Source organism: Kribbella sp. NBC_01245 (assembly GCF_036226525.1).
Classification (GTDB): domain Bacteria; phylum Actinomycetota; class Actinomycetes; order Propionibacteriales; family Kribbellaceae; genus Kribbella.
The window spans coordinates 3222157-3279827 of sequence record NZ_CP108487.1; the positions used below are offsets into that span (position 1 = coordinate 3222157).

At 67.0% G+C, this 57671-nt stretch carries 48 protein-coding genes, 1 tRNA gene and 1 pseudogene (2 of these 50 only partly in view); 21 read left to right on the forward strand and 29 right to left on the reverse strand.

Features of this window, described 5'->3' with window-relative positions; genetic code table 11:
• The 12 genes and pseudogenes from OG394_RS14175 to OG394_RS40075 all read left to right on the forward strand — a co-directional run.
• A protein-coding gene (locus OG394_RS14175; RefSeq protein WP_328995802.1) for a hypothetical protein crosses the window boundary here: on the forward strand, positions 1–235 show its 3' end. 875 nt of this gene lie to the left of the window's left edge; the window shows 235 of its 1110 coding nt (coding positions 876–1110); the start codon falls outside the window, past its left edge; it ends in the stop codon at positions 233–235.
• Complete coding sequence (locus tag OG394_RS14180) at positions 232–972, forward strand: hypothetical protein (RefSeq protein ID WP_328995803.1); 741 nt, start codon at positions 232–234, stop codon at positions 970–972. The genes OG394_RS14175 and OG394_RS14180 overlap by 4 nt, the downstream gene beginning before the upstream one ends.
• A complete protein-coding gene (locus tag OG394_RS14185; RefSeq protein WP_328995804.1) occupies positions 969–1568 on the forward strand; it encodes an MT-A70 family methyltransferase in 600 nt (199 codons plus the stop codon). Before OG394_RS14180 ends, OG394_RS14185 begins: the two co-directional genes overlap by 4 nt.
• Positions 1558–1761: a hypothetical protein gene (locus tag OG394_RS14190; RefSeq protein WP_328995805.1), complete on the forward strand. Its 204-nt coding sequence runs from the start codon at positions 1558–1560 to the stop codon at positions 1759–1761. Before OG394_RS14185 ends, OG394_RS14190 begins: the two co-directional genes overlap by 11 nt.
• A 398-nt stretch (positions 1762–2159) precedes the next feature.
• On the forward strand, positions 2160–4313 hold the full coding sequence (locus OG394_RS14195) for a type IV secretory system conjugative DNA transfer family protein (RefSeq protein WP_328995806.1): 2154 nt from the start codon (positions 2160–2162) through the stop codon (positions 4311–4313).
• The gene (locus OG394_RS14200; RefSeq protein ID WP_328995807.1) at positions 4310–5266 is read left to right on the forward strand and encodes a replication-relaxation family protein; all 957 of its coding nucleotides are present in this window, start codon (positions 4310–4312) and stop codon (positions 5264–5266) included. Before OG394_RS14195 ends, OG394_RS14200 begins: the two co-directional genes overlap by 4 nt.
• Positions 5267–5343: 77 nt before the next feature.
• A complete protein-coding gene (locus OG394_RS14205) occupies positions 5344–6270 on the forward strand; it encodes a DNA-methyltransferase (RefSeq protein WP_328995808.1) in 927 nt (308 codons plus the stop codon).
• Positions 6271–6315: 45 nt separating this feature from the next.
• Complete coding sequence (locus OG394_RS14210; RefSeq protein WP_328995809.1) at positions 6316–7131, forward strand: antirestriction protein ArdA; 816 nt, start codon at positions 6316–6318, stop codon at positions 7129–7131.
• A gap of 127 nt (positions 7132–7258) precedes the next feature.
• On the forward strand, positions 7259–7639 hold the full coding sequence (locus OG394_RS14215) for a hypothetical protein (protein WP_328995810.1): 381 nt from the start codon (positions 7259–7261) through the stop codon (positions 7637–7639).
• A 234-nt stretch (positions 7640–7873) separates the two neighbouring features.
• Positions 7874–8260 carry a helix-turn-helix domain-containing protein gene (locus OG394_RS40070; protein ID WP_442914286.1) on the forward strand — a complete coding sequence of 129 codons (387 nt, stop codon included), beginning with the start codon at positions 7874–7876 and terminating at the stop codon, positions 8258–8260.
• A gap of 51 nt (positions 8261–8311) precedes the next feature.
• Entirely contained in the window at positions 8312–8956 is a 645-nt protein-coding gene (locus OG394_RS14220; RefSeq protein WP_328995811.1) for an ImmA/IrrE family metallo-endopeptidase, read from the forward strand.
• Between the two features lie 121 nt (positions 8957–9077).
• Positions 9078–10202, forward strand: a pseudogene (locus OG394_RS40075) (recombinase family protein); the annotation flags it as partial.
• Between the two features lie 513 nt (positions 10203–10715).
• Here the strand turns inward: OG394_RS40075 and OG394_RS14235 are convergent.
• The 7 genes from OG394_RS14235 to OG394_RS14265 form a co-directional block, all read right to left on the reverse strand.
• Positions 10716–10883 (reverse strand): hypothetical protein, encoded by a 168-nt coding sequence (locus tag OG394_RS14235; RefSeq protein WP_328995814.1) that lies wholly within the window; start codon positions 10881–10883, stop codon positions 10716–10718.
• A 19-nt stretch (positions 10884–10902) separates the two neighbouring features.
• Positions 10903–10978: transfer RNA gene (locus tag OG394_RS14240), tRNA-Ala, on the reverse strand.
• An 88-nt stretch (positions 10979–11066) separates the two neighbouring features.
• On the reverse strand, positions 11067–11714 hold the full coding sequence (locus tag OG394_RS14245; protein ID WP_328995815.1) for a histidine phosphatase family protein: 648 nt from the start codon (positions 11712–11714) through the stop codon (positions 11067–11069).
• The gene (gene rsfS, locus OG394_RS14250; RefSeq protein ID WP_328995816.1) at positions 11711–12187 is read right to left on the reverse strand and encodes a ribosome silencing factor; all 477 of its coding nucleotides are present in this window, start codon (positions 12185–12187) and stop codon (positions 11711–11713) included. Before rsfS ends, OG394_RS14245 begins: the two co-directional genes overlap by 4 nt.
• Positions 12188–12196: 9 nt before the next feature.
• Entirely contained in the window at positions 12197–12772 is a 576-nt protein-coding gene (gene nadD, locus OG394_RS14255) for a nicotinate-nucleotide adenylyltransferase (RefSeq protein WP_328996833.1), read from the reverse strand.
• 47 nt (positions 12773–12819) lie between these two features.
• Positions 12820–12975 (reverse strand): hypothetical protein, encoded by a 156-nt coding sequence (locus tag OG394_RS14260; RefSeq protein ID WP_328995817.1) that lies wholly within the window; start codon positions 12973–12975, stop codon positions 12820–12822.
• A gap of 66 nt (positions 12976–13041) precedes the next feature.
• Positions 13042–13323: a hypothetical protein gene (locus OG394_RS14265; RefSeq protein ID WP_328995818.1), complete on the reverse strand. Its 282-nt coding sequence runs from the start codon at positions 13321–13323 to the stop codon at positions 13042–13044.
• A gap of 101 nt (positions 13324–13424) precedes the next feature.
• On the opposite strand from OG394_RS14265, the gene OG394_RS14270 reads away from it, so the two are divergent.
• Complete coding sequence (locus OG394_RS14270; protein WP_328995819.1) at positions 13425–14462, forward strand: response regulator transcription factor; 1038 nt, start codon at positions 13425–13427, stop codon at positions 14460–14462.
• Positions 14463–14484: 22 nt separating this feature from the next.
• Here the strand turns inward: OG394_RS14270 and OG394_RS14275 are convergent, their stop codons facing one another.
• A complete protein-coding gene (locus OG394_RS14275) occupies positions 14485–14613 on the reverse strand; it encodes a hypothetical protein (protein ID WP_328995820.1) in 129 nt (42 codons plus the stop codon).
• Positions 14614–14752: 139 nt separating this feature from the next.
• Here OG394_RS14275 and OG394_RS14280 point away from each other — a divergent pair, with 139 nt between their 5' ends.
• Both OG394_RS14280 and OG394_RS14285 read left to right on the forward strand, forming a co-directional pair.
• Positions 14753–15208, forward strand: a complete 456-nt coding sequence (locus OG394_RS14280; RefSeq protein WP_328995821.1) for an Lrp/AsnC family transcriptional regulator — start codon at positions 14753–14755, stop codon at positions 15206–15208.
• A 4-nt stretch (positions 15209–15212) separates the two neighbouring features.
• On the forward strand, positions 15213–15935 hold the full coding sequence (locus OG394_RS14285) for a 4'-phosphopantetheinyl transferase superfamily protein (RefSeq protein ID WP_328995822.1): 723 nt from the start codon (positions 15213–15215) through the stop codon (positions 15933–15935).
• Here the strand turns inward: OG394_RS14285 and OG394_RS14290 are convergent.
• The 11 genes from OG394_RS14290 to OG394_RS14340 form a co-directional block, all read right to left on the reverse strand.
• A complete protein-coding gene (locus OG394_RS14290; RefSeq protein ID WP_328995823.1) occupies positions 15929–16759 on the reverse strand; it encodes a hypothetical protein in 831 nt (276 codons plus the stop codon). The two genes, OG394_RS14285 and OG394_RS14290, sit on opposite strands and share 7 nt — an antisense overlap.
• A 403-nt stretch (positions 16760–17162) precedes the next feature.
• Complete coding sequence (locus OG394_RS14295; protein ID WP_328995824.1) at positions 17163–18446, reverse strand: glutamate-5-semialdehyde dehydrogenase; 1284 nt, start codon at positions 18444–18446, stop codon at positions 17163–17165.
• A gap of 54 nt (positions 18447–18500) precedes the next feature.
• Positions 18501–19379, reverse strand: coding sequence for an RNA polymerase sigma-70 factor (locus OG394_RS14300; RefSeq protein WP_328995825.1), 879 nt, complete (start codon positions 19377–19379; stop codon positions 18501–18503).
• Complete coding sequence (locus OG394_RS14305) at positions 19376–19978, reverse strand: carboxymuconolactone decarboxylase family protein (protein WP_328995826.1); 603 nt, start codon at positions 19976–19978, stop codon at positions 19376–19378. Before OG394_RS14305 ends, OG394_RS14300 begins: the two co-directional genes overlap by 4 nt.
• Before the next feature lie 321 nt (positions 19979–20299).
• Positions 20300–21412, reverse strand: coding sequence for a glutamate 5-kinase (proB, locus tag OG394_RS14310; protein ID WP_328995827.1), 1113 nt, complete (start codon positions 21410–21412; stop codon positions 20300–20302).
• A complete protein-coding gene (gene obgE / locus OG394_RS14315; protein ID WP_328995828.1) occupies positions 21409–22959 on the reverse strand; it encodes a GTPase ObgE in 1551 nt (516 codons plus the stop codon). Before obgE ends, proB begins: the two co-directional genes overlap by 4 nt.
• Positions 22960–23082: 123 nt before the next feature.
• Positions 23083–23349: a 50S ribosomal protein L27 gene (gene rpmA / locus OG394_RS14320; RefSeq protein WP_328995829.1), complete on the reverse strand. Its 267-nt coding sequence runs from the start codon at positions 23347–23349 to the stop codon at positions 23083–23085.
• 12 nt (positions 23350–23361) lie between these two features.
• On the reverse strand, positions 23362–23679 hold the full coding sequence (gene rplU, locus OG394_RS14325) for a 50S ribosomal protein L21 (RefSeq protein WP_328995830.1): 318 nt from the start codon (positions 23677–23679) through the stop codon (positions 23362–23364).
• Between the two features lie 144 nt (positions 23680–23823).
• On the reverse strand, positions 23824–26934 hold the full coding sequence (locus OG394_RS14330; protein WP_328995831.1) for an Rne/Rng family ribonuclease: 3111 nt from the start codon (positions 26932–26934) through the stop codon (positions 23824–23826).
• 139 nt (positions 26935–27073) lie between these two features.
• On the reverse strand, positions 27074–27904 hold the full coding sequence (locus OG394_RS14335; RefSeq protein ID WP_328995832.1) for a TIGR03936 family radical SAM-associated protein: 831 nt from the start codon (positions 27902–27904) through the stop codon (positions 27074–27076).
• Between the two features lie 214 nt (positions 27905–28118).
• Entirely contained in the window at positions 28119–30278 is a 2160-nt protein-coding gene (locus tag OG394_RS14340) for a M64 family metallopeptidase (protein WP_328995833.1), read from the reverse strand.
• Between the two features lie 368 nt (positions 30279–30646).
• Here OG394_RS14340 and OG394_RS14345 point away from each other — a divergent pair, with 368 nt between their 5' ends.
• The 4 genes from OG394_RS14345 to OG394_RS14360 all read left to right on the forward strand — a co-directional run bounded on the left by OG394_RS14345 (position 30647) and on the right by OG394_RS14360 (position 36441).
• Positions 30647–32716, forward strand: a complete 2070-nt coding sequence (locus OG394_RS14345) for a M14 family zinc carboxypeptidase (protein WP_328995834.1) — start codon at positions 30647–30649, stop codon at positions 32714–32716.
• A 166-nt stretch (positions 32717–32882) separates the two neighbouring features.
• The gene (locus OG394_RS14350; RefSeq protein WP_328995835.1) at positions 32883–33683 is read left to right on the forward strand and encodes a lysophospholipid acyltransferase family protein; all 801 of its coding nucleotides are present in this window, start codon (positions 32883–32885) and stop codon (positions 33681–33683) included.
• Positions 33684–33746: 63 nt separating this feature from the next.
• The gene (locus OG394_RS14355; RefSeq protein ID WP_328996834.1) at positions 33747–34598 is read left to right on the forward strand and encodes a prephenate dehydratase; all 852 of its coding nucleotides are present in this window, start codon (positions 33747–33749) and stop codon (positions 34596–34598) included.
• A gap of 844 nt (positions 34599–35442) precedes the next feature.
• Complete coding sequence (locus OG394_RS14360) at positions 35443–36441, forward strand: GNAT family N-acetyltransferase (RefSeq protein ID WP_328995836.1); 999 nt, start codon at positions 35443–35445, stop codon at positions 36439–36441.
• A 53-nt stretch (positions 36442–36494) separates the two neighbouring features.
• Here the strand turns inward: OG394_RS14360 and OG394_RS14365 are convergent, their stop codons facing one another.
• The 7 genes from OG394_RS14365 to OG394_RS14395 form a co-directional block, all read right to left on the reverse strand.
• Positions 36495–38426, reverse strand: coding sequence for a TIGR03960 family B12-binding radical SAM protein (locus OG394_RS14365; RefSeq protein ID WP_328995837.1), 1932 nt, complete (start codon positions 38424–38426; stop codon positions 36495–36497).
• Between the two features lie 1275 nt (positions 38427–39701).
• Entirely contained in the window at positions 39702–40460 is a 759-nt protein-coding gene (gene pcaD, locus OG394_RS14370) for a 3-oxoadipate enol-lactonase (RefSeq protein ID WP_328995838.1), read from the reverse strand.
• Positions 40461–40489: 29 nt separating this feature from the next.
• Positions 40490–42034: a (2,3-dihydroxybenzoyl)adenylate synthase gene (locus OG394_RS14375; RefSeq protein WP_328995839.1), complete on the reverse strand. Its 1545-nt coding sequence runs from the start codon at positions 42032–42034 to the stop codon at positions 40490–40492.
• Positions 42031–43776, reverse strand: a complete 1746-nt coding sequence (locus OG394_RS14380; protein WP_328995840.1) for an ABC transporter ATP-binding protein — start codon at positions 43774–43776, stop codon at positions 42031–42033. The genes OG394_RS14375 and OG394_RS14380 overlap by 4 nt, the downstream gene beginning before the upstream one ends.
• Positions 43773–45560 carry an ABC transporter ATP-binding protein gene (locus OG394_RS14385; RefSeq protein ID WP_328995841.1) on the reverse strand — a complete coding sequence of 596 codons (1788 nt, stop codon included), beginning with the start codon at positions 45558–45560 and terminating at the stop codon, positions 43773–43775. The genes OG394_RS14380 and OG394_RS14385 overlap by 4 nt, the downstream gene beginning before the upstream one ends.
• Positions 45560–46858 (reverse strand): salicylate synthase, encoded by a 1299-nt coding sequence (locus tag OG394_RS14390; RefSeq protein ID WP_328995842.1) that lies wholly within the window; start codon positions 46856–46858, stop codon positions 45560–45562. Before OG394_RS14390 ends, OG394_RS14385 begins: the two co-directional genes overlap by 1 nt.
• Positions 46855–52227, reverse strand: coding sequence for a non-ribosomal peptide synthetase (locus tag OG394_RS14395; protein ID WP_328995843.1), 5373 nt, complete (start codon positions 52225–52227; stop codon positions 46855–46857). Before OG394_RS14395 ends, OG394_RS14390 begins: the two co-directional genes overlap by 4 nt.
• Positions 52228–52331: 104 nt before the next feature.
• On the opposite strand from OG394_RS14395, the gene OG394_RS14400 reads away from it, so the two are divergent.
• Complete coding sequence (locus OG394_RS14400) at positions 52332–53681, forward strand: FAD-binding oxidoreductase (RefSeq protein ID WP_328995844.1); 1350 nt, start codon at positions 52332–52334, stop codon at positions 53679–53681.
• On the opposite strand, the gene OG394_RS14405 is transcribed toward OG394_RS14400, so the two are convergent.
• Entirely contained in the window at positions 53660–54364 is a 705-nt protein-coding gene (locus OG394_RS14405; RefSeq protein WP_328995845.1) for a VOC family protein, read from the reverse strand. The genes OG394_RS14400 and OG394_RS14405 overlap by 22 nt on opposite strands.
• Positions 54365–54452: 88 nt before the next feature.
• On the opposite strand from OG394_RS14405, the gene OG394_RS14410 reads away from it, so the two are divergent.
• Positions 54453–55748 (forward strand): class I SAM-dependent methyltransferase, encoded by a 1296-nt coding sequence (locus tag OG394_RS14410; RefSeq protein WP_328995846.1) that lies wholly within the window; start codon positions 54453–54455, stop codon positions 55746–55748.
• On the opposite strand, the gene OG394_RS14415 is transcribed toward OG394_RS14410, so the two are convergent.
• Both OG394_RS14415 and OG394_RS14420 read right to left on the reverse strand, forming a co-directional pair.
• On the reverse strand, positions 55729–56814 hold the full coding sequence (locus tag OG394_RS14415) for a Gfo/Idh/MocA family oxidoreductase (RefSeq protein ID WP_328995847.1): 1086 nt from the start codon (positions 56812–56814) through the stop codon (positions 55729–55731). The genes OG394_RS14410 and OG394_RS14415 overlap by 20 nt on opposite strands.
• Positions 56811–57671, reverse strand: partial view of a saccharopine dehydrogenase NADP-binding domain-containing protein gene (locus OG394_RS14420; RefSeq protein ID WP_328995848.1) — the 3' portion only. 153 nt of this gene lie beyond the right edge of the window; 861 of the gene's 1014 nt are visible here — the last part of the coding sequence; the start codon falls outside the window, past its right edge; its stop codon occupies positions 56811–56813. The genes OG394_RS14415 and OG394_RS14420 overlap by 4 nt, the downstream gene beginning before the upstream one ends.

Consider the following 57671-nt stretch of genomic DNA (forward strand, 5'->3'; position numbering starts at 1 on the left):
GGCGATTGCCGACTACGACAAGCTCGCATCGTCGCGGGTGTTCATTCACCAGGCTGAAGCGATCGAAATGGCCAAGTCCTTGCGGACGGAGCACGCCCACCGCGGTGAGGCCGCAAGGTGGTATCTGATCGCTCTGGCAAAACATGTCCTGACTCGCAATACCGGTGTCGCCGGACATGGTGTCGGTCCGAAGCCACTCAGTACGGGACGGCGGCTGCGGGGTGATCGCAAGTGATCCGCGCAGAACTCTTGAAGGCTCGGCTGGCTCGAGCCGAACTACGTTGGACCTCCGGACCCAGTAAGCGGGTCCGGAGAAACCCGATCACCTACACCCTCGGGAACCCTGGCCGGCCCGCCAAGGAGCCGACGCTCCTGATCGTCATCGCGGACGATTCCGGCTCGGTCATCGGGCCGACCGGTGCCGATCCGGTCTCCAATCGGTACGAGGAGGCCCGCCGTGCTTTTGAAGCCGTCGTCCGGCGCGGCGGCAAACATGAGCTCGGTGCGGTCCACCACTTCGATACCCCAACCAGTGGAGACGTCTCTCCGGTTCCTTTAACCAGCGCTGGACTCAAGCAACTCGATGCCGGGCTTCGAGTGCCCCCCGACGCCCGGGGCTGCAGCAACCTCGGCCCGTCTCTGAAAGCGGGCATCGAACTCGCGGAGGCTCACCCGGAGCACCGCGCGACCCTGGTCATCCTGAGCGATTTCCAGCTATTCGATGTCGACATGGACCAGGTGCTCACCGACCTGGCCGAGTTCCCCGGCGACGTGCACGCGGTTGTTCTGGGTGGCACACAGGTCGACGGGCTCATGCATGAGCGGATCCAAATCAGCCACGCGAGCTATACCGATTCGCCCGGCACCGTCGCCCGGGCCGTCTTCGCAAGCCTGACCACGCATCGGCCCGGCAGCCGGCCTGCGCCGATCCCCATTGCTTCAAACAACCAGCAACGGAGAACCAATTCGTGAACGCCAAAACGAGTTCGTCCACGAAGTTCCGCACCATCCTGGCTGACCCGCCCTGGGACATTGAGCAGAAGGGCGCGCGAGGGGCAGCTCAGCACTACTCCCTCATGACGCTCAAGCGGATCAAGGCGATGCCCATCCGCGACCTTGCCGCCGAGGATGCGCACCTGTGGTTGTGGGTCACCAACGCGACCCTGCGCGACGGGTACGACGTGGCCGAGGCCTGGGGCTTTACGGTTCGCTCGCCGCTCACCTGGGTCAAGTTCCGGCTCGGGCTCGGCAACTACCTCAGGAACTCTACCGAGCACCTGTTGTTTGCAACGCGTGGGCGAGCGCCGGTCAACTTTCGGAGCCAGCCGACATGGATCAACGCACCGGTTCAGGACCACTCGCACAAACCCGAAGAGCAATACGCCCTCATCGAGCGCATCTCGGACGGGCCGTACCTGGAGTTGTTCGCCCGCAGGCGACCTCCGTCAGCCGCGCCGTGGTCGGTCTGGGGCAACCAAATCACGGCCGACATCACCATCCCCGGCTACCCGGTGAGCTCTGACAGCGTCCGGAATGACGCGAAAGGTGGTGAGCGCCATGACAGATAAGAGCGACCCGTCGAAGGATCCGCTCCGCTGGCTGTGGCGCGGCAGCCTCGTCCTCTTCGCCACTTCAATACTGCTCAACCTGGCCGTCAGCTTCCTCCGCCCGATCATGCCGTGGCTCATCGGCGGCGTCATCCTCGGCATCGTGCTGTGGGTCGCCGTCCTCATCATCCGATGGCGGCAGTCACGTTGGTGATTTGTAGTCGAATTTGTTGCACCAAATCAACACCTCTTTTCTAGAGACATTCCTGTTCTTATCGGTGTTGTGGAATACGCAAATACTATTGGCCGTTGCGTCCATGCAACGTATAACTAAGTACAGAGCGTTGCATGGACGCAACGATAAATAGAAAGGAGGGAAGATTATGAGTAACAAGAATTCACGCGGCAGCCGGAGACCGGCTGGCCGGGAACGTCGCCTCTCCATCCGAGCGGTGCGCCGCAATGAGCCAGATATGCGGAAACTCGGGCGTGCTCTCATTGAACTCGCGATGGCTCAGGCCGAAGCAGAGGCGGAAGCCGAGAATGGGCGCACTTCGGACTCCACCACTCCATCTGAGCTATCCCGCAGCGCCGAGGCCTCAGGAGTAGCCGATGACTAGAGGCCGCAAACTTGACGAACTCATCTGGCTGCAACTTCACTTCCAGCGGCCCGTGCTACCTGCCACCGTCCTCGAACTCCTTCACCTGTGGAGCGGTGACCCTCGCAATCCACGGCTCGTACTGGAGGTTCGGTCCTGCCTGACGACACAGTACTTACTAGGTGTCCCGCGCAGGGCTGAAAGCTCTGTCGCCGCCATGGTGAAGCAGACGATCCGCGGGACGCAGATCACCACTAAGGACGTGTATCGGCCCGAAGTCAGTCACGCCGCAGCTCTACGGATCAGCAGCCGAACGAGGGCACTTCGCACCGGCGATCCAGAAGCATCGACCCGCGCGATTCTGGCTGCTCTGCACCGTGTCTTCGGTACTGAGCACGCCGTGATTCAGATCGTGCTCGGGCCTCGTAAAGCCGCTCGTGTTGTCCCGGCTCGGCCGATGTCGAGGTCAGCTGGGATCTTCGGCCCTGCGCCGGCAGGTCACGCAGACAGCGAAGGTCGCAGCGCTCAGCGCACCAAGGAAAGCGAATCTGGCTTCGACTGCGTGATCCGCTTCGGTGTCAACGCTGCCTCACCTCAGCGTCGCCGTTCCCTGATGGCTGGCCTCCTCACCGCTGCGCGAACACTCGACGCACCTGGCACCCATCTGCGCCTCGTCCCGGATCGGGCACGCAGACTCAACGCCGGATTGAGTCCGTGGTGGTGGCCAATGGCTCTCAACAGCTCGGAGCTCCGCGGCCTCATCGCATGGCCGATCGGGGAATCTGATCTCCCTGGAGTACCGGGAATTCATCCCCGTCTACTGCCTCCATCCGACCTACTCTCAGCGACACCAGACCTTGTCGTGACCGAAGCAACCGCACCAGGACACACGCGGGCAATCGGCCTCGACGTCGGCGCATCACTCCGACATACATGGATCCTCGGGCCGAATGGAACGGGAAAATCCACGCTTCTCGGCAATTTGATCATTCAAAACATCGAGGCAGGACGCGGAACAATTGTCATAGAGCCCAAAGGCGATCTGGTAAATGATGTCTTATCGCGTATCGGTCGAAACCGCTGGAACGACGTGATCGTGCTGGATCCCACCGACGAAGCACCACTTGGGCTGAACCCACTGGCCGGCACCGGGGCGCCAGAGAGCCGTGTGGAAGGACTGCTGAGCGTCTTCCGCTCGCTGTACGGGGACTCGCTGGGCGTCCGCAGCCAAGACATCCTGCACGCCGCCCTGCTAACCCTGGCAAGACGTGGCGATGCCAGCCTCGCCATGGTGCCGCTGCTGCTCACCAACACCGGCTTTCGCCGTTCCGTCGTTCGCCAGGTAGCGGCAGCTGACCCGATCGCCCTTGGCCCGTTCTGGGAATGGTACGAATCGATGTCGGACGAGAACCGCGCCAACGTCATCGCACCGCTTCAGAACAAGCTACGGCCACTCCTGATTAACCCAGGGCTTCGGGCTGTCGTCGGACAGCGGAAACCACGGATCACGATGAACGAGGTCCTGTCCGGCAGCAAGATTCTGCTCGTCCCGCTCCGGAAGCAGGTCATTGGAGCCGAAGCCGCCCGCCTGACAGGTTCGCTCGTCGTTGCCGAGTTGTGGCACGCAATCCAACGTCGGGTTGCCCTCCCGCAGAACCAGCGTCCACCCATCCTGGCTGTCATCGATGAGGTCCAGGACTACATCTCAACGTCCACCGACCTCGCAGATGCACTTGCCCAAGCGCGGGGCATGGGGGCCGGATTCATCCTGGCCCACCAGTACGCCGGACAGCTCTCGCCTGGCCTCCGCGCCGGCTTCCTGGGCAACATTCGCTCGAGGATCCTGTTCTCGCTCGCCCACGACGACGCAACCCTTCTCGCCAAGGGGCACCCCGAGATCACCGCAGACGATCTGACCGCGCTCCCCGCCTTCAACGTCTACGCCAGCCTCGCCACCAAGGACGGGCAAACCACGCCGTACGCGGCGGGCCGCACCTTCCCACTCACACCAGCCATCAACGACCCCGAAGTCCTCATCAAGCGCAGCCGTCAGCAGTTCGGCCGCTCGCTGGATGACGTCGAACAAGATCTGGCCGAACTTGCTCAAACCGGACTTGATCCGGCTGAGACCAGCGGGCAGAGCGGACGCAAAAGGAGGTCAGCATGAGCGCCACTCAGGAAGGGCCAGACCGTCCGATCGACCGTCCGATCGCCTCAGCGAACACCACAGAACCTCGCAGGTCAGGACCGACGAACCGCTCATTAGCGGCCGGGAATAGTTCATCCACCTCTAGTGATCTCCTACCCGCCACCCACCCCAACAAGCGAACCGGCCGACGTGTCCTCGCCAGTCTCCGGAACAGCGTAAGTACTCGTGATCTCGAAATTTTGAAATCGATCTCGACTCATCGACTCCTTACCTCAAAGCACATCGAACGGCTTCACTTCATCGGACATGGTTCAGCGCTGGCTGCCACGCGCAGCGCCAACCGAGTCCTGCGACGGTTGGACAAACTCCAGCTGATAGTCCACCTCGATCGCCGCGTTGGCGGCATCCACGCCGGATCGAGCAGCTATGTCTGGCAACTCGGCCCGGCCGGTGACCGGCTCCTGCAAACCGACGCCGGTAACGGGGCACGTCGACGCCAACGAGAACCTTCCGTCCGACTCCTCGAACACACGTTGGCTGTCGCCGACGCCCACGTAGCGCTCGCCAACGCAGCCCACGGCCATGCTCTGGAACTCGTTACCGTCCAGATCGAACCTGGTAGCTGGCGCTACTTCCCCGGACCTGGCGGCGCCCGGCGACTCCTTCGCCCCGACCTCGCGGTCGTTACTGCCCAGGGCGACTACGAAGACCATTGGTTTCTCGAGGTCGATCTAGGTAGCGAACACCCACCGACGGTCGTCCGCAAATGCCAGCTCTACGAGGATTACCGCCGAAGCGGGATTGAACAAGATGCCCACGATGTGTTTCCCCGCGTCCTCTGGGTAGTCCCCAACCAGCTGCGGGCAGACAAGCTGTCAGCCGCGATCCGCAGCGCTCGTCTCGACAAGGATCTGTTCCACGTCGTCACCATGGATCAGCTCGTCCCCATCGTGATCGGGGGTGCAGCATGAGCAAGGGACCTCGAAACCACATCCTGGTCGGTGACGCGTTAGAGCAGCTCCGTCAGCTCCCGAGTGAATCTGTCGACATGGCGCTTACTTCCCCTCCATATTTCAACTTGAGGCACTACCAAGTTGAAGGCCAGCTCGGACAAGAAGCCACCATTCAGGAGTGGGTCAGCAATCTCACCGCAGTTGCCGCCGAAGTCCGCCGAGTTCTCACGCCGACGGGCAGCTTCTGGCTCAACGTGGCGGATCGGTACTCGATCCACGACCGTGAGGGCTCACCAAGGAAGAGTCTGCTCCTGGGGCCGGCGCGGTTGTCAGCGGCGCTTGCGGCAGACGGATGGTTGGTACGAAATCAGATCATCTGGAGCAAGACCAACCCCATGCCGAGTAGCGTGCCGGACCGATTGACCACTACCTACGAAGTCGTCTTCCTGCTCACCAAGCAGCGCAGCTACTTCTTCGACCTGGACTCGATCCGCGTGCCGCATCGCAGTAAGCCGACCACCCCGCAGGCATCTGCCAAGGACTCCATCCCAAGCGAGTGGCGGGCTCGCAGTACCGACAACATCCGCGGCCTGGTGGCGCTCAAACAGGCGGGCATCGTCGGGCATCCCTTTGGCGGCAATCCTGGTGACGTGTGGCGGCTGGCAACCAGCTCCTACCGGGGCGCCCACTTCGCCACCTTTCCCGAGCGGCTAGCCGAACGGGCCGTCCTTGCCGGCAGTCCGGAAGCTCGCTGCTCCAACTGCCTGAAACCACACAAACGCGTTACGAGACGACTCGGAGCTACAGCAATCCGCGGGGCACTCCTGGCGACCTGCACCTGTGAGGCACCGAGCGAACCGGCCATCGTGCTCGATCCGTTCATGGGTGCTGGCACGACTGCCGTTGCTGCGGAGAAGCACGGCCGGGACTGGCTCGGCATCGAGCTCAACCCGGACTTTGCCCAACTCGCGACTGACCGGGTCGCCGCGGCCCGACCCACGCCGGAGAGCACGGCCGCATGACGGCCAGCTCTCCCCGAACCAACCACAAACACGAAAGGAGGTGACATGAGTGAACGTCCCCCACAACCAAACCAAGAAGGCGGCGTCAACAGCTACGGCACGGACGACCCCGAGAGGCAAGCCCAGATCGAGGCGGCCCGCACCGCGGCAGCCGAGGAGCGGCGAGCCAACCGGGAGAAGTTGGAGCGCTATGTCGGCTACGGCCTCAACGAAGAAGACGCCACCGCGCTCATCGAGCACGAAGAGATGCTGGCAGCTCGTCGGGACGCTCTCGCGGCCGGCGAACCTGAACAGGGTGAAGCCGACAAACGCATCCGACCCCGCATCTACGTCCGATCGCTCGTCGACCACACCGAGGGCCATGACGTCGGCGACTGGATCGACGCCAGCCAGGACCTCGAGGACATCCAGGCGGATATCCGCAAGATCCTTTCCCACTCGCTCCACGCCCATTGGACCGGACAACCGGCCGAAGAGTGGGCCATCCACGACCAAGACGGCTTCGGCTCCGTACTGCTGCACGAGTACGAATCGCTCGACGTGGTGTGCTCCCTCGGCAAGGGCATCGCCGCACACGGCCTAGCCTTCTCCGCCTGGGCGGAGATCAACGACAACCGCGACGTCTACACGCTCGAACGCTTTGAGACCGCCTACTTCGGCGACTACGAGAGCCGCGAGGCATACGCCCAACACATCGTCGACGAACTGAACGGCGACGACGAACTCGCAAAACTCCCCGACTGGCTCCGCGATGTCGTCCGCATCGACTTTGAGCACATGGTGCACGAGATGGAGACCAGCGGTGAGGTTCGCTTCGCCGACCATCCTGGCGGCGTCTGGGTCTTCAACGGCCGGGTCTGAGCGAACCCAACTGCACTTTGACAACTCGAAACGGAATCCGACGCCGACGCCTCGTCGGTGCCGTGCAGCCGTCCTTGTCATCCATCAGGGATGGCCGGCTGCACCAACACTGAGGAGGGACCTCGCCATGAGCGATGTCACCGGCCCACCCGGTAGTTACAAGACCATCGGGGTCAGGCTGAACAACGGTCTGCACTCGCAGGTCACCATGATGGCCAAGCTCGACGGCCTGTCGCTTCAGGACGCACTTGTCCGCGGAGCGGCGTTGTACGTCGAGAAGAAGCAGGCCGAGCCGGACTTCAAGGATCGGGTTGCTGCCGAGCTCAAGAAGATTGAGCAAGAAGCCGCCGACCGGCGCGGCGCGATCGAATCGCTGTTTGGGTCAGACACTCAGGCAAACGAAGCGCGCGTTAGCGATGGCGACACCGCTCCCGAAGCGGACGCCACCGACGACGCCGAGGCAACACCCACCAAGACGACCACCAGGTCGCCCCGCGCGAAGAGCTAACACCCTTCGCGCAAGTCACCGTCGCCGCTCCCCTACGGGTCGAGCGAGTGACCACCACCACGGGTGGGAGGCAGGAGCGCCAACGCGCCCGCCTCCCACCCGCTAATCCACCAAGAATATTTGGTAGGAAAGGCTGTCCTATTAATAAGGATATGTTGTAGAAAGTGCTCATTTCGTTGCATCAACGCAACGATAAGCGGATAATAAGGGAAAGGTAAATATTGGAGAGATCAAATGACACCGGAACAACAGCGAGCACTATCTAGCACGATCAAGGAAGCACGTTTAGCGCGAGGTTACTCGGCTAGCGAACTTGCCCGCCGGTCAGGGCTGACTCCAAGCACGATCACCCGTATCGAAGCGTCACAGTTGCAGCATCCACCCCAAGCGGAGAATCTGATAGCAATTGCCCACGCTCTCGATATCCCTGCAGGCGACTTGTTCGGCGCCCTAGATTGGCTTGAGGAAAACGAACTTCCGAGCTTCACACCATATCTCCGCGCTCGGTACGGCAAACTATCGCCCGAAGACTTCGCGGAACTCAACGCGACCTTCGCCCGTATCGCCAAACGCACCGGATACGACGCCAACGGGCCAAAGCGGGGAGAAGACGAAACCTAATCCCACGCATCCGAATACAGACGATCAACTACTAACCGAAAGGGGGGAAGCATGAATTACACAAAACCAATCGAGACAAGGAGCGTACTGGCCGCCCTCCGATCCGTCATACCAGCCCGTACCGTCAGCCTCAGTGAGGCCAAACGCATCGCTGAACTCCAAGCGAGTAAGTTCCTCGCGCTATTCGAGATCACCGAAGGCTCAGTACCGAGCGAAATCGTCAGCGAGTTGCCCCGCGTGCAAGTGATCTACGAAGCGCTACCGGTCAGCGGCACCAGCCATTGGAACGGTACGCACTGGATCATCGCCCTCAACAATCGTGAGAGCTCGCGTCGACAGCGCTTCACGCTGATGCACGAGTTCAAGCACATCCTCGATCATGGTCGCACCCATCTGCTTTACACCGGCGACCACCTCCACACCGCGAGCGAACAGGCCGAACTCGTGGCCAACTACTTCGCCGGCTGCGTCCTGCTGCCGAAAAGGTTCCTCAAATCAGCCTGGGGTCACGGCATCCAGAGCCCTTTCAAGCTCGCATACCACTTCGACATCTCGCCTCTTGCAGTCACCGTGCGACTGGCACAAACCGGCCTCAGCACGATCCACGACAGGTGCGTGCGTCCCGCCACTGACCCCACTTGCCAAGGCCGACCGCTGTATCAACGGTCGCTTCCCACCGAAGGAATCTGGCCATGATCGGGTCCATCGAGCCAACCACACGGTGCATGACTCCGCTTGGAACCTCACTCTTGCTATCTCCTCGGTCAGATCCGCAGCCTCAGACGAAGCCCCGTCCCTCGATGGAGGAATACACCCGATGAACAGCGCCTACCTGCCGACGCCTGATGACAAGCTCCACCTCTTCTCGGACAGCACCGACTTCGAGATCACTGCGGTAGACGCCATCACCGGCGAGACGGTCGACCTGTCCCGGGCATCCCAAGCTCTGCGGGCAGTCATCTACCTCCGGGTCTCCTCCGCAGGCCAGGTCAACACCGACTACGACCCAGAGGGGATCTCTCTCCCTGCGCAGCGAGTCGCCTGCTACCGCAAAGCCGACCAACTCGGCTTCGTTGTCGTTGATGAGTACGTCGAACCCGGCAAGACGGCCACCGAGATGACGAAGCGAGTGGCCTTTCAACGCATGCTCGCACGTATCCGGGAACGTAAGGACGTCGACGTCGTCATCGTCTACAAACTGTCCCGAATGGCCCGCAACCGCCTCGATGACGCGATTGTGATGGCCGACCTCCGAAAGCGCGGCGTCTCGCTGGTCTCAGCAACCGAAGCAATTGACGAGACACCCGTCGGTCAGCTCATGCACGGCATCCTTGCTACCTTCAACGAGTACCAGTCCCGCGAGTCCGGCGCAGACATCTCCTACAAGATGGGACAAAAAGCGCTCGGCGGCGGCACACTCGGCCGGGCACCGATCGGCTACCTGAACGTCTTCGAGCGATTCGAGGATCGCCAAGTCCGTACCGTGAAGCTTGACCCGCAGCGTGCCCCGCTCGTCAAGCTGGCTTTTGAGCTTTATGCCACTGGTGAGTACAGCCTGGCGAGCCTGTCCGACGAACTCTATGACCGAGGTCTGCGCACCCGGGCAACGAGAAAGTACCCTGCGAAGGAAGTATCGACCACAAAACTATCCACGATGCTTCGGGATCGGTACTACCTCGGCTACATCACCTATAAGGGCAAGGAGATCGACGGCCGCCATGAAGCACTGATCGATGAGGACCTCTTCCAACAAGTTCAAGATGTCATCGATGTCCGCGTCACAGCAGGCGAACGCCGCCGTGTCCACCACCACTACCTGAAGGGCTCGCTGTTCTGCGGACGCTGCCAGAAGAACGGCGTCACCCAGCGCATGGTCATCCAGTCCACAGTCAAAGCAAGCGGCACCGAGTACGTCTACTTCTTCTGCAGCAACGGCCGCAAAGGCGGCGACTGCCAGACGCCGCACGTCAACGCCATCCGCATCGAGGACGCAATCGAAAACCTCTACGCTGCGATTCGCTTCAGCCCCACCTTCATCAACAGCACCCGAGCGCACATCGCCGCCGCAATCGGGGACCGCGAAGGCTCAGCCCGCCTCCTCAGCCAGCAACTCAACAGCGAACTTCACGCCCTCGACGTGAAGGAAGACAACCTCCTAGATCTCGCCGCCGACACGAACACCGCAGACGGTCTTCCACAGGGCAAGATCAAAGCCAGATTGCGAGACATCGAGCTCCAGCGCCGTCGCCTCAGAGAGCGGCTGAATGAGACAACCGAAGACCTATCCGACAGCGCCCGCCTCCTCGACATCTGCCTCACCCTGCTCGAAGACCCGCAAGCCCTCTACCGCCGATGCAGCGACGCCCAACGCCGCCTCCTCAACCAGGCCATATTTCAGCACATCTACATCGACCACGACGACGTATCCGACTACGACCTACGCCAACCCTTCGCGCTACTCCACGCCGCCGCCTACGCCAACCACCCGGCCGACCGCCCACAACCCACCGTAGGCGCCCGCACACCGCCCCAGGACGCCAGAAAGGCCACCCCCGTGACCGGGAGTGGCCTTGCCGTAGATCCGAACCTTGCCGCCCTCATCGGCGGCGTTGATTCGGTCCATAGTTCTAATAGGTCACGCTTGGTGGAGCTTAGGGGATTCGAACCCCTGACCTCTTCCATGCCATGGAAGCGCGCTACCAACTGCGCCAAAGCCCCTTGCCTTGTGTCGGTCCGGCCGGATCGTGTCCGGCCCTTGCGACTCGGAAATACTAACCGAAGGCCAGCCCAGATACGAAATCGGGGGTCACTTCTGGGGGTCGTCGCTCATCACTGGTTCGGGGAGGGAGCCGGCGTTCCATTCCTCGATGCGCCATTGGCCGGATCGGCCCGGGAGCAGGGAGACCCAGTTGCAGTTGGAGATGCCCCCGAAGGCGGGCCAGTGGGCCTCGGGAATGCCGAGGAACAGGCAGATGCCGACGCGGGCGGCGAGGCCGTGGGTGGCGACGACGACGGTTTCGGAGGAGTCGGCCGCGTCGATGGCACGCTGGAGGGCCGGGGCGAAGCGGGCCGCGACCTCTTCGACGGTTTCGCCGTTGGAGCCGCGGCGCTGGGATTCGCCCGAGCGGATGCGGGCGTGGGCGTCGGGGTGCATGGCGGCGAGCTCGGCCATGGTCAGGCCGGCCCAGTCGTCGACGTCGATCTCGCGCAACGCCTCGTCGTACTCGACCTTGAGACCGGTCAGCGCGGCCAGTTCGCCGGCGGTCGCGGCGGCCCGCTGGAGGTCACTGGAGAACAAGCGGGCAGGCGCCAGCGAGGCCAGGCGCGCGGCGGCGGCACGGGCCTGGGCCAGTCCTACCTCGTCGAGCGGGATGTCCGCCTGACCCTGGACCCTGTCCTGGAGGTTCCACTCGGTCCGGCCGTGCCGCCAGACGATCAGCCGGCCGGCGCTCATTCGGCCGACGCGGAAGGCTGAGCGGGAGACGACTCGGCGTCAGCAGCAGAGGCGTCAGCAGCCGACTCGGACGCAGCCGGAGTGGCGGGAGCGGCCGGGGCGGGCATGGTGCCGTCGGCGGCGGGCAGGGGGATGATCGGGCAGTCGCGCCAGAGCCGCTCGAGGGAGTAGAAGGAGCGCTCCTCGTCGTGCTGGACGTGTACCACGATCTCCAGGTAGTCGAGCAGGACCCAGCGGCCCTCCCGCTCCCCCTCGCGCCGGACCGGCTTGGCGTCGAGGGTGCGCAGGCGCTCCTCGATCGCGTCGACGATCGCCTTCACCTGGCGGTCGTTGGACGCCGAGGCGACCAGGAACGCGTCGGTGATGGCGAGCTGCTCGGAGACGTCGAACGCGAGAACGTTCTCGGCCTTCTTGTCGTGGGCCGCCTCGGCTGCGGCGATCAGCAGCTCGACGGCGCGTTCGGTGGCAGGCAATGTGTTCCTTCAGTCGGAGGTGTAGAGGCCGGTCTTGGCGATGTACTGCACGATGCCGTCCGGCACCAGGTACCAGATGGGATCACCCTTGGCGTTTCGCCGGCGACACTCGGTCGACGAGATCGCCAGCGCTGGCACCTCGAGCAGCGTGACCCGGTTCATCGGCAGTTGGTCCAAAGGCAGGTGGAGCGATTCGGTGCCCGGCCGGGTACACCCGACGAACCGCGCCAGCTCGAAAATCTCGTCCACGTCGCGCCAGGTCAGGATCTGGGCCAGTGCGTCCGCGCCGGTGATGAAGAACAGTTCGGCGTCGGGATGCACCTTGGCCAGGTCACGCAACGTGTCGATCGTGTACGTCGGCCCGGGCCGGTCGATGTCGACCCGGCTGACCGAGAAACGCGGATTGCTGGCGGTCGCGATGACCGTCATCAGGTAGCGGTGCTCGGCCGGGGAGACCTCGCGATCGGTCTTCTGCCAGGGCTGACCGGTCGGTACGAAGATGACCTCGTCGAGATCGAAGTACGACTGGACCTCACTGGCAGCGACGAGGTGGCCGTGGTGAATAGGGTCGAAGGTTCCACCCATCACGCCTATACGCCGCGCCGGTTCGGCCATCAGTCAGCTCCGCCGGGTCAGTTCTGGCGCCGGCCCTTGCCGAGGATCAGCGTGACCGCCAGCAGGCCGAACAGCACGACGAGCGCGAAGAGACCGAACAGCCACTTCGACGGTTGGCCGCCAGCCGCGGCTTCTTCGAGCGCCACCAGCAGCGGCGTCAGGAGCGTGAACATAGTGCGCAGCCTACCGCTTCGGGCCGCGCACTCCCGCCCCGGCTCAGTCTCCGGGCCGCGGCATGCTCAGTCCACGGCCTGCAGGATGCGCGTCCGGGGCGAACCCGCCAGTGCCGGCGAGTTGGCGGGAACGGCCCACACCGTCGACTCCAGGAACCCGAGGAACCCCGCGGCACTGTCGTAATCGTCGAAGTCGAGCTCGACCAGCACGTATCGCTCGTCGTCGAGCGGCCGCTGGATCCGGGCATTCCGCACGCCGGCGTTGGCCCGGGCGCCGGCGAACCGGTCGAAGGCGGTGCGCCAGGTCGCGAAGTCGGTGACAGCGTGTTCAATGTGAAGGGTCTTCATAATGAGCTCCTTTGACTGTGCTTTCACGCTAGGAGCCGGGGCACAGGCGGTCGATCCCAGATGTCTGGGTATTCGGGCGCCAGCGCGAGTAGGTTGCGAGCATGGCGCTCGTGGGTCTCGTGGCAACGGCGTGCGATCAGTACGTCGACGACCGCGCGTTGCGTCAGGCCGTACTCGATCTCCTGCGACCGGCGATCCCCTTTGACGCGCACGTGTGGATGCTCACCGATCCGGCGACAGCGGTCGGCTGTTCACCGCACGCCCAGATTCCCAGCTTGGACGCGTTACCGAGCACTGTTCGGCTCAAGTACCTCAGCTCGACAAACCGGTGGACGTCCCTGTCGGGCGGCATCGCCGTCTCGCTGGCTTCGGAACCGGGTGTCGGAGCCGGTGACCAGGCCTGGCGGGCGTTCCTCCGTCAGGAATACGGGGTTGCCGACGTCGCCTCAATCGCCTTCATAGACGAGCAAGGCTGTTGGGGCTTCCTCGAGCTGTGGCGTCGTGGCGACGTGTTCAGCCGTACCGAGCTGGACCGTTTGAGCCAGGCGCTCGAGCCGGTGACAGCAGCTCTTCACCGGGCGCAGATTGCGGCCTTCGCCGCCGCGCCTGCCGAGCAGACCGATAGCGGTGATCCGGTAGTGCTCTTGCTGGCGCCTGATCTTGAGGTCCGCCAGCAGACGCCCGGGGTGGACGCCTGCCTGCGCGCGCTGCTCCCGACCGAGGACGATCGACGCCCGGTGCCGTCCGCGGCGTACAACGTGGCTGCCCAGTTGCTGGCCGTGGAGGCCGGGGTCGACGATCATCCGCCGCTGAGCCGGGTATGGCTGCGGCCCGGGCGCCTGGTGACGCTACGGGCTGCTCGGCTGGAGCACTCGGCGGTAGCGCGGGAGGAATCGGACATCGCAGTCACCATCGAGCGGTGTGCCCCGGACGAACGGCTTGCACTGTTCTGCCGGGTTCACGGCCTGAGCGCGCGCGAGTCCGACGTACTGCGCTGCCTCGCCGAGGGTGACGACACGCGCACGGTGGCGGGTCGCCTGTTCCTGTCGGAGTACACCGTCCAGGACCACCTCAAGTCGATCTTCGACAAGACCGGGGTCCGGAGCCGGCGGGCGCTACTGGCGCGCGCGGGCGGCTAGGCCGGACCCCGAGGTGCGGGGGTCAGCTCCGCTTGGCGGCGCGGCTGAGGAGCCGGCGCCAGGTGCTGGGCGCGGCGGCGGCGCGGCGGTAGTCAGCCGCCTCGCGGTGCAACTCGTCGATGTGGGCACGGGCGACGTCGAGGGTGATCATGATCCCTTCACAAAGGTTTGGTATCGAAGCCGGGGCGAGCACCCCGTCTGCTTTAAATTGTACGACAATCGGACCAAGTTTTCCAACGAATCATCGGCCGATACGCGATTTGGCCAATGATTCATCTCAAGGAGGCAGCGTGGACGCTACGGATCGACGGCTCTTGGAAGCGCTGCGTGAGAACGGCCGGGCCAGCTGGGCTGAACTCGGCCGTACCGTCGGCCTATCCGGTCCGAGCGTCCAGGAGCGCGTACGCCGATTGGAGGAGCGCGGCATCCTCCTCGGCTACCGCGCGGTCGTCGCACCGGCGGAGGTCGGCCTCGGGACGAGCGCGCTGGTCGGGCTGTTCCAGCGCGACGATGCCGAGACGGACGACGTGGTCGAGGGAGTCCGGGCCATTCCCGCCGTCGAGGACTGCTGGTTCGTGGCCGGCGACGAGGAGCTCGTGGTGAAGATCCGGGTGGCCGACGTGGCACAACTCGAGGCCGTCGTCGGCAGCCTGCGGCGGGTCGACGGCGTCGTCCGTACGAGGACTACTGTGGTCCTCTCGACCCGCTGGGAGGCCCGTCCCGCGCCACTGCCCTCGGAGGAATGACCGGATGAGCCTGCGCGACGGCGATTGCGAGATCTGGATCGCCCGTACGACGCAGGCCGGGCCGGCGCTGACCGAAGACCTGAACGACGTCGAGCGCGACCGCCTCGCGGCGTACCGGCGTACGGCGGATCGCGATCGTTTCGCGCTCGGGTGTGCGATCACCCGGCGAGTGGTGGGGGCGTACCTCGACGTCGATCCGGCGAAGGTGGAGCTGGATCGGACTTGTCAGGACTGCGGCAAACCGCACGGCAAGGTGCGAGTGGTTGGGGATCCGTTGCGGTTGTCGGTTTCGCATTCGGGTGAGCTGGTGCTGGTCGCGTTCCACCCCAGCAGTGAGATCGGGGTCGACGTGGAGCAGGTCAACCCCGATCTCGACAGCTCGTCGCTTGCGAGCGTGGTGCTGGCGCCGGAGGAGGCGGAGGCGCTCGCGGCCGTGCCCGCGGCGGAACGGGCGCGCGCGTTCACGACGTACTGGACTCGTAAAGAGGCAGTCCTGAAGGCGACGGGTGATGGGATGCGGGCGGAGTTGCCGAGCCTGGTGATCTCAGCACCATCCTCGCCTGCCCGCGTGCTGCGCTGGCGGCGGTTTCCAGCGGAGCACTTCCACCTGCAAGACATCGATCTGCTTGATGTCGATGCCGGTCACGTCGCCGCTTTGGCCGATCTCGGCCCGGAGGCCGTTTCGATCGTAAAGCGCGACGCGGCAACCATCCTTGGCGTTCAGTAAGGGATCGGCTGCCAGGCCTCGTGCCGGCCGACGTTGAGATCGCCTTCGATTTCGGCGCGCATGTCCCGCACCTTCAGGCCGATCTTGTCCGCCAGGGCGAACGTCTCGTCGTCGTACACCGACTTGCGCCAGATGTCGCACATGTAGGCGCGGGTCTTCAGGTAGTCGGTGTAACGGTCATGGTGCGCGTCGTCGAGGCCGAGCGCGGCGAAGATGGCGATCCGGTCGCCATCCGCCTTGGCCTCCTTCCACCAGAACGGGTATTTGCCCTTCATCTCGGGCGTCGGCTGGATCCAGCGCGGGAACTTCAGCAGTGTGCCGTTGCCGCTGTGGCTGGTACGCAGGCTCCAGACGGCGAGATCGCCCGGACGCGTTTTGACGTAGATGTTCTTGCCGTGCTTGAGGGAAATGGTGTTGTGCGACTTCTCGCGCAGGTTCAGGCCGCCGGTGTGGCGCTCGTGGTCCTGCAGGTAGATGCCGAATCGCAGGATCGTGTAGCGGCTCTGCCAGTCCGGCGCGTTCTGGTCTTTCCGGTCCGCGTTGTCCTTGTGATACCCGTGTTGCTTGGAGTTGAGCGTGAACGAGCTGTCGCCCGCGTAGACGATCTCCTCCTTGCCCAGGAGTTGCTGCGCGACGTCGACCATCTTGCCGTCGAGCAAAGCCTGCCGTAGCAATGGCTTGGAGAGCAGATCACCGGCCACACCGCGGGACGCGTACGCGCCGTCCCGAAAGGCCTGGACCTCGTCGGGGCTGTAGACGCCCCGGATGATCTGGTAGCCGTACTCCCAGAATTTGGGCACGTCGACTTTGATACCGCCAGACATCAACTTCCTCCTAGTTCGTGCTCTGCTGCCCGCCCGGCAGAGAGCCCTGAGCACATCTCTACACCGTGATGCGCCAGGGACCAGGAATGTTGCGCTGGTTTTCGTCGGGTTTCCGTACGACGCGCGGCCGCTTGCGCTCGATCGGGTATTTCCGGCGGGGTTACGGCGATTTCTCCTTGGTGCAAGCCGTTCCGCATTCGTTGCCTTTAGCAGCGACATTGGTTGCCTGGGCCAACGACCATCCCTTTGCACCGGCCCTCCCACCAGTTGTAGCCGTCATTCGTCGGAATCCGCCCTCGGGCACATTGCCTTCGTTCGCCGGAATCCGCCCCTCACACCGATCCCTAGACGGCGAAACCCGCCCGGCGTGGTTCTGCCGGGCGGGTTTCTGATGCTCAGGTGGTCAGCCGCGGACCTGGCCCTCGCCCACCACGACGTACTTGGTCGAGGTCATCTCCGGCAGACCCATCGGCCCGCGGGCGTGCAACTTCTGCGTGGAGATGCCGATCTCGGCGCCGAACCCGAACTCGCCGCCGTCGGTGAACCGGGTACTCGCGTTCACCACCACTGCCGCCGAATCCACCGCTTGCACGAACCGCCGGGCCGCCGCCTGCGACTTCGTCACGATCGCGTCCGTGTGCCCAGAGCCGTAACGGCGAATGTGCTGGACCGCGGCCTCCAGCGAGTCCACCACTGCCGCCGAGATATCCAGCGAGTTGTACTCCGTCCCGAAGTCCTCGTCCGTCGCGGCCACCACAGCCGCCCCATCCTTGCCTGCGCCGTCCTTGCCCGGGCCGTCCTTGCCAAGGGCAACGACCTGCGGATCGCCGTGCACCGTCACCCCGGCCTCGGTCAACGCGGGCAAGGCCTTGGCGAGGAACTCCTCAGCCACATCAGCATGGACCAGCAGGGACTCCGTCGCGTTGCACACGCTCGGGCGCTGCGTCTTCGCGTTCATCAGAATGCTGAGCGCCTGGTCGAGATCCGCCTCGGCATCGACATACACGTGGCAATTCCCCACGCCCGTCTCGATCACCGGCACCGTCGACTCCGACACCACGGTCTGGATCAACCCGGCACCACCGCGCGGGATCAAGACATCCACGAGCCCGCGAGCCTGCATCAACTCCTTGACCGCAGCCCGGTCCTCGGGCACCCCCTGGATCACGTCCGCCGGCAGCCCCGTCGCCTCGGCCGCGCCTCGCAGCACAGCCACGATGGCGGCGTTCGACTTCGCGGCGGAAGACGATCCGCGCAGGAGCACCGCGTTCCCCGACTTCAGGCAGATCCCAGCCGCGTCGGCCGTCACGTTGGGCCGGGCCTCGTAGATGATGCCGACGACGCCGAACGGCACGCGGACCTGGCGCAACTCCAGCCCGTTCGGCAGGGTGTAGCCGCGGACGACCTCGCCCACCGGGTCCACCAGCCCCGCGAGCTCCTCCAGGCCGACGGCCATCGCGTCCACCCGGCTCGGGTCCAGCGCGAGGCGGTCCACGGTCGACTCCGGCGTACCGGCGTCGCGGGCGGCCGCCACGTCGATCGCGTTGGCGGCGACGATGTCCGCGCTGTGGTCGCGGAGGGCTTGGGCCATGGCCTTCAGCGCGGTGTCCTTGTCGGCGCGGGAGGCGGCGGCCAGGGCGTACGACGCCTCGCGGGCGCGTTGGCAAAGCTGGATGATCTCGCTCACCCCACAATCGTAGAGCGAAGGGTCCGGCGGGTGCGCGCCGTGCCTGATCATCGGTCACGTGGCCAGCTGTGTCTCCCGACCGAGACGGGTCAGCTTCTCCGGGTTGTTGACCCCGTAGATCGCGGTGACGCGACCCCCTTCGACCCGAACGCTGGTCACAGCATGGACCTTGCCGTGGTACTCGACCGTGATCGCCAGGGCGCCGTTGACCCACATGGTGTGCATGGAGACGCCCTCGGTCCTGGCCACGAGGAGCAGACCGTTCGCCACTCGGCGGGCCCCCTGGATCGGCAGCCGGGCCGCGGGAGCCAGGCCGCCACCGTCGCCGACCGCCACCACGTCCGGGGCCAGCACGCTCAGGAGTCCGTCGATGTCCCCGGTCCGGATCGCAGCCAGGAACCGCTCGACCACCTCCTCCTGCTCCGCGAGGGTGACCCGGATCCGCGGGCATCGGGCCTCCACATGCCCGCGCGCGCGGTGGGCGATCTGCCGGACGGCCGCCGGTCTCTTGTCGAGCGCCTCCGCGATCTCGTCGTACGGCACCGCGAAGACCTCGCGCAGCACGAACACCGCCCGCTCGGTCGGACTCAAGGTCTCCAGGACGGTGAGCATGGCGACCGAGATGCTCTCGGCGAACCCCACGTCCTCCGCGATGTCGGGTGCGGTCAGCAGCGGCTCCGGAAGCCACTCCCCGACGTAGCTCTCCCGGCGGCGGGCCAGCGTCCGCATCCGGTTGAGCGTCTGCCGGGTGACGATCCGGATCAGGAACGCCCGAGGGTCGCGAACCTGCGCGTGGTCGACGTCGGCCCACTGCAGCCAGCTCTCCTGGACGACGTCCTCCGCGTCGGCCGCCGAGCCGAGCATCTCGTAGGCGACGGTGAAGAGCAGACTGCGACGAGCTTCGAACTCCTCGGTGCCGCTCGGAATGCTCATGACCGCGAGGCTACGCCGCCCGCCGACGTCGACGGCTCGGCCAGCGGGCGGAGCCCGCACGCCTCCGCGAACCCCTGCGACCCGAACGGGCCGATCGCGATGTTCATCCGCGAAGCCATGTTCGCCAGCGTGATGTAGGCGGTCAGCTCGATCAGGGCCGGCGCCCCGAGACTCTCCAACAGCCTGGCCGAGAGTTCGTCGGTCACCGTCGGCGGCGTCTGGCTCATCGCCTCGGCGTACTCCATCACGTCACGCTCGAGAGGGGTGAAGACGTCGGACTCGCGCCAGCGTGGCACCTCGCGGGCCTTCTCCACGTCGAGTCCCTCGTGGTGGGCCATGAAGTAGCCGAGGTCGAGGCAGAACCTGCAGCCGACCAGCGCCATGGTCGCCATGTGTGCGAAGGCCTTGAGGTTCTCGTCGCACTCCTTCCACTTCTTCGCCTTCTTCGACAGACCCATCATGGTCATCAGAACCGACTTGTTGTGCCACATCACCTCCAACTGTTCCGGTACCTCTCCGAGCATCTTCTTGCTGAACCTCTTGGCCACCGCGCCGAAGAGGCCGGTCATCTCGGTCTGGGGGATCCTGGTCTCGGCCATGTCGTCCTCCTGCTGTGCGCTGGTTGAGCATCAGGTTGCCCATAAGTCACCGGCCGCGGACGAGATGTGACATCGACTCATCACCTGCGTCGACGGCCGAGGAGAGAACGGTCCGCCGATCCGTCCAGAGAGGGACGGCTTCAGAGAGACGACTCAGAGGCGGCTACGGGCGTAGCTGCCAGCCGGGGTAGGCGGGCGATGGCGTGCGCTAGGGGGACGGCGGCGGTTTCTGCGACGGTTAGGGCCGGGTTGGGTGTGGCCTTGGGAATGTCGCGCATTTGGCGGCGGGCCCCCACTCCCCAGGCCACCTTCATGACGGGTCTAGAGGATGACTAGGTCGTCGCGGTGGACTACTTCGCGTTCGTAGGAGGCGCCTAGTTCGCGGGCGAGGTCGCGGGTGGAGCGGCCTAGGAGGTCGGGGAGTTCGGACGCGTCGTAGTTGACGAGGCCGCGCGCGACCACCACGCCGTCGGGTGAGACGAGGTCGACCGGGTCTCCCGCCGAGAAGACGCCTTCCACCTTGGAGATGCCTGCGGGGAGGAGGGAGGTACGGCGTTGCACGACGGCTCGTACGGCGCCTTCGTCGAGGCTGAGCCGGCCTAGGCCTGAGGTGGCGTGCGCGAGCCAGAGCAGCCGGGTTTTGCGGCGGCGGCCGGTCGGGTGGAAGTACGTGCCGACCTTCTCGCCTCGCAGGGCCTCCCCCACCAGGCCTGCCGAGGTCAGCACCACTGGGATGCTGGCCTCAGTCGCGATCGCGGCGGCTTCGACCTTGGTCTGCATGCCGCCAGTGCCTACGCCGGACGACCCGGTGCGCCCAATACGCAACGCCTTAAGGTCCGAAGGCCCACGCACCTCCGTGAGCATCGTCGTACCGGGCTTGCGGGGGTCACCGTCGTACAGGCCGTCCACGTCGGACAGCAGCACCAGCAAGTCGGCATGGACCAGGTGCGAAGTCAGAGCGGCCAGCCGGTCGTTGTCGCCAAAGCGGATCTCCGTAGTGGCGACAGTGTCGTTCTCGTTGACGATCGGTACGACGCCGAGCTCGAGTAGTCGCGCGAAAGTCCGGTACGCGTTGCGGTAGTGGCTGCGCCGGGTCACGTCGTCGACGGTGAGCAGGACCTGGCCGACCTTGAAGCCGTGGGCGGCGAACGCCTCGCCGTACCGGGCCATCAGCAGGCTTTGGCCGACGGATGCGGCAGCCTGCTGGGTGGCGAGGTCGCGCGGGCGCGTACGCAGGCCCATCGGGGCGAGGCCCGCGGCGATCGCGCCGGAGGAGACCAGCACCACCTCGGTGCCGTCGATCCGCCGGGCCGCGATCGCGTCGACGAGCATGCGCAGCCGGTCCAGGTCGATCCGCCCGCGTTCGGTGAGCGAGGAGGAGCCGACCTTGACGACGATCCGGCCGGCTCCGGTGACCTGCGGCCGCAGGGTCATTCGATCGCGGCCTTCCGGGCAGCCTTGAGCGCGGCCTTCTCGGCGGCCTTCGCCTCGGCGGGGCTGAGATCGACCTCGTCCTCGACCCAGCCCTTGCCGTACTCGGACAGGTCGGCAGGCGCCTCGATCTCGCCGGCCTTGAACGCGTGGTACTCCTCGTCCTTGCTGCGACGGCGCTTTACGGCCGGGCGCGGCTCCTCGAGGCGGTGGTCCTCGCCACGGCGGGCCAGGATCTCGGCACCGGCCTGCACCTCGGGCTGGAAGTCGAACACGATCGCGTCCGGGCCGTCGCCGATGATGACCGTGTCGCCCTCGAGCGCGCCGAGTGAGAGCAATTCGCGCTCGACACCGAGGCGGTTGAGGCGGTCGGCGAGGTAACCGGTGGCCTCCGGGTTGCCGAAGTCGGTCTGCCGGACCCAACGGGCCGGCTTGTCCCCCTGCACGAGCCAACCGTCCTCGGTCTTCTTGACCTTGAACTCGGGCCCGCTGACGGCCGACGGGCGGATGATGATCCGGGTCGCCTCTGGCGCGGGCGTCTCCTCGCGACGGGTCCGGACGACCTCGGCCATCGCGAACTTGAGGTCGTCGAGGCCTTCGTGGCTCGCGGTGGAGATCGGGAAGACCTTCATCCCGGCATCGCGCAGCTCGGCCGTCACCATGTCGGCGATCTCGCGGGCGTCGGGGACGTCGATCTTGTTCAGCGCGACGAGGCGGGGCCGGTCCTCCAGCCCACCGTGGGCGGACAGCTCGGCCTCGATCACCTTGAGGTCGTTGAGCGGGTCGCGGCCCGGCTCGTACGTCGCGCAGTCGACGACGTGGACCAGGGCGGCACAACGCTCAACGTGGCGAAGGAAGTCGTGCCCGAGGCCGCGGCCCTCGCTCGCACCCTCGATCAGGCCTGGTACGTCGGCCACGGTGAACGTGGTCTCGCCCGCGACGACGACGCCGAGGTTCGGAATCAGGGTCGTGAAGGGGTAGTCGGCGATCTTCGGCCGGGCCCGGCTGATCGAGGCGACCAGCGAGGACTTACCGGCGCTCGGGTAGCCGACCAGGCCGACATCCGCGACGACCTTGAGCTCCAGCACGATCGTGCGGGCTTCGCCGTCCTCACCCAGCAGGGCGAAGCCGGGGGCCTTGCGGGCGGCGCTGGCCAGCGCGGCGTTGCCGAGGCCGCCCTTGCCACCCTGAGCGGCGACGAACTCGGCGCCCGGGCCGACCAGGTCCGCGAGGACCTCGCCTTCCGGGGTGCTGACGACCGTGCCGTCGGGGACGGGCAGTACGACGTCGCCGCCGTTGCCGCCGGCCTGGTGGTCGCCCTTGCCCTGCGCGCCGTTGGTGGCGGAACGGTGGCTGGACCGGTGGTAGTCGACGAGGGTGGTGGTGTCGGGGTCGACGCGCAGGATCACGCTGCCGCCGTCACCGCCGTTACCGCCGTCGGGACCGCCGAGCGGCTTGAACTTCTCGCGGTGCACCGAGGCACAACCGTTTCCGCCGTTGCCACCGGTCACGTTGACGGTGACCCGGTCGACGAAGCTGGGGATTGCCATTGGTGTACCTCTCCTGAGGGTTTTGCTGTTGTCTAAAGCATCTATGACAACAACGTGAAAAGCGGGCCGCGAAATTTCCGCGACCCGCCTCACTAAGGCTGTAACCGTTACCGGGTGGCGGTACTACTCCGCCACGGCCGGGGTCGGCACGATGTTGACGACCCGGCGCCCGCGACGGGTGCCGAACTCGACCTTGCCCTCCGCCAACGCGAACAGCGTGTCGTCGCCGCCACGGCCGACGAGGCTGCCCGGGTGGAAGTGGGTGCCACGCTGCCGGACGATGATCTCGCCGGCGTTGACCAGCTGACCACCGAAACGCTTCACGCCGAGGCGCTGCGAATTGGAGTCGCGACCGTTACGGGTGGACGCTGCGCCCTTTTTGTGTGCCATTTCGAGATCAGCTCACTTCTTCTTCGCGTCGATCGCGGTGACCTTGACCTGGGTGTAGTGCTGGCGGTGCCCCTGGCGCTTGCGGTAACCGGTCTTGTTCTTGTACTTCAGGATGTGGATCTTGGGGCCCTTGGTACGGCCCAGAACCTCTGCCGATACGGCAACCTTGGCCAGCGAAGCCGCATCGGTCGTCACGGTGTCGCCATCGACGACCATGACCGCCGGCAGGGTGACAGTGTCGCCCACCTCGTCGGTCAGGCTGTCGATCTCGATGACATCGCCGACGGCGACCTTCTGCTGGGTGCCGCCACTGCGCACGATCGCGTACACCGTGGATCTCGCTCTCTGTTTGTTCGGAAAAGTCTCTACACACAAACCGCGGGGCCTGCGTCAGACCTGCTCTCGCGGCCCACACAAATGAGGCACGCGAGACGCGCGCCGAAAGGCAAGTTTACGGCGCGCGTCACAAGCGGGTCAAACTGGGGCCACCGCCAGCTCCTCGGCATTGGCCGAAGTGCCGTTCGCTGCCTTGTCCACACCGGTCGCCGCGGCGATTTCGGCGAGGCGCTGAGCGGCGTCACCGGACTGCTCCGGCTGCTCCGCTTCAGTCTCCTGCTTGCCCTTACCCCGGCCACGTCCACGCCGGGAAGACTTCTTGGCGCCCTCTTCCGGCGCCGTGCCACCAGGGGCCGCCTGACCGTTCTGCTGACCACGGCCGCCACCAGCTGGGGCGGCGGCGGCGGGCTCAGAGCGCTTCTTGGCGTCCTTGGGCTCGTCGTGCAGGATCAGCCCGCGTCCACCGCAGTGGTCGCAGTTCTCACCGAAGGCCTCCAGGAGGCCGGTGCCGATCCGCTTCCGGGTCATCTGCACGAGGCCGAGCGAGGTGACCTCGGCCACCTGGTGCTTGGTCCGGTCGCGGCCCAGGCACTCCACCAGCCGGCGCAGCACCAGATCCCGGTTCGACTCCAGCACCATGTCGATGAAGTCGACCACGATGATGCCGCCGATATCGCGCAGCCGGAGCTGACGGACGATCTCCTCGGCCGCTTCCAGGTTGTTCCTGGTGACGGTCTCCTCGAGGTTTCCGCCGGAGCCGGTGAACTTGCCGGTGTTGACGTCGACGACGGTCATCGCCTCGGTCCGGTCGATCACCAGCGAACCGCCCGAGGGCAGCCAGACCTTGCGGTCGAGCGCCTTCTTGATCTGCTCGTCGATCCGGTAGTTGGCGAAGGCATCACCGGAATCCGGCGACCACTTCTCCACCCGGTCGGCCAGGTGCGGCGCGACGCCCGAGACGTACTCGCTGACCATGTCGAACGCGTCGTCGCCGGAGATGACCAGCTTCGCGAAGTCCTCGGTGAAGAGGTCGCGGACGACGCGGATCAGCAGGTCGGGCTCGCCGTACAGCATCTGCGGGGCCTGGCCGGACTTCGACTTCTTCTCGATGTCGTCCCAGTACGCCTTGAGGCGGCTGACGTCGGCGGTCAGCTCCTCCTCCGACGCCCCTTCGGCCGCGGTACGGACGATCACGCCCGCCTCGTCCGGAACGATGTCCTTGAGGATGCCCTTGAGGCGGTTCCGCTCGGTGTCCGGCAGCTTGCGGCTGATTCCGCCGTTGCCGCCGCGCGGTACGTACACGACGTACCGGCCGGGCAGGCTGATCTGGTTGGTCAGGCGGGCGCCCTTGTGACCGATCGGATCCTTGGTGACCTGGACGAGCACGGCCTGGCCCGACTTCAGCACGGCCTCGATCTTGCGGGGACCGTTGCCGGCGCCCAGCGTGGCCCAGTCCACCTCACCGGCGTACAGCACGGCGTTGCGGCCCTTGCCGATGTCGATGAACGCGGCCTCCATGCTGGGCAGCACGTTCTGCACGCGACCGAGGTACACGTTGCCGATCAGCGAGCTCTGCTCCGCCTGCGCGACGTAGTGCTCGACGAGCACGTTGTCCTCGGAGACGGCGATCTGGGTGAGGTCGTCGCGGGCACGGATGACCATCGTCCGGTCGACCGACTCGCGCCGGGCCAGGAACTCGGCCTCGGTGACGATCGGCGCCCGGCGGCGGCCGGCGGCGCGGCCTTCGCGGCGACGCTGCTTCTTCGCCTCCATCCGGGTCGAACCCTCGATGGCGGTGATCTCGTTGGCCGTGTTCTTGCTGCGCGGCTCACGGACCCGTACGACGATCTCCTCCGGGTCGTCCGGAGCAGCCGCGGCGTCCTCGCCCTTGCGGCGACGACGGCGACGACGACGGCGCGAGGACGAACCGCCCTCACCGTCTTCGCCATCCTCATCGGCCTGAGCTTCGGTGTCGTCGGCGTTGTCGTCCTGGTTGTCCTGCTCGCCCTCGGTGGAGTCCGTGTCGTCGGAATCGTCCGAGCCCTCGGCGTCACCGTTCTTACGGCGGCGACGGCCACCGCGGCGACGACGGCGACGGCGCGTGCCCTCGCCCTCCGAAGCCTCGGTCTCCTCGTTCTCGTCGTCGCTTTCGGTCTCGTCCTCGGCGTCGGTCTCTTCGAGCTCGGCGCTCTCTTCGGTGTCCTCGTCCTCGGTCTCGTCCTCTTCGGCGACGACCGGGGTCTCCTCGACCTGACCACCACGGCGCGAACGCGAACGGCGCGAACGGCGCGAGCCCTCGCGGGCCGCAGGCTCGTTCCCCGCGTCGGTCTCGGTCTCGGCCTCAACGGCAGGCGTCTCGGCGACCGTCTCTTCGACGACCGCGGCACCACGCGTACGGCGCCGCCGGTTCGTCGTCGGAGCGGCCTCGACCTCAGGCGTCTCGTCGACCTTGGCGGGCTGGGCCTTCTGAGACCTGGAAGTCTGGGCGGCCTTTGGCGCGGGAGCGTCGGCGACCGGCGGCTGGAACAGTACGGCGGCCACGGCCGGCGCGCGACGTCGCGTACGACGGGTGCTCTCCGTGGCGTCAGTGGTCTCAAGCGCAGGCTCAGCGGGGGTCTCGACGACGGGAGCCGGAGCGGCCTCAGCGGTCTCGGTGGCCCCAGCGGCCTCAAGGGCCTCAGCGGTCTTCGCGCCGCGGTTGGACCGGGTGCGGGTACGACGGCTCGACTTGACCTCAGCCTCAGCCTCGGTGGAGGTCGAAGCGGTCTCGGTGTCGGCGGTCGGCCCGTCGGTCACGGGCGAATCGGCCGAGAGCAGGTCAGGCTGCGGCGCGGCCGTCTTCTTGGTGGTGCGCTTGCGGGTGGTCCGCTTGACCGGCGCGGCAGCCTCGGCAACCGGCTCGGCCACAGGCTCCGGCGCGGTCTCAAGCTGAGCGGTCTCGACCGGGGCGGCGGCCTTCTTCGCGGTCCGCTTGGCCGCGGTCTTCTTCGCCGCGGCGCGCTTGGCGGGCGCCGGGGCCGGGTCGGCGCTCGCGCCGTCGGACTGGGTGCTGATCTGGGTCTCAGGCGCGTCGGCAGACTGAGCCGCGGCCTTTTTGGTGGTGCGCTTGGCAGCGGTCCGCTTGGTGGCGGTCTGGCCGGCGGCGCTCTTGGTGGTGCGCTTACGGGCGGGACGGGACGAGGTGCCGGACTGGCCGGATCCCTGGTCGGTCGCGCTCTCGTTCGTCGTGGTCGGCTCGTTTTCGAGCATGCGGTGCGGTCTCCTCAGGCCCCCGGCGCGCCCCGCGGCCCCTGTCACGGGCCCGGCGCAGCCAGAAGGCGGTCTCGGTTCGCCGCTCGCGACGGAGCCGGAGCGGCGGAAGCCTGCTGGATCCGCTCTCCCGCGGGTGCTAGGACGCAGGCGGAGCGGCGGCGTCGCCCTCCGCTGAATGCGTCTGGTGGTCGGGGTCCGCCTGTCCGGTCGCGGTCGCCTGGGTGGCGTCGCGGTCTCGGGCGAGCGGATCGTCCACAGTGCCGGTGTCCGCTTGCAGCGGCCCCTGCGCGAGCCTGGTCAATAAAGCCGGGCCCGTCACGGCGAGCGTCGCTACTTCGAGCACGCCGGCGAGAACGTCGTCGGGTCGAACGGACGGGGTTCCGTGCCGAACGACCACTTGCAGTATCGCACACGTCTCAACGTCCGGCTCGCCACTGCTGACTGCGAGTCGGAGAACAGCCTCCCGGCAATCGAACGAGCGAATCCCCCGTTTGGTCATGCGCTCGACCAGAACTTCTTCGGTCGCGAGGAACTGCTCGACCGCCTTGGTTGCCTCGTCAGGATCCGTACCGGGTAACCGGATCTGCCACTCACTGGCCTCCAGCCGGTCGGCCAGCGAACCCGGTCCGGCAACAACCACTTCGAGTACGTCGAGACCGGGCGGAAGCGCCTCGTCGAGCGCCCGGCGGACCTCCTCGGCGTCCCGCTCGTGTGTGAGCGAGATCTCCAGGTACTCCGCTTCGGAGGCGGCACCCGTCGGCGCGGCACCGGCGTACGAGATCTTCGGGTGCGGGCTGAACCCGTGCGAGAACGCCACCGGCAGCTCGGCGCGTCGGACGGCCCGCTCGAACGCCCGCTGGAAGTCCCGGTGCGACGTGAACCGCAGGCGCCCGCGCTTGGCGAAGCGGACCCTCAGCTTCTGAACGGCGGGCAACTGCTGTGACGGCGGAGCCTGAGTCGGTGACACCCGACCATTCTCGCAGCCTGTGAGCGGTGAGCTGACCGGGCGGGGCTGGGGGTGGGGCGGAATCGCGCCCGGGTGGGCGTGGAACCGGGCTAGCCGTCAGCGTTGATTCGTCCGAATCCGCCCGCCTGGGTCGGCGGCCAGGTGACCGGCCGCGGGAGAGGGCGAGCGGATGCAGACGAATCAACGCAAGAGTGGGAGGTGGACGGTTACCGCACTAGAGGTTGGCGCATTGGGGGGTGCGGGGGCCGGTGATGTGGTTGGGGGCTTGGAGGTTGGTGGGGGGTGCGGTGTTGGCGGTGCAGGTGAGGGGGCCGGTGATGGTGTTGCCCGCGATGGCTGCGGGTTCCGTCGTACGGCTGGTGGTGATGCTGGTCGGGCCGGTGATGGTGGAGCCGATCAGCTCGAGCGTGCCGGTCGTACCGGAGAGGGTGGCCGGGCCGGTGATCGTCGAGCGTAGGAGGTGGACTGCACGGGCCGAAGTGGCGCGGATTGGGCCGTTGATGCGCGCGTCCGTGGCGACGAGGGTGGCGCCGGCGGCGACGGTGACCGGGCCGTTGACGGTTGCGCCGGTTAGGCAGGTGACGCCGGATGCCACCGAAAGCGGGGCGTCGTGGACACCGGTAATGGTTCGGCCGCAGGCGGCGGGAGTGCGTAGCAGGGTGGCGACGAACTTGCGCGGATCGCCAATGTTGCCCGCGGCATCGATCGCGCGGTACTCGATGCCGTGGCGACCGTAGCCGCCGGCGGTGGAATCCCAGGGCACGATCCGGGCCGGGCCGAGTTTGCCGTAGACGAGGGAGTCGATGACCGTTCCTTCGGCCGTGAAGGTGAAGGGCAGACGCGCGTCCGTCGGCCAGCCGAAGTAGTTGTACCAACCGTCGCCGTTGACCCGGAACTCCGGCACCACATAGCCATCGGTGTTGTCCGAGGTGGTGAGCCCCATCGTGAACGGGCCGTTGTAGATGTACTCCGGGCCGGTCGGCTTTTGCACGGTCAGCAGCGGTTTCGACATCTTGTGCGTGACGACGGGATCGGCCCCGTCGACCGTCCACGTGCGGGTGGACGACCCGACCGAGGCGGTCAGCGTGTGCGGTCCGGTCAGACCCAGCGGAGCCAGGTCGAAGTCGCGGTCGTTACCCGGATTCGCAACCGGCTGACCGTCGACCTGCCACGAGACAGCCGGTACGGCGTCGTCGGCCTGCGTCGTCTCGACGTACACGACCTGCTCCCCCGCCACGGGCCGATCCACCGCAGTCGACGCCACGATCCCCGGCTCGGCATCGACCGTGCCGACCGAGGCGGACGCGTCCACCGTCCACGTCCGCGATGCCTTCGGGCGCACGGCTGGGTCGCGGATGAACGACGTCGGGTCGGTGATGGTCGCCGTCAACTGGTGCGAACCGGCCAGACCGAGAGGAGCCAGGTCGAGGAAGCGCCGGTTCTCCGTGCCGAGGACCGGCAACCCGTCGAGCGTCCAGGTCACGTCGAGCTCGTGCGATACCGGGTGCAGGGTCTGCAACCACACCACCTGGTCGCCCGCGACGGACCCGGTGGTCGGCGTACTCGCCTGGAAAAGGGTGGCGCGCGACGAGATCCGCTGGGTCATCCGCTCCCGCGAGACCTGGTCGAAGTAGTAGCCGAGGACCTTCATCATCGAGTGCCGGCTCGGCCGCCAAACGCCTGATCCGGCGTACATCCCGGCCTCGTAGCGCCCGATCACGCCGCCGGACTCACTCGGCTCCCCCAGCCAGCGGAACCACTTCTTCTGCTGCTCCGCCATTTGCTGTTCGGTCAACAGCGTGTGGTGGATCGAGGTCGGCTCGCCGCCTTCGTACGGCGCACCACGCTCGCCGCGGCCGTAGTAGTCGTACTCGTCTTGCAGGCCGCCGAGCGAGTGCCCGAGCTCGTGCGGCGTGATCAGCGCGGACATCGCGTTGCCACCCGAGGCGGTCGCATACGTCCCGCCAGTGCCGCCGTACGTGTCACTGTTGCCGATGGCAAGGACCTGGCGGTTGGCCGTGGTCGTGCCGGGGACTAGATCGGCATACTTGGCGGCCGCGGCGGTGCCGACGACTAGAGCGCGCTGCACGCTGGCGGGGTTGCAGCCGCCCCAAAAGCCCATGTTCAAAGGGGTTTCGACCTTGGGTGAGGTCAGATTCGGGTCGCAGTCGACACCGCTCTCGGGTGACGGGATCTCGACCGCGTAGACGTTCACATAGCTGCGGTACGACTTGAAGGGCTCGATACTCCAGAGCACATTCAAGTGCTTGTCCAACTGCTCGCGGAACTTCGGCAATTCGGCCGCCGTATAACCATCCCCCATCACGACCAGGTTGAACCGCGATGACGCCGGCCCCGTCACCTGGATCGGCACGACCTTCGCTTCAAGAGCATCAGAAGTCGAAGCTGACGCTGAGGACACAGAGGGCAGCGCCGCGAAGGCCGTCGAAGCCACCGCCGCACACGCGATCAACCGTCCGAACCTAATCCGCATGAACATCCCCTCACCCAGGCAGCTTCCGGGCGGAACCTGACTCGCGACACAGGCTACGGACCGCCACCGACAATTGTCAGCGCGTAGCGGCGAAGGGTTTCCCGCGATCTCCCGCTCTGAACCGGAGAATCCCCTCGACTTCGGCACTGCGGCGGGTGAGCATGTGCGCACAGGTCGTACCGCGATGCCCGCCCGGCACCCGCCAGCCGCGGTCCGACAGAGTGGGGGTTCACCGAATGAGATGGACTATGCGCCGCAGCACCGCCGTGGTGGGTTGCGCGGCCGCTGTCGCCGCCGTGGCCGCCGGGTTGCAGGGACTGCCCGCCCCGGCCCAGGCCGATCCACCGCCCGACAACCGGTCACAACTGCTGGACGTGAGTACGCCGACCCGCGCCGACCGCGACCGCTTGATCAAGCTGGGGTTCGACGTCACCGAACAGGCCGACGCGGACTCCGTCACGGTGTACGCCGGTGACGAGCGCGAGCGGAACCTGCTGAGGTCCGCCGGCTACAAGTGGACGGTCAAGATCGCCGACGTCGAGGAGCAGAACCGCCTCGACCGCGCCGCCGACGCGCGGTACGCCGCCGCCACGGCCGTGTCGCCGCTACCCAGCGGCCGCGACTCGTACCGGCGTCTGCCTGACTACGAGGCGGACCTGGCGCTCCTGGCCAAGCAGTACCCGAAGCTGGTCAAACCGATCACGCTGCCCTACAAGTCCGGCGAAGGCCGCACTGTCCGGGGCATCGAGATCACCACCAACCCGACGAACCTGGGCGACGGTAAACCGGTCTTCTTCCTGATGGGCGCGCACCACTCGCGCGAGTGGCCGTCCGGCGAGACCGCGATCGAGTACGCCTTCGACCTGGTCAAGAACTACGGCAAGGTCAAGCGGATCACGTCGATCGTGCAGAAGACCCGCACCATCGTCGTGCCGATCGTGAACGTCGACGGCTTCAACACCTCACGGGAGGCCACTCCCAAGGGTGACTTCTCCAAGTTCGACTACGAGATGAAGCGGAAGACGTGTGAGGTGACGGCCAAGACGCTGCCCGAGGAGCTCGGTGGCGACTGTGGCAACAACCCGCAGGGCGTGCAGCGCGGTACCGACCCGAACCGGAACTACCCGGGCTTCTGGGGTGGACCGGGCGCAAGCACCAACTACCGCAGTGAGACCTTCCGCGGCGACGGGCCGTCTGTACTGCCCGAGGTCCAGAACGTCCGCTGGGTCGTCTCCAACCGCCAGGTGACCGGTCTGATCACCATCCACACGTTCTCGAACCTCATCCTGCGTCCGCCGGGTGTACTCGCTGCAGGCGCTCCCCCGGACGAGCCCGTCTACAAGGCGCTGGGAGCCTCGATGGCGACAGCTAACGGCTACACCAACCAGCCGAGCTACCAGCTGTACGACACCACTGGTTCGACCGAGGACTGGAGCTACTGGGCGACTGGTGGTTTCGGCTTCACCTTCGAGATCGGCTCGTCCTTCCACCCGCCGTACGCCGAAGGAGTCGTCGCGCACTACCTCGGCCAGGCCCCGGCACCTGGTGCCGGTAAGGGCGGTAACCGCGAGGCCCTGCTGAAGATGAGCGAGGCCACGGGCAACGCCAAACTGCACTCGACCATCGTCGGCGCCACCGCGCCCGGCCGCGTCCTGAAGATCAACAAGACCTTCCAGACGCCGACCTCCCCGGTGGTCCAGCCGGACGGGACGACGAAGGACCCGATCATCTACACCGATCGGCTCGAGTCGACCCTGAACACGGGCCTTGGCCTGTTCAAGTGGTCGGTCAACCCGTCCACCCGGCCGTACGTCGCGGGCCGCTGGGGCCGTGACCCGGTCGCGCCGACCCAGCCGTCGGTGACGCTGGTGAACCCGGCCGGCATCCCGGCGAAGGGCCAGTCGGAGGAGGCGACGTTCACGATCAAGGCGCCGCCGGAGGCCGACAACGGCAAGGCCTCGATCAAGATCGGCTGGAACAAGCCGGACGTCGACTGGGATGTCTACATCATCGGGCCGGACGGCAAGCAGGTCGCGCAGGCGGCATCGCTGGCCGACCCGGAGGTCGCCGTACTGCTCGACCCGGTGCCGGGCACGTACACGGTCAGGGTGGAGAACTTCGACGGTGGTGAGACGGCCGACTGGTCCGGCTCGGTCGAGTTCGCGCCGCCCACCCCGGCGTCGTACACCGGGGTCAAGGAGAGCTGGAAGCTGAGCTGCTACACCAAGACCGGCAAGCTGCTCGGAACCCGCGACGTCACCGTCGACCGTGGCAAGACGGCTTGGGTCGGCGACCCCTGCCGCCGCTTCAAGGGCTGATAGCCAGGCGCCCTCTCCGGCCTGTACGGCGGAGGGGGCGCTGGTCGGTCTGGTCCGGAGGTGATACCACTGGCTGTGTGGTCTCGCTTGGCCCGGAGGGTCGGCGCCGAACCGGCCGGCTTACGGCATCATGATGGCCCAGGGGTACGTGAGGGAGAGGACATCGATGACGGAACCGGCACAGTCGCCGCGGCTAGAACCAGGCCCGGTCGACGAGGGCACCGACGCCGGCGAGGGTGACGGCAAGGGCATCTACTGGGTGCTCAAGAACGTGCTGCTCGGCCCGCCCGTGCGACGGGTCTTCCGTCCGAAGGTCGAGGGTGCGGAGCACATTCCGCTCACCGGCCCGGCGATCATCGCCAGTAACCACCTCTCGTACGCCGACTGGATCTTCATGCCGCTGGTGGTGAACCGGCGGGTCACGTTCGTGGCCAAGTCGGACTACTTCGTCGGCGGCGGGCTCAAGGGCCGGTTCCAGCGCGGGTTCTTCAAGGGCACCGGCCAGGTCCCGATCGACCGGACCGGCGGTTCCGCCTCCGAGGGCGCGCTTAAGGCCGGGATGAAGGTGCTGCAGCGCGGCGAGCTGTTCGGGATCTACCCCGAGGGCACGCGGTCGCACGACGGCAAGCTCTACAAGGGCCGGACCGGGGTCGCCCGGCTCGCCCTGGAGGCCAAGGTGCCGGTGATCCCGTGCGGCGTGATCGGGACCGACGTGGTGGCGCCGCCCGGCAAGGTGGTCGCGTCGCTGGCCTCCCCCACGGTCAAGTTCGGCGAGCCGCTCGACTTCTCCCGATACGACGGGATGGAGGGCGACCGTCTCATCCTTCGGGCGGTCACGGACGAGATCATGTACAAGATCATGGAGCTGTCCGGCCAGGAATATGTGGACCTTTACGCCACCAAGGCCAAGGAACTGGCCGGGCGGGCGGTCACGGGCGCGCCGAAGAAGGTACGAAAGGCCGAGTAAGCTCGGGGTGTGACCCAGAACGGACCGATCGCGTACCAGGGTGAGCCCGGCGCCAACTCGGCGATGGCCTGCACCGAGATGTTCCCCGGCCGCGAGCAGTTGCCGTGCACAACCTTCGAGGACGCGCTCGAGGCGGTGACGTCGGGCCGGGCCGAGCTGGCGATGATTCCGATCGACAACTCGATCGCCGGCCGGGTCGCCGATATCCACCACCTGCTGCCGGATTCCGGGCTGCACATCATCGGCGAGCACTTCCTGCCGATCCACTTCCAGCTGATGGTTGCCCCCGGCACCGATATATCCCAGATCAAGACCGTGCGCAGTCACGTGCACGCGCTAGGCCAGTGCCGCAAGATCATCCGCGAGCACGGCTGGTCGACCGTGGTCACCGACGACACCGCCGGCGCCGCCCGCGAGGTGGCGGAGCTGGGCGATCCGAGTGTTGCCGCGCTTTCCCCCTTGGCCGCCGCCGAGCTCTATGGGTTGGAGATCCTGGCGCGCGACGTGGAGGACGAGCACCACAACACCACCCGATTCCTGGTGCTGTCGCGCGAGACGAAGATCCCGCCGGTCGGCACCGGGCCGATGGTGACGAGCTTCGTCTACCGGGTCCGCAACGTGCCCGCCGCGCTGTACAAGGCGCTCGGCGGTTTCGCGACCAACGGCGTCAACATGACGAAGCTGGAGTCGTACCAACTCGGCGGCACCTTCTTCGCCACCCAGTTCTACGCCGACGTCGAAGGCCACCCGGAAGACCCGGGCCTGGCGTTGGCTTTGGAGGAGCTGCACTTCTTCTCGGTCGAGGTACGCCTGCTCGGCGTCTACCCGGCCCACCCCTTCCGCGCCTCGATCGCCGAGCCCCTGGAAAACCGCGCCCTCCGCCCCCACGACTCCCTACACGACCCAGCCCACTAGCCCTGGGCGCGTCACCGGCTGCCACGATTGCGCCCCATGGCTTATGGGTCGGTACGACGTCGGCGTTGGCCTCGCGTCCGCAGTGCCAAGACGACCAGCACGATCCGCCTGGTGCATACCGGCTGGACGTCTGCGGGCGTGGCTCCGGACGCGTTGTCCGGTTCGCTCGAGGCGCTCACCCGGTTCGCCGTACAGCGGGGATATTCGGCTCTCCTGCCGCATGTGTGGGTCACCAATACCGCCAACCACGGTCGGACGCGAAATGCGCCTCCTGTGGACAACCCTTCCGCGCGGACTCGCCGCGCACCCCGAACGACTCGTGCGGTGACCGGGTTCCTGCGCGGACTCGCCGCAGCGGATCGGTGGTGCCGCGCGAATACCCCGCAGGGGAGTCCTTCTTGCCGCGCAGGCACGCCGTGCCGAGGCGATTGAGGCGGCGTGTTTGCTGGAAGTGGGGTTACGCGGTAGATCGGGCGCGGAGCCAGTGCCGGCGCTTCGCCTGCGGCCGGCGGCAAGAGGTGCGCAGCCGGAACCCACAGATGCGACCGGAGAGCCGGATAACTCCAGCGGCCCTATTCCGAGGGTCGACATCCGGAATGGGAGGTGGACACGCCAAATTTGGAGGGTCGACTCCCCATTCCGGATGTCGACCCTCGGAATAGGGCAGGTAGTCCGGGCGGGGCCAGGCGGCGGGAGGCGGCAGAGGGCGGACGTCGTTGGCATGCACGCGTATATCAAGGTCGTCGATGAGCGCGCGCTTCACTTTGTCCTGCTGGAGTTGGACGCACCGGCTGACGATTAATCCGTCGCTAGGCGCCGGCGCTGGTGGATAGGGTTCGGCGCAATGGAGATCATCGAGATCGACGGCGTTGACGCCGCAGAGTTTGCCCGGTTCCACGCGCTGCGGGATGACGTACGGCGCCATGACCAGGAGTTTCCCGCAGGGCTCGGGATGGCCGAGGCGCGGGTGTTGTTCACTCGGCATGACGATGATCTGCGGGTCGAGGGGCTGGTCGCCGTTGACGGTGACACGTGGCTCGGGATGGCGTGGCTCGACTGGTGGCTGCAGGAGAACACGCATCTCGTCGAGGTCGAGATCGCCGTACATCCTGATTGTCGTCGCCGCGGCGCTGCGTCGTTCCTGCTCGAGGCCGCGGCTTCGCGTGCCAGGGCGGCCGGGCGGACGATGTTGTCGACGACGATCCTGGGCGATTTCGAGACCGGTGAGAGTGCCGGTACGGCGTTCGCGGCGGCGCGTGGGTTCGAGCTGAAGCACACGGAATACCACCAGGTGTTCGAGCTGCCGATGGCGGACGCGCAACTCGATGAGCTGGCGGCGCGGATCGCGGGTCAGCACGACGAGTACAAGCTGGTGCAGTGGCGCGAGCACACGCCGGACGAGTGGATCGAGCAGTTCGCCGAGGCGCTCAGCGTGATGGGCGAAGAGGTCCCGGTCGGCGAACTGGACCACGAGCCGATGCGCTGGACGCCGGACCGGCTCCGCCAGGCCGAGGAGCGACGACTCGAGCAGGGGCGGTTCTGCCACACCACGGCCGCCATCGCGCCCGACGGCACGCTCGCGGCGTACACCCAGATGGGCGGCGCCAACGGTAATCCGGAGCGGCTCTACCAGTGGGACACGCTGGTCCGGCCGGAGCATCGCGGCCGCCGGCTCGGTATGGGCGTGAAGATCCCGAACCTGCGGTCATTGCAGGCCGAACTCGATCACCCGGCCGTCCTGCACACCTGGAACGCGGTGGAGAACGGCCCAATGATCGCGGTCAACAAACACCTCGGCTTCCGCCCGGTCGCCCAACGCACCAACTGGGAGAAGACCCTCTAGCTTGGTTCTTGCCGCGAGTGGTCACATCCTGACCACTCGCGGAAAAAGGCGCGCTAGACGACGGAGAGTGGCAGGAGTTTCTTGCCGGTCGGGCCGATCTGGATCTCCGTGCCCATCTGCGGGCAGACGCCGCAGTCGAAGCACGGGGTCCAGCGGCAGTCCTCGACCTCGATACCGCCGTCGGGCTCGAGGGCGTCCTGCCAGTCTTCCCAGAGCCAGTCGCGGTCGAGGCCCGAGTCCAGGTGATCCCAGGGCAGGACCTCGGCGTACTCCCGCTCGCGAGTCGTGTACCAAGCGAGGTCGACGGGCTCGTCGGCCAGCGCGGTCTCGGTGGCGGCGACCCACTTGTCGTACGAGAAGTGCTCGCTCCAGCCGTCGAACCGGCCGCCGTCGCGCCAGACCTGCTCGATCACGCGGCCGACCCGGCGGTCGCCTCGCGACAGCAGTCCCTCGATGATGCCGGGCTTGCCGTCGTGGTACCGGAAGCCGATCGCCTTGGCGTACTGCTTCTCGCTGCGCAACGCGTCACGCAGTTTCGCGAGGCGCGCGTCGGTGCCCTCGGCGTCGAGCTGCGAGGCCCATTGGAACGGCGTGTGCGGCTTCGGCACGAACCCGCCGATCGACACCGTGCAACGGATATCGCGGCGGCCGGAGACCTCGCGGCCGGTCTGGATCACGCGCTTGGCGAGATCGGCGATGGCCAGCACGTCCTCGTCGGTCTCGGTGGGCAGACCGCACATGAAGTACAGCTTCACCTGGCGCCAGCCGTGGCTGTACGCCGCCGCGACCGTGTTGATCAGGTCGTCCTCGGTGACCATCTTATTGATCACCTTGCGCATCCGGTCCGAACCGCCCTCAGGCGCGAACGTCAGACCCGACCGCCGGCCGTTGCGGGAGAACTCGTTGGCCAGCGTGATGTTGAAGGCGTCTACACGGGTAGACGGCAACGACAGCGACACGTTGCTGCCCTCATACCGATCGCCGAGGCCCTTGGCCACCTCCGCGATCTCGGAGTGGTCGGCGCTGGACAGCGAGAGCAGGCCGACCTCCTCGAAACCGGACTGCTTGAGCCCGTTCTCGATCATGTCGCCGATCGTGGTGATACTGCGCTCGCGCACCGGCCGGGTGATCATGCCCGCCTGGCAGAACCGGCAGCCGCGCGTACAACCCCGGAAGATCTCGACCGAATACCGCTCGTGCACGGTCTCGGCCAGCGGCACCAGCGGCTTGCGCGGGTACGGCCAGGCGTCGAGGTCCATCACGGTGTGCTTCGCGGTCCGCCACGGCACACCCGGGCGGTTCGGCGCGACGCGCTTGATCCGGCCGTCGGCCATGTACTCGACGGTGAAGAACTTCGGTACGTACACGCCGCCCGAGGCCGCGAGGCGCATCAGCAGCTCGTCACGCCCACCGGGACTGCCCTCGTCCTTCCACTCCCGGATGACCTCCGAGATGGCGAGCACGATCTCTTCGCCGTCACCGAGCACGGCCGCGTCGATGAAGTCGGCGATCGGCTCGGGGTTGAACGCGGAGTGACCGCCCGTGAGCACGATGGGGTCATCGTCGCCCCGGTCCACGGCGTACAGCGGGATGCCGGCCAGGTCGAGCGCGGTCAGCATGTTCGTATACCCGAGCTCGGTGGAGAACGAGATGCCGAACACGTCGAACGCGCGCACCGGGCGGTGGCTGTCCAGCGTGAACTGCGGGATCTCGTTGTCGCGGAGAACCTTCTCCATGTCCGGCCAGACCGCGTAGGTCCGCTCGGCGAGGATCCAGTCGCGCTCGTTCAGCACTTCGTACAGGATCTGGACGCCCTGGTTCGGCAGACCGACCTCGTAGGCGTCCGGGTACATCAGGGCCCAGCGCACGGTGGCGGCGTCCCAGTCCTTACTGACCGAGTTGAGCTCACCGCCGACGTACTGGATCGGCTTCTGCACAGTCGGCAGCAGCGGCTCCAGGCGAGCGAACAGAGATTCAACAGTCATCAAAGAGGAACTTCCACCCAGGCAACAGAACCCCTCAAGCCTAACCCCCTCCCCCACCCCCTATTACCACCCACCTCACGCTCGGGCTGAGGTGGGCCAGGTCCCCTTCCTGGCGTTGACTCGCCCGCGTCCATCCCCTTGCGTTGATTCGTCTGTATCCGCTCGCCCTTTGCCGCGGCGGGTCAGATGTACGACAACGTGGGCGGGCGGATTCGGACGAATCAACGCTAATCGCCTGCGAGGTACGGACTTTCGGCCGGGTTGTGTTGGTTTCACCCGTCCCCTGAGTTCTTGCGAAGTGTCTGGTGGACCCGGGCCGCGTCAAGGGTTCCATCGGCTGACGCCGACGCATGCGCGCCCTTGACCCGACCCGGGTCCACCAAGTGCGGCGGGCTATCTCAGGGGACGGGTGAGGTATGACCGGGCTAGACGTCTCCCGTCGCGTCGACGCCCGTGCGTGCACCGGGCTAGCCGTCCCGCGGACCGGACGTGGAGGGGTTCGCGCGCCAACTCCTGGTTTCGCGTGCCGAATATACGGCCCGGAACCCAGGACCTGCGGGGATAACGCACGAATTCGGCGCGCTTCCCGAGCGGACTGGACGTTTTCAGGGCCGCAAAACGTCCGGTCCGCTCAGGAAGATGCGCGCGCGGCCTGCAAGGGCCGTCGAGACGTCGGTTTGGGGCTGGACGTCGTCTTTGTGAGTCTGCTGGACGTTTTCGGTCCTGAAAATGTCCGGTGGGCTCACAAAGAGGACCGCTGGGGCTTCAAGGTGCGTCGAGTCGTGGGTTGTGGTGGCGGGAAGGGCTTGCCGGCCGCCAAAACCCACGACTCGATGAGCCGATGAGCCGCGGCGCAGCCACAAGCCGACCGATCAAACGCGACCACTCGCGGCAAAGCCCCTCGCCAAGCACCTACGAATGACCAGACCCGACCACTCGCGGCAGAGCCCTCGCGGCAGCACGGACGAATGGCCAGTAGCGGCAGCGGTCGGCAAAGGCCCACCCGGCACCACATGCGAGTGGCCAGGGGCGGCAGCGCTTGGCGAAGGCTGCGGCAGCAGCGTGCGGCGAAGGTTGGGGCGGGAGCGGGCGGGAGACGTCCGACCCGGTCATACCTCACCCGTCCCCTGAGATAGCCCGCCGCACTTGGTGGACCCGGGCCGGGTCAAGGGCGCGTCAGCGTCACCGTCAGGTGATGAAACCCTTGACGCGGACCGGGTCCACCAGACACTTCGCAAGAACTCAGGGGACGGGTGAAACCAACACCACCGAGCCCTAGCGGAGGTGGTGGGCCAGCAGGGTGGTTACGTGCTCGGGGTGAGCGAGGTTGACCAAGTGGGCGGAGTTTTCGATGAGTTCGAACTTGGCGCCGGGGATTTGGTCGGCTACCGCGCGGACCGCGTCGACGGGGACGGACTCGTCTTGGTCTGCCGCGATCAGGAGGGTCGGGACGTCGATTGAGGCGAGCCCCCCGGTGAGGTCCATGTCGCGGATGGCCTCGCTGCAGGCGGCGTAGCCTTCGGCGGGGGTGTTGACGACCTGGTGGCGGACAGCGGCCACCAGACCCGGGTTGGCGGTTGCGAAGGCCGGGAGGAACCAGCGGCCGATGGCGGCGTCGGCGACGGCCTGCGCGCCCTCGCGGCGTACGAGGTCGGCCCGGTCGGTCCACATCTGGGGGCCGCCGCCGGGGAGGGCGGGCGCGCAGAGGATGGCGAAGGACTTGAAGCGTTCGGGCGCGTTCTCCGCGAGCCAGAGGCCGACCATGCCGCCGATGGAGATACCGGCGTACGACGCCTGCTCGACGCCGAGGTGGTCGAGTAGCGCGAGGACCTCACGGCCTAGGTCTGCCATCGAGTACGGCCCGTGTGGTACCGGCGAGGCGCCGTGGCCGAGGTGGTCGAACGCGACTACCCGGAACCGGCCCGCCAAGGCGTCCACCTGGGCTTGCCAAAGCAGGTGGGTCGTCCCCAGGGCCGAGCCGAGGAGGACGACGGGAGCATTCGCGGGACCGGTCGCCAGATAGTTCAAAGCCATACCGCCACCTTAATCAGGACAACCGACAATCAGGACAAGCGCCGCACCAGCTCCAATTTGTCGATCTTCCCGATGGGTGTCACCGGCAACCGGTCGAACGTCGCGACCTGGTCCGGGAACTTGTACGCCGCCACGCCTCGCTCTCGCAGGTACGACGCCAACTCCTTGGCAGACGCAGACCCGACGATGCATGCACACGTCTGCTCCCCCAGCAATTCGTGCGGCAACGGGATCACCGCGACCGAGACGATCGCGGGATGGGAGCGCAGATGATCCTCAACCTCCGAGGCCGAGACCTTGTCGCCACCCCGGTTGATGACCTCCTTCACCCGGCCCTCCACCACCAGATGCCCACTCGGCATTCGCCGAACCAGGTCGCCCGACCGGTAGAACCCGTCCAGCGTGAAGGCCACAGCGTTATGGGCGTCGGCGTTGTAGTAGCCACGGATCGTGTACGGCCCACGCGTATACAACTCGCCCGCGTCAGCCTCTCGACCAGTTGCGTCCAAGATCCGGATCTCGTCATGCGGCGATAACGGCAACCCCTGAGTCGTGTCGACCACCGACAACGGATCGTCCAGGCGGGTGTAGTTGAGCAGCCCTTCCGCCATCCCGAAGACCTGCTGCAGCGGTACGTCGAGAGCCGCCCGCAACGCCTTCGCCTGCGTCTCCCCGAGCTTGGCACCACCGACCTGGAGCAACCGCAGACTGCTGAGGTCCTCGGTCTGCCAGTCCCGCGCCTCGGCCCACAGCAGTGCCACGGTCGGCACCACCGCCGTATGCGTGACGCCCTCCCGCTCGATCAACGCGAACGCCTCGTCCGGGCTCGGGCTGGCCGCCATCACGACCGTGCCCCCAACCGTGAAGGTGCCGAGAATGCCCGGACAGGCCAGCGGGAAGTTGTGCCCAGCCGGCAACGCCGCGAGATAAACCGTGTCAGCCCCCACCTCGCACACCTCCGCACTGGCGCGAGCGTTGTAGCAGTAGTCGTCATGCGTACGCGGAATGAGCTTCGGCGTCCCCGTCGTACCGCCCGAAAGCAGGTACAACGCGACCGACGACGGGTCGACCGGCGGCAGCTCCACCGGCGGAGCGTCCACCGAGGCGAGCGACACGAACTCCTCCGCCTCCCCCTCGACCAAAACGAGCCCCACCTCAACCGATCGCGCCAACGACCGATAGTCGAACCCCACCACCACGTCAGGAATCGCGTAAGCGACAGCGCCGGTAGACGAGCAGAGATACGCGATCTCGTGCTCCCGATGCGCCGGCAAGGCGTAAACCGGCAACGCGCCAAGACGGAACAACGCGAAGCTCAGCTCGACGAATCCTCGCGAGTTCCCCAGCTGTACGACGACCCGATCGCCCGCGCTGATCCCGAGGCTGAGCAATCCCGCGGCCAACCGATCAACCCGCACGTCCAAGTCGTCGTACGTCAGCCGTACGTCACCCGCGACCAGCGCCAACCCGGCACCGCGCCCGCGCAGCAGAGAGCCCAACGTCGTACCGGTCCAGTAACCGCAGGACCGATAGAGCTCGGCGAGTTCCAAGGGCCAAGGCGTGAAGGCGGTCATGACGGCACGTGCCAACTGCGCGCGGCGAGCTGGGCGGACCACATCCGGGCGTACCGGCCGTCGGCGTCGGCCAGTAGGTCGGAGTGGCGGCCGAGCTGGGCGACGACGCCGTCCTCGATCACGGCGATCTGGTCCGCGCCCACGACGGTCGACAGGCGGTGCGCGATCACCACGACGGTCTTCCCGCGTACCAAGTGGTCGATCGCCTCCTGGACGACGACCTCCGACTCGGTATCGAGCGCGGCCGTCGGCTCGTCCAGCAACACGACTGGCGCGTCCTTCAGAATGGCGCGCGCGATCGAGATCCGCTGGCGCTCGCCGCCGGACAAGGCCGAGCCGATCTCGCCAACGCGAGTGTCATACCCGCGAGGCAGGCGCTCGACGAAGGTGTGCACGTTGGCTGAGCGCGCGGCCGCCTCGATCTCGGCGTCGGTCGCGTCCGGACGGCCCATCGCGATGTTCGCGCGAATGGTGTCGTCGAAGAGATAGACGTCCTGGAAGACGACGGCGATATGCCGGAGCAGCTCCCCCGGTTCCAACGTCGCCAAGTCGACACCACCGAGGCTGACGACGCCACTCGACGGGTCGGCGAAGCGGCTGATCAGCTTGGTGAGCGTGGTTTTCCCCGAGCCGGACGGCCCGACCAGAGCGGTCAGACTTCGCTCGGGCACGACCAGATTGACCCCGCGCAGCAACGGCTCGGAAGCACCGTCGTACGCAAACGTCACGTCGTCGAACCGCACCTCGAACGACGTCGGCGTACGACCACCCGGACGTACCGGCATCGGTGAAGTGGCGAGCAGATCGCCCACCCGGCTCAACGCGGCCTCGGACATCTCGAACAGCTTCACCATCACCGACGCGAGCGCCAGCGGTTCGGCAAAACGCGCGGCCGCGACCACGATGGCGACCAGCAACGGCACGGTCAGCCGGGCGTCGACGACGAGGGCCGCGCCAACGACGACCAGACCGACGATCGCCAACTGGACCAGCAACTGGGTCAGCGCGACCGGCAAAGACGCCGAGCGATTGGCCTTCGACTGCGCGTGCTGCTGATGCGTCAGCACCTCGACCAGGCGAGGCGAATCGGCGCCGGCCTGACCGGTGGCTTTGAAGACTGGCAGACCTTGGACGTACTCGACGATGCGGTTCGCCGCGTCCGCGTCAGCCTCGTCCACCGAGCGGAAGCCGGCGTTCGACAGCCGCTGGATCCGCCGGATCAACGGCACCGCCAGCAGCACCGCGATCGCGAGCACCAGACCGAGCCGCCAGTCGACGGCCAGGATGACCACGCCGATGACGGCCGGTACGGCGATGATCTGGATGAACAACGTCGCCAGCAACGCGATCGCCGTCGCCGCACTGGTCGCGTTGTTGCCGACCACGGTGGCGAGATCACCCGCAGCGCGGCGACCGAGCTCCTGCTGCGGCATCGAGCGCAACTTCGCGCCGAGCCGCAAGCGCGTGTCCTTCGTGACGTACGGCCAAGTGTCGAAGCTGAACGCCATCTCGCCCACCCGCAGGAAGCCCTCGAGCGCGACCAGCACGGCCAGGATGCCGACCCACAGCCAGGCGCGACCGACATCGATCGGGTCGCGGGCGAGCTCGGCCAGCAACGGGATGAACACCACGTATGCCGCTGCCTGGGTGGCCGTCGCCGCGGCCGAATACCGCAGCGTACGGCGCAGCTCGGCCGCATAGGGGCCTGCGGCAACGAACATCAAACGCAGGATGCGCCTCATCGAATCGTCTCCTCAGCAAGGTGTCCGGACAAGCCCCAGCGGGATGCCTGAACGTGTCGCGCCCACAACGCGGCGTACCGGCCACCGGCGGCGACCAGGTCGGCGTGCGTGCCGCGTTCGGCGACACCGCCGTCATCGATCACGACGATCTGGTCGACGTCGACGATGGTGGACAACCGGTGCGCGATGATCAACACGGTTCGACCAGCAGTTAAGCGAGCGATCGCGTTCTGGATCAGCACCTCGTTCTCCGGATCGGCGAAGGCCGTCGCCTCGTCGAGTACGACGACAGGTGCGCCGGACAGGATGGCTCGCGCGATCGTGATGCGCTGGCGTTGACCGCCGGAAAGGCGCCCGCCGCGTTCGCCCACCTGGGTGTCGTACCCCTCGGGTAGTTCCGCCTTGATGAACTCGTGCGCGGCGGCGGCCTCGGCAGCGGCGTACACCTCCTCGTCGGTGGCGTCGGGCTTGGCCAGCCGGATGTTCTCGGCGATCGTGCCCTGGACCAGGAACGGGTCCTGGAAGACCAACGCAACGTTCTGCAGCAGCTTCTCGGAGCCGATCTCGCGGACGTCGACCCCGCCGATCTTTACCGAGCCGCTGGTCACGTCGTAGAAGCGCGGGATCAGCCGCGCGACCGTCGACTTGCCCGCGCCGGACGGACCGACGAGCGCGCAGACCGAACCGGCGGGGATATCGAGATTTACCCCGGACAGGACCGCGCGATCGTCGGAATAGCCGAAGGTGACGTTCTCGAAGGTGACCGACGAGTCCTTGGGCTCGCGCGGCTCGGCAGGCTCGGGCATCGCCGGCATCGCCAACAGCTCGTTCAGACGGACAGCGCCGGCCTTCGAGTCGTTGATGTAGTTGGTCAGGTGCATCAACGGCGAGACCGCCTCGATCGGCATCGCGCCGATCAGCAACGCGACCAGCAACTCGGGCACGGTGACCCAGCCCGCGTTCAGCATCGGCACCCCCGCGGCCGCGACCAGCAACAACGTCGGCAACGGCACGATGAACAACTTGGTCAGTACGCCGGACGGGCGGGACGTGGCGGACCAGGCCGCGACCGCCTCGGTGAAGACGTTCACCTTGTCGGAGAACCGGCGGAACGAGACCCCGCCATCGTCGAACGTCCGCACCACCGGCATGCCCTGGACGAACTCGACCAGCGCGACGTTCACGTCCTCGTTGGCCTGGTTGTAGTTGTTGCGTTGTTCGCTGTAGTCCTTCGTCATCAACGACATGCAGAGCATTGCGATCGGGACGACCAGGAGTACGACGAGCAGCAGCTTCCACTGCACCACGCCCAGCGCGACCAGGGCCGCGATCGGTTGCGCGACACCCGAGCCGATGAACGGGAGGGCGTCGGCGACCACGTTGTGCAGTGAGCGGACGTCGTCCTGCATGATCTTCTTGATCCGGCCGGACCCGAGCCGCTGCACCTCGCCGAGCGGCATCTTCGCGAGCGCGTCCGCGATCATCCGCCGCCAGACCACCTCGATCTCGAAACTGGCCTCGTGCGCGAGGTGCTCGCACGTCAGCCGCAGACCGAACCCGCCCGCCAGTCCGAGCAACGCTCCACCAGACCACCAAAGCACCGGCGTCAACTCGGGTGTGCCGGTGACCAGTGTGCCGACCGCGAACGCGACGCAGACCAGGCCCACCACGCTGCTGACGCTGCCCAGCCCGGAAAGCCACAGCGCGATGCCAAGCCTGCGCCGGATCGCCGGGGCAAGCCGCACCAGGTCGGCGACTTGACCCAAACCGCTCTTACCACTCATCAAGATGCTCCATCGTTAACAGGAATCAGGTACGGCGCGACGCTGGCCAACTTCTCGCAGGTCTCCTCGAACTCGCGGTCCGGGCGTGAGTCGCCGACGATGCCGGCCCCGGCGCGCAACCAGCTGCGATCGCCTTGCTGGTAGACGGATCGCAGGACCAATGCCGCGTCGAGGCTGCCGTCCGAACCGGCCATCAGCACGGTGCCCGAGTAGAGCCCGCGCCGTTCGTCCTCCAGCTCGTTGATCAGCTGGTACGCCGCGGCCTTCGGAATCCCCGAAGCGGTGACGGCCGGAAACACCGCGCCGAGAGCCGACCAACTCGTCACGCCGGGCGGAAGCGAAGTCTCGACCCGCGACGCCAGGTGCTGCACGCTGCCGCGCGCCTTGACGGTGAGGAACTCGCTCACCCGGGTGGCCGAGCGACCGCCGACTCCGGCCAGCTCGTCGAACGCGAGCTTGACCGAGGTGGCGTGCTCGAACACCTCCTTGGCATCCGTGCACAACTCCGTGCGCAGCTCCTCGTCGAGCCCGGCATCACCGGTCAGCGCACGAGTTCCGGCCAACGGCTGGGTCGACGCCAGACCACACGGCTGAACCTCGACGACCGTCTCCGGGCTGAACCCAGCCGCCCGCCACGCACCCAGGTCGAGCAGGAACGACCTGGCCGGGGTGTTGCCCGCGCGCCCCTCGACGTACGTCGCGCAGAGGTCCACCGCGAACGGGACTTCCACCACTCGCGACAGGATCACCTTGTCCAGCCGTCCGGCCCGAATATCCGCGACGGACAACGCGACGGCCTTCTCGTACGTGCCATCACTGGTCCGTACGTCGATCGGCCGCGGGCGTCCTGCCTTTCGTCGGCCAGTGGCGAGCGCTGCCCTGATCTCGGCCGCTTTACCGGATTCGACGTGGCGGATCGTGACCGAGGCGGCCGTGATCCGGATTTCCGTGGCCGGGATCATCAGGTGTGCCAACGGCTGGCCGCCATCCCGGGTGGGATCGCTCGCCACCTCGAAACACGCCCAGCCGAAGGCGTTCCAGCCTTCCACCCCGGTTTTCGAGAGCACCTCGGAGATCGCCTGCCAAGGCGTACCGGCCCACTCGACAGCCTCGGTAAAGGTGGAACGCACGCTGGACGGATGGACGGTCACCTCCGCCAGCGGATCCCCTGCGAAATACCACGAGTGGTCGCGTTCGTACACGACGTACTGCCCGAACAGGCCCGAGCCGATCAGAGCCGCGACGGCGTCGAGTGGTTCGAACGGCCCGGGCACGACTTCTTCGTTGTAGGTGGTCACTTTTGGACCTCCAGTGGTTCGCCGATCAGGGAGGCCAAGCGCGTCACGTGTGGTGGCGTGACGCAGGAGAAATGGTTGCCGCCGACATCGGTCACGGTGAAGTCGCCAAGGCAGACGTCCTGCCAGAAGCCGAGCGTGATCTCGTCCATGCCCGGCGCGAAACCCGAGCCCTCGGTGGGCCGCAAGTAGCGGATGTCACCGAAGTACGACGGCGGGGTGAACCGGGCCGATAGGAAGCTCTGGCGAAATACCCGGAACATACCCGCCACCATCTCGGGCGGCATCGGCTTGTTGGCGATCTCGGTCGCGGCCTGCGCGTACCGGGCGAACCGCTCGTCCGGCGTACAGGCGGCCATCCGGCGGTAGAACTCGGCGACCTGGTCCAGTTCCGGGTCTCCCCCGACCTGCTGGAGCGAGCCCGCCGGCATCCGGCCGCCGTTACGCTCCATCGCCTGCATGAACCCGCGAACCGCCGCATCGCCATCGACCGGGCCGAACCCTAGCTGGTCCGCGGACAACCCGATATTGGGCGCGAAGACCGTCTCGATCATCAGGTCGTCGCCGATGTCGAACGCGACCGGATGACTGCTCGCCAGCACCAGGTCGACCACGTCGATCCCCTGCTCTGCAAGCCTTCTCGCGACTTCGAGCGCGTACATGCCGCCCAGGCAGTAGCCGATCAACTGGACCTGTTGGTGGCCCTCGGCAATGACCTCTGCCACGATCCGGCGCGCATAGTCGTCGGCGGCCGTCTCGATCACCACGGCGGGATCGTGTGAGCAGAAGACCTCGGTGTCGTTGATGACGATGCCGATCAGCGAGCCGCGATCCTGCGCGACGAGCTCGGCGGCCAGCGGGCGGTAGCACTCCATCGTGCCGAGGCCCGCGTGGAACATCACCCGCAGCGGGCCTTCACTCACGCCACCGAATGGGATCAGTACGGCGTTGCTGTCCTCGGCCTTCTTACCGGGCTGAAGCGGCGCGAGCTGTCCCGGCTTCAGGAAGTCTGCCAGCGCCGCGAGAGTCGGTGCGTTGAGCAACTGCCTCAGCAACGTGTCGAACGGAATACTCGTTGCCTCGGGCAACTCCTCGCGCAGCCGACCGGCCATTCGGGCCATGATCAGTGAATCGGCGCCGAGGTCGAAGAAGCTCTCGGTCCTGCCGACTTGGCCGACCGACAGAGCCGACGCCCAGAGAGCAGCCAGCTTCGACTCGAGTTCCGACAGCGGCTCGTCCTGGCCCGCGGCACGGTCGATACCGGTCGCGGTCGGGCGCCAGGTCTGGAGCTTTCGGCGGTCGACTTTGCCGTTGCCGGTGAGCGGCAGCGCGTCCACGACCTGCAGGTGGGACGGGATCATATGGGCGGGCAGGCGTTCGGCCAGGTGGCCGAGAAGTTCCTGCTCCGAGACGCGTGCGCGGTCGGTCTTGAAGTGGGCCGCGAAGAGGTGGAGGTTCTGCGCGGCGAGGGCGTGATCGTCGTCGGGTAGGCAGACGACCTCGTCCGCTCCGGCCCGTCGCAACGCCGCGACCCAGCCGTCGCGATCCAGGTACGACGGTCCCTCGGCCCGCAACGTGTCGCCGGGCTCGGTCATCATGAACGCCTGCGAGGCGAGGATCCACGGGTGCTCGCGCGTGGGCTCGGTGATGACCAGCCAACCGCCGGGCGCGAGCAGGTCGGTGAGGTTGGCCAGGGCCGCGTCGATATCACGCGCGTTCTCCAGTACGCCTGCCGCGAGCACGACGTCGAACGAACCCGGCGCGATGCCCTGGGCCCGGTGTTCCGCGTCCACGTCGAAGACGCCGTACCGGATCCAGCTCAGGTCGCCGTACCGGCTGCGGGCCTGTGGCAGGAAGAACGGCGACACGTCGGTGAAGAGGTAGTCGACGTCGAAACCGCGAAGCACGTCGACGACACCCTGGGTGGTGCCGCCCGTGCCCGCGCCGGCCTCGAGGATGCGGAGGCTGGGCCGGTCCGAGATGGCCGCGATCCGGTGCATCATCGTGCTGACGGCCTTGTTCAGGTACTGCGCGGCGACGTTGCCCCGGTAGAGCGAGTCGGCCGTATCGAACCGGCCCTCGGGGAACAGCAGCGCGACCGGGTCCTGCTCGCCGGCCAGCAACCCGGGCAGCGCTCGGGTGTTGCTGCGGAGATACGCGAGAAATTCCGGATCGCCGAGTCCCTTCGCCCACTCGGCCTCGGCCGCCTGCCAGGCCGCCTCGGCATCCACATCCTTCGCCTTGGAATAGCGGCCGCCTTCAAGTGCGAGCTGACCGAGTTCTACGAGTACGGCGAGCCAGCGGTGGACGAGCCACTGGAAGCGCGGGTCGATCCCTTGTGTCCGCACGACGTCGTCGGCGCTGTGGCTGGTGGCGCCGTTGAAAAGGCCCAGGCCTTGCAGGGCGGCGAGCATTTCGGCGCCGACGGCCTGGTCGAGGTGCTCGGTGTACGCGCCGACCGTCTCCGGATCGACCGGGCCGATGGCCTGGTCGGCGGCGGTTCGCACGATCGCGGTCATGCGGTCGAGGTTGAGCGGCTCGGGCGTCGTACGACGTGGTTCGACGGCGGCGAACAGGCCGCGGTCATCGCCGTTGCCGTCCACGACGACGCCCGCGGCCGAGACGGCCGGATGGTCCAGCAGGGCCGCCTCGATCTCGCCCAGCTCGATCCGGTGGCCGCGCAGTTTGACCTGGTTGTCCTCGCGGCCGAGGAACTCGATCTCACCACCCGGCAGATACCGGCCGAGGTCGCCGGTGCGGTAAAGGCGCTCGCCATTCGGATCGGTGACGAAGCGGTACGCCGTGGTCTCGTCGTCGCCGAGGTAGCCCTGCGCGAGACCGGCGCCGGAGATGTACAGCTCACCTGGCACCCACACCGGGCAATCCCGGCCCGCGGGGTCGAGCACGCGGAAACCCTGGTTCGTCAGGGGTACGCCGTACGGGATGCTCTTCCAGCCGGGCCGCAATCCCTGGTACCGGTGGTAGTTCGACCAGATGGCGGCCTCGGTCGCGCCGCCCATCGCGATGATCTCGAGACCGGGAATGCGGGCGATCATCTCGTCCGGCAGCGTGATCGGGATCCAGTCGCCGGACAACAGGACAAGGCGCAACGTCGACAGCTCGGCCTGCTCGGTCGCGGCGTACGTCGAGAGCATCTGCAGCAGCGCCGGGACGGAGTTCCACACCGTGACGCCGTGTGCCGCGATCAGCTCGGCCCAGTGCGACGGGTCGGCCCGGCGATCGGCGTCCGGGATGACCAGCGTGCCGCCGACGGCGAGCGGGCCGAAGATGTCGTACACGGACAGGTCGAAGCCGAGATTCGCCAGGCCGAGCACCGTGTCGACCGCGGTGATGCCGAAGCGGCGGTTGACGTCGTCGATCGTGTTGGCGGCCGCTCGATGGCTGAGTACGACGCCCTTGGGTTTGCCGGTCGAGCCGGACGTGTAGATGACGTACGCCGGATCGTCGGGATCACCTGGTGTGTCCTGCAAAGGCGCCACCGGCAATTGGTCGACAGCGATCGCGTCCGCTATGTCCAACCACGATTGCGTCAGGACATGCCGTACGCCGGCATCGCGCAGGATGGCCTCGCGGCGCAGGACGGGCTGTGACGTGTCGACAGGGAGATAGATGCCTCCAGCGAGCAAAGTGCCGAGTACGGCGGAGACCTGCTCGACGCCTCGGTCCATCACGATGGCGACGTGATCGCCCTTCACGCAACCGGCCTGCCGCAGAGCGTCGGCCACCCCGGCGGCCTTGTCCACCAGCTCTCGGTATGTAAGAGCAGTCCTACTCGTTTTTAGAGCCGTCGCGTCGGGGGTCAGCGCAGCCTGCACGAGTACGCCGTGGTGCAGGAGTCCGTCGGGCAGAGGTCCGGCAGTGTTGTTGGCCTCGACTCGTTCGCCGACCTGCCAAGACGGAAGGCCGAGCGCCTCGGTCGACTCCCAGGCGTCGTCCCCGGCGGCCAGGTCGATGAGCAGGCTCTCGAAGGTGGCGAACATGTCGTCGACCAGGCCGGGCGGGAAGACACCCTCACGCACATCCCAGTTGACCTGCAGCCCATCCGCGTCGTCCATCGCCTGGCAGTCGATGAACACCTGCGGCGTCTGCGTAATACCGAACCCGTCAAAGCGCCCGGCCACACCACCACCCAGGCCGATGGCGCTCGTGAAGACGATCGGCATCAACGCGGCCTCCCGACCCCGGCGCCGGGCCATCTCCCGTAGTACCTCGACGCCCGAGCAAAGCCGGTGGTCGAGGTCGTCGTACAAACGCGAGCCGATGACCCCGGCCCGATCGGCGAACGTCTTCCCCGCGGCCAGGTCGATCTCCAGCAGGCTGACGGAGGTGAAGTCGCCGATCACCTCCTGGACCTGCGGATGCAACGGCAGCCGGTTCAGCACGGTGAGGTTGAGCGTGAAGGCGGACGTCCGGCTCCAGCGCTCCAGCGCCGCGGCGTACGCCGAGAGCACCACCGACGACGGGGTCAGGTCACGCCGTTGCGCGTGCCTGCCGAGTGCGGCCCACTGGTCCGCGTCGAGCCGGAGGAACCGCCGCTTGAAAACGGCCGACGAGTTGGTCTGCTCGATGACCGGCAGATCCGGTGCCGTCGGCAACGAGTCGATCCGGTCCCACCAATAGGCGCGATCCCGCTGATAGCGCGGGCTCTCCCGCAACTGCCGCTCGGCCAGCACGTAGTCGCGGAAGGTCAGGTCGATCGGTGCGAGCGCGGCCGACGGATCGGCGTGCAGGGTCTCGAACTCGGCCAGCAACATCCAAAGGCTGGCCCAATCGGCGACCAGGAAGTCCATCGACAGATGCAGCACGGCCCGATCGGCCAACTGCGTCACGTGCAGCCCGAACAACGGCCACTGGTCGGACGCGTAGATCCGATGCCCGAAGTCCTCGCGCACGCTCTCCAGGTCTTCGCCTACACCGATGACCAATGGATCGACCGTCTCGAGAACTTGCTGATATCCGTCCGCGGAGACGACGACCCGGAGCATGTCGTGCCGCTCGATCAGACGGTTCCAGGCCAACGCGACCCGGTCCGGATCGAGCTCGGCGTAACCGACTTCGAGGTAGACGTGGCAGGCGACTCCGCCGTACCCGAAGGCGTCGTTGCGACCGAGCAGATACGCGCCCTGCACATCCGTCAGCGGGAACGGCTCGAACCGATCGGCAGGCGCCGGTACGACGGTGGTGCGCGCGGCCTGGAGCGCAGTCAGCACCTCGGCCTTACGAGCCTTCAACTGCTCGAGCCGCTCCGGCGTCATCGCCCCCTTGGGACCACGGAAACGGAGCTGGCCGGCCTCTTCCCAGAGTTGCACGCCGATTCCCTGCAATTCCGCGATGAATTCCTCGGTACTCACGCGATCCTCCCCAGACGCTGGATATTTCCGTTGGTCGATGAAACTTGGCAAATCCGCCGCCCGCGTGATTTCCTCGGCGGCGTCGGCCGACGAGAGGAAACGACATGCGCGCGGTATTTCCCGGTGATGCCGGTTATGACGCGGCCCGGCGGGTCCGCAATGCCCGGGTCGACCGGCGTCCGGCTGTGGTGGCCCGGTGCTCGTCCCCTGACGAGGTGGTCGCCGCCCTCGGTTACGCCCGGGACGAATGTCTCGGCGTGGCGGTCCGCGGCGGCGGTGCGAATGTGGCCGGCTGGGGCACTTGCGACGGCGGCCTGGTGCTCGACGTCGGCCCGATCGACCATCTCCGGATCAATGCCGCGACCGGTATCGCCGAGGCCGGGCCCGGTCTTACCTGGGGCCGGTTCGACGCCGGTACCGCCCGGTTCATGCTGGCTCTGCCCGGGGCCCGCAACACCGGGGTCGGTATCGCCGGGCACACCCTCGGCGGGGGCGTCGGCGATCTCTCCCGCCAGTTCGGGCTGACCAGCGACAACCTGGTGCACGCCGAGCTCGTCACGGCCGACGGGCGGCAACTCCGCGTCGACGCGGACACGCACCCCGAGCTGTTCTGGGCTCTGCGTGGTGGCGGTGGCGCCGGGCTCGGCGTGGTGACGTCGTTCGGGTTCCGGCTGCACCCGGTCGGCGGTGTGGTGGCCGGGCCGCTCGTGCACGCGCGCGACGCCGTACCGGCCGCACTGCGTAAGGCGCGCGACTGGCTCGAGACCGCGCCGGACGAGACCTCGCTGATCGCGATCGCCTGGACCGCGCCGCCGCTGCCGTTCATCCCGGCCGACCTGCAGTACGAGCGCGGCGCCCTGCTCATCCCGACCTGGTTCGGCGATCCCGCCCGGGCCGACGAGGTGCTCGCGCCGCTGCTGGCCGATCCGGCGCCGGTCTTCAACGGACTGCGCCCGATGACGTACGTCGAGTACCAGGGTTTGCTGCAGTCGCCGCCGGACTTCGCCGAGCAGCACGTGTACAACCGGGGCGAGCTGTTGCCCGCGCTCAGCGATGACGTGCTGGACGGGATTCTCCAGCACTGGCAGGGATCCGGGCCCAACTACTCGGTCGTCTTCGGCGCACTCGGTGGCGCGATCAGCCGCGCTCCTGCCGGGGAGACGGCGTTCGCGCATCGCGAGGCGCGGTGGTTCATCGAGATCTGCGCCCAGTGGTACGGCGCGGCCGACAACCCGGTGCACGTCGAGACCGCGCGCCAGGGTTGGCGTGCGCTGCAAGACGTGACCCTCGGGCCGTACGTGAATCTGCTGCCCGATCCCGAGGCCGAGTGGGCTCGTGCTGCCTATGGCAAGAACTACGAGCGCCTCGTCGCGGTCAAACGCGAGTGGGATCCGGACAACCTGTTCCGCTTCGGCGTACAGCTTCACGACCCTCACGACGCACCGACCAGCTGAGCGCCGTGGAGTTTGGCCGGGTCGAGCGAAGCGGTCGTCCCGGCCAGCTCCACCCCGACCACGCCCGTGCGCTCCCCCGGCACGGGCAGGAGCCAGGGGTCGCCCGCGATCATGGCGTCGTACGCCGCGCGGTCGGCCGGGGCGACGGTCATGTGAACCTTCGCGATACCGGTGGCGCCGTTCGCGTGCACGATGTCCAGCGGCCGCTGTGGCGGGTCGTACGACGAGACCACGAACGGCAGTTCGGCCGGCCCCGGTGCGAGGAATTGGTAACGCACGACCTGGCCATCCGGGCGAGTGCGACGGCCTTTCATCACCCGGGAGACCGGCATCAACGCCTTGAGCTCGGTGTGCGCGGCCCGGAGATCGAGGTCGTCGGTCTCGAGCGCGACATCCCGCCAGCCCTCACCGGGACGGGCCCAGTCGGCAATGCGGCGACCGGCGGCGGCGCCGAAGCAGAGGCCGACCGGCCAGCGCAGCGCGGCGGCCCGGGACGGCAGCTCGAAGAACTCCACGAACGGGCCCGAACCGAACCAGAGCAGGGCGTTGTGCGCCTTGCCCGGACGACTCCCCCAGGTCATCGTGAAACCCAGCTCGGTGTAATCGGAAACCGCCGTCTGAATATCATCGACTTTGCACAGAATATGGCTGCACCGCAGCATCACAAGACATTCTCCTTGCATTCCGGGAAATAACTTCGCGGCGTTGTCATCAACACATCCAGGCGCTTAAGGTGTGACCAAAGACGGACCATTTCCAGGAGCGTTCCGAGTGTTCACCGAGATTTCCGTGCAAGCCGACGAACAACCCGCCCGGGTGCTCGCCCAGCTGGAGCGCGAGGGCGCGACCCACCTGCGACTGCCGTCCAGCCTGTTGTGGCGGCTGTGCGACGAGCCGGCCGCGCCGATCACCGACCTGAGCGCCCTGCGGCACGTCAGCCACCACGGGCCGACTCCCGCACCCGGCGCCGAGGCCCGCGCGGCCGAGGTGTTCGGCGCGACCATCGAGCACGTGCCAGTGGAGGAGGTTCCCCTTGCCGAGGTGATGAGCGCGGCAGCGGACCACGCTGTTGGTGTGGTCGATCCCGCGCGGGTGCGCGAATTTCTGGACGCCTTGGATGAGGCGGTGCTCGGGTCGATGTCCTCGCTGCTCGATCGGCACGGGGTGACAGCTGCCGACGGCATCGAGACGGTGATGAAGGCGTTGTCCGCACCTGCGCAGCATCGGGTCGTGCTGCAGCGGTGGTTGCGTGCGCTGACCAAAAACCCCAGTCGCACAACAGATGTCGGCGCCGCTTGGCAGCGGGCGCGGGATGCGTGGCAGGGCGGGTTGGGCTCGGGGGCGTTCGTGGACTACCTGCGGGCCAACGCGGACCGGCTGCCGGAGCTGGTGACCGGTGAGCAGCAGGCGGCCTTGCTGCTGTTCCCCGAAGGCCGTACAGATCTGGCGGACGCGGTCTACCGCGACACCATCACCGCGCGCTACCTCAATGCCGCCGTGGCCGCCGCCGTGCAGGCGCTGCCCCGGCCGCTGCGCGTGCTCGAGGTCGGTGCCGGCACGGGCGCCACCACGGACGCGGTGATCGACGGCATCGGCACGGTCCCCACGGAGTACCTCTTCACCGACGTGTCGAACTTCTTCCTCGGCATCGCTCGCGAGCGGCTCGCAGAGCATTCCTGGATGCGATTCGGGTTGTATGACATCGATCGACCCGCCGCTGAGCAAGTGGCTGGTGGGTTCGACCTGATCATCGCCGCCGGCGTGCTGAACAACGCGCGCAATGCCGACGAGACCGTGCGCGAGCTGACCAGTCTGCTGGTGCCGGGTGGCGCGATGATCATCACCGAGCCGACCCGCGAGCACTACGAAATCCTCATCTCGCAGGCCTTCATGATGACCGAGACGACGGACGCCCGGGATGCGATGTTCCTGACCCGCTCGCAATGGCTGGACGTGCTCGCTCCGACCGAGGTCGTGGCGGTGCTGCCCGCCGAGGACCACCCGCTCGCGCCACTGGGCCAACGCCTCTTCCTCGCGCGACGGCATCTCAGCGATCGCCATCAGTGATCCCCGCGACGGCCGCGGCCAGTGCGCCCACCGGCAACGGCTGGTGGCCCTGGCCCGGGCGTAGCGCCGGATAGCCGAGGGCGCTCGTCACGTCCTGCCACATCCGGCTGAGCGTCAGGTGGTACTGCTCGGGCCGGTAGGTACTCCCCAGGATGCTGGCCCGGAACGCGAGCAGGTCCGCGCCGATCGCCGCCGGCCAATGCCGCGACAACGCCTCGCGGTAACTGGCCGGTGTCGCCGGGCCGAGGGCAATGGAACTAGCGTCGGCCAGGTGGTCCGTACCCGCGCCGAAAAAGTCGTACCGCTCGCGCACAGCCGCCGGGATATGCAGGCGCGGACTCCACAGCACCGGCCCGTGCGTATCCGTCAGGCTGAGGCTGCCGCTCGACGTACCGATGGTCACGCGATGCAGCAGGTGGATGTGGTTGTCGGGATCGTCCGGGTCCACCTCGTTCTGGATCCGGAGCGTGAGCGGTACGCCGCCGATCGTCCCGTGCAGCACGGACATCGGCGCCTCGTTGCCGACGGCAATGACCTGCCACGGGCGCAGTACGCCGAGCGCGTCGCCGAGGAGGTGCAACAGCGGGAACGCCACTTGCATCGAGCACGCGGCATCGACGTACGACGCCGGGCCTTCGGCAAGCAAGGCGCGCGCGGCCGCGACGAAGCGTCGTACGGCGGGTAGGTGGACGTACAGATCACCCAAGCGGTACGTCGTACCGGTCGCGCGGGCCGCCCGGTAGTTGTCGGCCAATTCGCCTTGATGTACGGGCTGTTCCTGCAAGACGTGGATGCCTCGGGTAAGGAATTCGCGCGCGATCTCGCTGCCGGAACCGCCCATCACGCCGGACCGGACCACCACGCAGGCCGCGTCGACCTGGGCCGGGACCTCGTCGGGCGACCGGTAGAGCGGTACGCCCATCCGGCGGGCGCAGTTCATCGTTCGCTCGCTGCCTCGGCCTACGATGCCCGCGAGCTCAAACTCGTCCGCAAGAGCTTTGACCGCGGCCTGGTAGAACTGGCCGAACGTCGTACCGCACACGACAACGCGCAGGCGCCTGCTCACAGCGCGCCCTCCTCGACCACGACCAAGTCCTCGATCGCCGCCTCCAACGCGGCGACACGCGCAATCGGACGGAGCTGGTCGATAGTCGCGATCGGGTCGAGCACGTTCGCCGCGCACCACGCACCAGGCGGCACGTCGTTGATCGCGCTCGCGGTGATGCCCGCGATGGCGCCGGTGAGAGTGGAGATGCCGGGACCGCGGAGTACGGCGGTCCGGGTTCGGCCGGCATGACGGCCTTCCACCAGGAACGTCGTACGCGCGGTCCGGCCGGCCAGGTCGAGCGCGGCCGCGCGGCACACGCCATCGACCGCTTCGGCGCGGGTGAGACCGCGGGCGCGGTCCAAGGCGGCGACGAGATGGTCGCCTTCGATGACGCTGTGCCAGGTGCCGTTGGTGAGGTCGAGGTCTCGCGCGAGTTGACGGGATTCGCCGTCCAGGAAGGGGAAAGCGGCGACCGGGTCGGTGAGGTAGGGCAGGGTGAGGTTGTGCTCCCGGCGCAACGCGTCGGGGATCGCCCGGCCATTGCGCCAGGCCGCGAGCGGCTCGTTGTCCGTGCCGAGGACGCCTTCCAGGTAGTCCTCGGCGGCGGCCTTGGTGAAACGGTCCGCGACGGCGAAGTACGCCGTCAGGTCGTCGATCGCGCCCAGGTCTGCCGCGAGCCATCGGGGTAGGACGCCGGAGAGTCCGGGAAGTGCGCCAGCGGCGAGGACGATTCGGCGGCCGGCCGTGCGAGCGCCGTCGTCAAGGGCGGCTCGGAGGTGTTCGTCGCCGCCGGCATCGACCAGGTCGACACCCGCTCGCAGTGCTGCCCTGGCGACGGTCGCCGAGTACTGGTGGGACGGGCCGACGCAGTTGAC

Coding starts and splice junctions, on each gene's coding strand:
- OG394_RS14190 (WP_328995805.1), top strand. CDS start 1,558: ATGACAGATAAGAGCGACCCGTCGAAGGATCCGCTCCGCTGGCTGTGG.
- OG394_RS14195 (WP_328995806.1), top strand. CDS start 2,160: ATGACTAGAGGCCGCAAACTTGACGAACTCATCTGGCTGCAACTTCAC.
- OG394_RS14200 (WP_328995807.1), top strand. CDS start 4,310: ATGAGCGCCACTCAGGAAGGGCCAGACCGTCCGATCGACCGTCCGATC.
- OG394_RS14205 (WP_328995808.1), top strand. CDS start 5,344: ATGGCGCTTACTTCCCCTCCATATTTCAACTTGAGGCACTACCAAGTT.
- OG394_RS14210 (WP_328995809.1), top strand. CDS start 6,316: ATGAGTGAACGTCCCCCACAACCAAACCAAGAAGGCGGCGTCAACAGC.
- OG394_RS14215 (WP_328995810.1), top strand. CDS start 7,259: ATGAGCGATGTCACCGGCCCACCCGGTAGTTACAAGACCATCGGGGTC.
- OG394_RS40070 (WP_442914286.1), top strand. CDS start 7,874: ATGACACCGGAACAACAGCGAGCACTATCTAGCACGATCAAGGAAGCA.
- OG394_RS14220 (WP_328995811.1), top strand. CDS start 8,312: ATGAATTACACAAAACCAATCGAGACAAGGAGCGTACTGGCCGCCCTC.
- OG394_RS14235 (WP_328995814.1), bottom strand. CDS start 10,883: ATGGACCGAATCAACGCCGCCGATGAGGGCGGCAAGGTTCGGATCTAC.
- OG394_RS14245 (WP_328995815.1), bottom strand. CDS start 11,714: ATGAGCGCCGGCCGGCTGATCGTCTGGCGGCACGGCCGGACCGAGTGG.
- nadD (WP_328996833.1), bottom strand. CDS start 12,772: ATGGGTGGAACCTTCGACCCTATTCACCACGGCCACCTCGTCGCTGCC.
- OG394_RS14260 (WP_328995817.1), bottom strand. CDS start 12,975: ATGTTCACGCTCCTGACGCCGCTGCTGGTGGCGCTCGAAGAAGCCGCG.
- OG394_RS14265 (WP_328995818.1), bottom strand. CDS start 13,323: ATGAAGACCCTTCACATTGAACACGCTGTCACCGACTTCGCGACCTGG.
- OG394_RS14270 (WP_328995819.1), top strand. CDS start 13,425: ATGGCGCTCGTGGGTCTCGTGGCAACGGCGTGCGATCAGTACGTCGAC.
- OG394_RS14275 (WP_328995820.1), bottom strand. CDS start 14,613: ATGATCACCCTCGACGTCGCCCGTGCCCACATCGACGAGTTGCACCGC.
- OG394_RS14285 (WP_328995822.1), top strand. CDS start 15,213: ATGAGCCTGCGCGACGGCGATTGCGAGATCTGGATCGCCCGTACGACG.
- OG394_RS14290 (WP_328995823.1), bottom strand. CDS start 16,759: ATGTCTGGCGGTATCAAAGTCGACGTGCCCAAATTCTGGGAGTACGGC.
- OG394_RS14300 (WP_328995825.1), bottom strand. CDS start 19,379: ATGAGCATTCCGAGCGGCACCGAGGAGTTCGAAGCTCGTCGCAGTCTG.
- OG394_RS14305 (WP_328995826.1), bottom strand. CDS start 19,978: ATGGCCGAGACCAGGATCCCCCAGACCGAGATGACCGGCCTCTTCGGC.
- proB (WP_328995827.1), bottom strand. CDS start 21,412: ATGACCCTGCGGCCGCAGGTCACCGGAGCCGGCCGGATCGTCGTCAAG.
- obgE (WP_328995828.1), bottom strand. CDS start 22,959: ATGGCAATCCCCAGCTTCGTCGACCGGGTCACCGTCAACGTGACCGGT.
- rpmA (WP_328995829.1), bottom strand. CDS start 23,349: ATGGCACACAAAAAGGGCGCAGCGTCCACCCGTAACGGTCGCGACTCC.
- OG394_RS14330 (WP_328995831.1), bottom strand. CDS start 26,934: ATGCTCGAAAACGAGCCGACCACGACGAACGAGAGCGCGACCGACCAG.
- OG394_RS14345 (WP_328995834.1), top strand. CDS start 30,647: ATGCGCCGCAGCACCGCCGTGGTGGGTTGCGCGGCCGCTGTCGCCGCC.
- OG394_RS14350 (WP_328995835.1), top strand. CDS start 32,883: ATGACGGAACCGGCACAGTCGCCGCGGCTAGAACCAGGCCCGGTCGAC.
- OG394_RS14355 (WP_328996834.1), top strand. CDS start 33,747: ATGGCCTGCACCGAGATGTTCCCCGGCCGCGAGCAGTTGCCGTGCACA.
- OG394_RS14360 (WP_328995836.1), top strand. CDS start 35,443: ATGGAGATCATCGAGATCGACGGCGTTGACGCCGCAGAGTTTGCCCGG.
- OG394_RS14365 (WP_328995837.1), bottom strand. CDS start 38,426: ATGACTGTTGAATCTCTGTTCGCTCGCCTGGAGCCGCTGCTGCCGACT.
- pcaD (WP_328995838.1), bottom strand. CDS start 40,460: ATGGCTTTGAACTATCTGGCGACCGGTCCCGCGAATGCTCCCGTCGTC.
- OG394_RS14375 (WP_328995839.1), bottom strand. CDS start 42,034: ATGACCGCCTTCACGCCTTGGCCCTTGGAACTCGCCGAGCTCTATCGG.
- OG394_RS14380 (WP_328995840.1), bottom strand. CDS start 43,776: ATGAGGCGCATCCTGCGTTTGATGTTCGTTGCCGCAGGCCCCTATGCG.
- OG394_RS14385 (WP_328995841.1), bottom strand. CDS start 45,560: ATGAGTGGTAAGAGCGGTTTGGGTCAAGTCGCCGACCTGGTGCGGCTT.
- OG394_RS14400 (WP_328995844.1), top strand. CDS start 52,332: ATGCGCGCGGTATTTCCCGGTGATGCCGGTTATGACGCGGCCCGGCGG.
- OG394_RS14405 (WP_328995845.1), bottom strand. CDS start 54,364: ATGCAAGGAGAATGTCTTGTGATGCTGCGGTGCAGCCATATTCTGTGC.